The following is a 57,671-nucleotide window of genomic DNA, read 5'->3' as shown; positions in this document are numbered from 1 at the left end:
AAGTGTGTCTTCAATAAAATGTTCACAAATCATGTTTACTAATTAATAAGAGGGTTCATACTTATATATTAAAAAAAGCCTTTAAATGAATGTTCACTCTAAAATCCATCCATTTAAAAGCTTTATATTATGCATTATTTTAAGAAATATAAATACGCTCGATATTCAAATTTAATATTTTACCTATCACTTAACTAATCTATACACTTTTTGTTCTATACATTAGGTATAAGAAGTAGGGTGCCCCTATAATAGCAACTACTATACCTGCAGGAACGCCAGACGGTTGGAGAATAACCTTTCCTAAAGTATCGGAAAAAACAAGTAAAAATGCACCAACTAATATGGCAATTGGTAAAAAAAGTTGATGTCTAGGACCCACTATACGTTTGGCTATATGTGGCCCCATCAAACCAATAAATGAAATTGCACCAGCAACCGCAACAGCGACTGAAGATAAAATAACTGCTACAAAAAATAACACTATTCTCTCACGTTCAACTTTAACGCCTAAACCCTTAGCAACATGTTCATGTGTATTAATAATATTTAATTCATTTGATTTAAATAACAGATATGGCACGATAACCATGATCCAAGGAATAAATGCAAGAACAAATGTCCAATCATCTCCCCAAATATTACCAGCAAACCAAGTTGCCATGAATTCTGATTGATCTTCATCAAACTTTGACATCAGGGTAATAGAGCCTCCATATAATGCCGTTTGCATACCTACACCTATTAATACCATGCTGGCAGGGGTTAACCCACTATATTTATTTACACTAAAAATAAATATAACTAATGCTGTAGCGACACCACCAACTAAACTAATTATAGGTAAAACATAAACGAAATTATCTGGTTTAACTTGTCCAATTGTTACAAATAATGCTATCGCAAAGCCCCCGCCTGCATTAATTCCTAAAATACCAGGTTCTGCTATAGGATTTTTAGTAACACTTTGAACAACGGCACCACTCATACTTAGCGCTGCACCTGCTAAAATTGTAATCAACATGCGAGGAAGTCGGAAATCTATTAAAATAAGCGAGTCCGTATCATCACCCTGACCAATTAGAGTTTTAAAGAAATTTGGCACAGGTATTTTATATTCCCCTGAAGCAATACTCCAAGTACATGCTGCAAATAGTAATATGGCAAATACGATAAAAGTAATGATTTGTTTACGTCTTAAATTCGGATCAATCATATTGAACGTCCTCCTTTTTTAACAAGGTATAAAAAGTAAGGTACGCCAATAAACGAAATAATTGCTCCTACCGGGGCTTCGCCTAGTAGTCTTGCAATCATGTCAGCAACTAATACTAATACACCACCAAATATTGCAGTCAGTGGGAGCACTTTTGAATAATCTGTACCTATAATAAAGCGAACAATGTGAGGTACCATTAAGCCTACAAAAGCAATTTGTCCAACCATTGCCACAGCAACGCCAGCGAGTATCATTGATAAAACTAAGCTTAGTCCGCGAATCATAGAGACATTTTGGCCTAATCCCTTAGCAAGTGATTCACCTAAATTCAAAATAGTAAGTTGCTTGCTAATAACTAAAATAATAATTAGCGTAACGATAATTATTGGGCCACTCCATATAAGTTGTCCCCATGTTGTACCTGATATTCCCCCAGCACTCCAAAAAGTTAGAGATTGATTTAACCTAAATATAAGAGCGACACCTTGACTTAGTGCAGTTAATAACGCACTTATAGCTGCACCAGCTAAGATAATACGCATAGGATTAAATCCATCACGCCTAGACCGCCCAATCATTAACACGATGAAGCCACCTAAAAGTGCACCTAAAAATCCAGATATCATTAATAATAAAAATGGTGCCTCAGGATAAAAAGCATAGGTCATTGCCAAACCAAACGTTGCACCTGAGTTTAGTCCAATTAAACTTGGATCAGCAAGCCCATTCTTAGTTACACCTTGAATAACAGCACCAGCTACAGCTAAAGCCATCCCTACAAGAATTGCACCTAAATCTCTAGGTATTCTAATTTCACTTATGATATTATGATTTTGATTTTTAGGATTATAATTGAAAATTGCATCAAATATGGTAGGAATATCAACATGTGCTTTCCCAAATAAAATAGAAAGAAATAGTGCTAGTATTAGCACTATTACTCCACCTATTAAAAGCGATATAAACTTAAAGTTTTCATTTTTCTTTTTTTCTAACATTGTATTTTTAATCCTTTGTCTTCTCTTTTACGAGTAAGTCTTACTAAACAAATCATAAGTAACAAGTAGAGGTTTACCAGTACGAGGATCTTCATCTAATACCACATCTATATTGAATACTTTTTCTAAATTATCTTTAGTAAGTACTTCTTGAGTTGTACCATTTGCTACAATATTGCCATCTTTCATAGCAATTAAATGATCCGAGAAGCGAATAGCTTGGTTAATATCATGCAATACCATTACAATCGTACAACCTTGTTCTTTATTTAATTTCTGTACAAGTTCTAGTATTTCTAATTGATGACAAATATCTAAATAAGTTGTAGGTTCATCTAAGAATATAATATCCGTACGTTGTGCTAATGCCATTGCAATCCAAACACGCTGTCTTTGTCCACCACTTAAATCATTGATTGAACGATGACGGAATTCACTAGTACCAGTAACTGATAATGCCCAATCAATTTCTTTTTTATCTTCTGCTGTTAAACGGCCAAAGCCCTTCTGATGCGGAAAACGTCCATATGATACGAGTTCACCTACCGTTAAACCGTCAGCAACTTCAGGTGATTGAGGAAGTATCGCAATCTTCTTAGCAATTTCTTTAGTTGATTGAGCATGGATACTTTTACCATCTAAATGAATTGCACCTTCTTTAATAGACAACAAGCGTGATAACGCTTTAAGCAATGTAGATTTGCCACAACCATTAGGTCCAATTATAGAAGTCACTTTACCATCTGGGACCTCTACGTCTAAATTATTAATAATCGTAGTATCACCGTAACCAATTTTAACTTGTTCACCGTTTAAACGACTCATAATTCCCCTACTTTCATCTAAATAATACATTTTATATCGTAAAAACATTGAATTTATTTTTTCGTGTTTATTATTTCATTATTAATCGTAATTGATAATCATTATCATAGATATTATTATAACATCTATAGCTTTTAATGACTAACAGATATTTTTATTAATCGGTTAAATCATTTAATTTGAAAAGTAACGACGAAAAGCGGGACAGAAAATCTTTCTGTCCCGCTTTTTCACTAAATAATTTAATATTATTCATCTAGTAAGAAACCATTACCATACACATCTCTTACATCATGAATAACTAAAAATGCTTTTTCATCAATATTTCTAATAATACGTTTAGCACGTGAGACCTGAGTTTTAGAGATAACTACATATAACACGTCTTTTTCTTCACGTGTATAATACCCATGACCATTGAGTATTGTTAAACCTCTACCAACTTGTTCATCAATGGCTTTAGCTACCTCATCGGGCGTACTCGAAATAATAGTCATTGCTTTCTTTGTATTTAAACCCTCGATCACATATTCCATGACTTTAGTACCTATATATAAAGAAATAATAGTTACTAAAGCCTTATCTAATGAAATTTGAGTTAAAGAAATTAATACCACAAGTAAATCGAAGAAAAGCAAAGCATATGGAGTACTGATATCTAAATATTTATTTACGATTCTAGCTAATATGACAGTACCAGCAGTTGTACCTCCAGCTAATACTATGACTCCGATACCCACACCGACACACGTACCACCAAAAACTGCGTTAACAATCACATTACCTGTATGCACGTGCCATGACTCAGTTAGATCTAAAAAGATAGACATTAAAATAGTTGCTACAACTGTTAAATACATACTACGTTTACTTAAAAACTTATAGCCAATGATGATTAATACAGCATTAACCACAAAGTTTGTAATTGCAGGTGATAAATGAAATGCGTAATATAATACAATTGCTATACCGGTAACTCCTCCCTCACCTAAGTTACCAGAAATAATAAAAGCATTAACTCCTGCTGAGAAAATGAATGAACCAGCAATAACTAATAATATATCTCTGATTGTTCTTTTCATTCAACCACCCCTTTATTTTCTCTTAATATAAAAATGGTAGCACAAGCGTGTAATATTCTACAACACTACTTCAACAAAATCTTTTATATTTAACAAAGTCATTGATTAAATAATGTAAAAAATTATATTTTTACTGTTATTTCTTTCTCAACTAGCATTTGCTTATTCATAAAACACCAATCGACGAACAAATTAAAATATTCTGAATTTTTAATTTACTTATGACATAAGTTCTGCTATAATTATTTTAACTTCTTGAAAGAGAAGTTATCTCCTTTGTGTTGTTTATAGTAACAAAACAAATTTTGCTCGAAGTACTGTGACAGTACCTAGTCCTTACCGTTACAAGTACATTAATATTCATTTCCCATAAAAGCCAAGTATAAGAAGTGTCTCCTCACTTTCTATACTTGGTTTTTATCATTTCAAAGAGCTTTTCAGCCTCCTATTAAATAATAAAAAGGATTGTTCCAACAATTTCTCTAACATGTTGCGAAATATTTTTTAGGGAGATAAGAACTGAAGTTTTTATTAATCGTGTAAATTGAGTCTTATTATAGTTTTTTATTCATAAGGCATCTCGGTAATTCAGTTTAGTGAAGTTTATTCAATGATAGGAAAGTGCCTTATATTTTAAAGTATATCGATGTGAAATTACATGGTAATATGTAGTATCTTTGACGAGATTCCTGAAGGAGCAGTCCCAGTCCTAAACCTAGATTGAGACGGACACACTGCGACACGAAACCATACTATACGAAGTAATGAATATAAAAGTAGCAGTAAAATGATTTTAATTAGAAATCATTTTACTGCTACTCTTTTAGGGAATCATGTCCCAGACGCTTAGAATAATTAAATTCTTAAATTTAATTACCATGCAAATAATCCAACAAATGCTGCAGTTAGTAATGATACTAAAATACCTGCCAATAACATCATTGGTACGTATTTGGATACAAAATCTGATGTTTTCTTATCAACAATTCCTTTTAATGTACCTACAATCATACCTATAGTTGAGAAGTTAGCAAATGATACTAAGAATGTTGAAATCACTGCTCTATGGTGTGGTGAAAGTGAATTGACTTGCTTAGAAACTTCACCCATTACTACAAATTCGTTAGTAACAATTTTTTTAGCCATTTGTTGAGCAACTTCCCACGCTTCATTCCAAGGCAATCCAAGTAATAAAGCGAATGGATACATAAATACACCTAAAATTTGATTTAATCCAAAGCTACCTTTCCAACCAAAACCATGGGCAATTAACCCAGTGATTAGATGAATAAAGCGATCAATTAAATCAGCTAACGCTACGAAACTAATCACAAATGCGATGATAATAAGCACTAGCTTACCAGCTGCTAAAACTGAATCTCCTAAGAAAGAGAAGAATGGTTGGCGCTCTTCTTGATGATCTTTAATGCTATAAATAACGTCTTCTTTTTCCTCAACAGATACTGGATTCAGTATAGATGACACGATAATCGCGTTAATTATGTTTAGAGGAATAGCTGTCAAAACGAGCTCGCCAGGTATCATTTGAACATAAGCACCAACAATAGCCCCTGAAACGGAACTCATCGACATCATAGCCAAAGTTAATACACGCATTTCATTCATACGTTTCAGTTGTTCATTGGAAACAGCTAAGGCTTCAGTATTTCCTAAGAACATCATTTCCACACCAAAGAATGATTCAAATTTTGGTTGACGAGTAATCTTAGCAAGTAACCATCCAATACTTCCAATAATTTTTGGAAGTATATTAAAGTACATCAAAATATCAAATAACGGTACAACTAATAAGATAGGAAATAACGCGCTAATAGCCATATCCATCTGCTTTCCAGTAGTGAAACTAGCAAACGCGAATCCAGTTCCTTTGTGCGCAGATTCTATCACCCATGCTATCCCATTTGCCGCACCTTTGACTCCATTTCTTCCCCATGGAAAATAAATAAAGAACCATGCTAAAAACAAATTCAAGATGACTAAAATCAGTATCGATTTCCATTGAATATTTTTACGATTCCTTGAAAATATAACCGCTATACCCAAAAATACGATTAACCCAATGATATTAATTAGTAAAAACATTTGGCACCTACCTATTCATGTATTTTCATAAAAAATAATTAAACATCCAATATAAATAGTAGTAAGACTACAAAACTCTACAAGAAGGGCTTCTAGATTTGAACTTTATATCATTTAAATCATTTAAATCCGGTCATAACCCGTACTTTATAACATTATGTATATCTAACGTTCCACTTCTTACAAGAGACATTATACCACTTGTAAATTTAGGTTAAAATAATGGTTTTACGAATATCTCACAATATTTAGGAGGAGATTAAAAAACACGCCCCACATTATAGTGGAACGTGCTATAACTTAGTCTGATAATTTTTGAGATGTGACAAAGTTTTTATATTTTTCATGAGATGCCATTAATTCACCATGAGTACCTTTACCAGTGACTTGACCTTTATCAATAAAGATAATTTGTCCTGCTTTCTTAATAGTGGAAAGTCGATGAGCGATGACTACTGTTGTTCTACCTTCCATTAATGTCTCAAGCGCTTCTTGAATTTTAACTTCACTTTCACTATCTAAATTGGCAGTAGCCTCATCTAATAGTAAAATATCTGGGTTCTTAACAAAGCTTCTCGCAATATCAATACGTTGACGTTGACCACCAGATAATTTAAGGCCTCTTTCACCAACCATAGTGTCATAGCCTTCATCAAATTGCATGATGAATTCATGACAATTCGCAAGTTTAGCATATTCAATTAATTCATCATCTGTTACTTTCCTATTGATACCATATAATATGTTATCTCGAATTGAACCACTCATCATTGAGTTAGATTGCATAACGTAACCAATCTTATTACGCCATTTAGACAATGGGATATCATATATACTGCGATGATTATATTTAATGTCTCCATTTTCAATATCATACATACGTTCAATTAAATTGAAAATTGTACTTTTACCTGAACCTGAAGGTCCCACAAAGGCACTTACTTTGCCTTGAGGTATATTAAACGTAACATCGTTCAAGATTTTCTTAACATCATATTTAAAATCCACATTTTCAAAGCTTAGCTCTCCATCTTCAACGATTTCATCTTTAGATTCAGATAAAGCTTCAGTTGGTTCAATTGGTTCTTGCATAATTTCATGTATACGCTGACTTGCACCGACAGCTCTTTTATAATCAGTAACCAACGTAGATAAATTAATTAAAGGCATTGAAAGTTGAATAACATAGAAAATCATAGCGATTAATGTACCTGGCGTAATAGCACCTGTACCAATTTCTAGGGCACCGAAGCCTAAAATAATCGCAATTGTAAGTAACATAACTACACCTGAAATTGGTTGCACAATGGCTGAAATTTTAGCCTGCTTTAAGCCAAGATTGTAAATCTTTTTCAAATTAACATGTGCATTGTCTAGCTCTAATCTTTCAGTATTAGAAACCTTAACCAATCTCATTTCCGTAAGCACACGACCGAGTAAACCACTAAAATTAGCGATTTCAGATTGCGTATTTGTAGAAATCTTTTGCATTACTCGACCTAGTGGAATCATGATAAAAACAAATATAGGTATCGTAATAAATGTAAGTAATGTTAATTTCCAATCCATTATAAATAACATTATTAAAGAACCTATTAAAGTTAATACTGATGGTAATAAATTAGGCAATTTTTGAGATATAAATTCATTAATAACCTTTGTGTCATCAGTAAGACGACTCATTAACTGACCACTTTCGTTTTTATCAAAGAACGGCATTTTTAATTGGATGATATGTTCCCATAATATAGAACGAATGGCATAAATAATTTTCTCACCAATTTTACTAAGTAAATAAAGTCCTACACCACTTAGTAACGCGTTAACTAAGAAAATTGCGCCAAAAATTCCTATCATGCCCCAATTAATACTACTTACAGAGAATTTATCTACAATTCGTCCTGTAAATAATGGCACTAATAGCCCACTCAAACTTCCTAACGAAGTAATAATAACCGCTGCAATGATTAACCCATATGGCCATGAAAGCCTCTTAAATAAGAAAAATAAAGGGTTTTGTTGTTTCATAATTTTACCTCGTCTTAAATTGTCATATTTTCATTTTGCTCAATCATACTATAAATCCATTTCTACCCCAAATAATAATACACTTTACAATCTTTTAAATTACAAAAATGATTTTACATTATTAAATATAATAAATAAAAAAGATTAACAAGTCCTGTAAAATAATTCTTAAAAATTCCCTTTATCTTAAGCTATTTACGTTCATTATAACTTTGTACTTCGCATTAAGTATTATAACACCTTTTAGTTCAACTGACGAAGGTCCACGCCTATAATTTTACGCAATAATCATTTAATTCTTATACAAAAAATATGCGTGCTACTCTTAGTAACACGCATGTAAATAGTTTTAAAGTTATTTAGCATCTTTTCCATATAATTCTTGTTTAATCTTAGTTGTTGAGATACCTTCTGTACGATTTAGATAAATCACTTCGCATTTATCTTTCAAGAAATCAAATTCGCCTTCCCAATCGTGACCCATAACAAAGACATCAACTTCAAAACGATCAACATCTTTTTCTTTTTGGCCCCATCCTTCTTCAGGGATTACTAAATCTACATAACGAATAGACTCTAACATCATTTTACGTTGCTCATAATCATAGTACGACTTTTTATTTTTTATTTGGTTGAATTCATCTGTAGAGAGCGCCACGATAAGATAATCGCCCATTTCACGTGCTCTTCTCAGTAATTCGATATGACCATAATGTAGTAAATCATATGTACCATAAGTAATTACTCGTTTCATGATACGTATTCTCCTTAACTTAAAATTTAATAAAAATTTACAATCTTAATGTAGCATAAATATTTCACCCTTACCATTAATTCAATATAAGATAAGGATAATTTTATACAAATTTTCTTATTGCATTATTTCTTATTTAACATGCGTTTTAATGATTGCTTCCCTGAAAATGATGCACGTCTAGGAAGTACTGAAACTTTAAAACGTAAATAACCAGGTCGACCTATACCAACACCTTGTAATGTCTTTCTCCATTGTTGATATAACGTTTTCGTCCAATTTGTTGCACTTTGCTCAACAGCTCTTACAATTCTAAACATTGCATTCCCTGAGTAATGGGTATGTTGCATAGCTTTCATATAAGTTGTAACACTATCCATGAACGATTGAGTCATTTGACTATTCTTCATTAAATGCGCTTGTATTAAATAACTTACGATAAGATTATCCATCCGATAACTGTAATATGTCTTTTCCTCAATGAGTAACAATAACTCCATGACACGTCGACGCACTTTTAAAGCGTCCTTCATATAAGGGAGAAATGTATCAGCACGTTGAGCTGTAACTGACCCTTCTCTTTCATTATATACATAAACAATATTTGGTATAAGTTGAATATCTCTTGCTTTAGAAAATGCTCTCACAATAAACGTGTGTTCTTCACAGAATACGACATCCTCATCAAAACGTAATCCTGCATATTTGGCACTAAATAATTTAGCGCCAGGACCTATCGACTGTAAAATTTCAGGCTTGCGATCAAGCGTGACTAACTCATCCAATACAATATCATCATGTGTCGGAATCACTTTCCAATCACCATTGATACCTCTGCCCATTTGTCCTATAACTACATCAGTTTCTTCATTTTTTTGAAATGCTTCAACCATTAAATCAATTCTACTAGGTAAGAACTCGTCATCAGCATCTAAAAATAGAAATCCTTCAACGTCATCTGACATTGCCTCTAATCCAACGTTTCTACTACGTGCTGCACCTTGATTATCTTGATTAATCACTTTAATATTTTTATGCTCTTTCTGAAGTTCTGTAAGCACGCGTTTTGTATTATCGGTCGAACCATCATTTACGCAGATAATTTCATAATCTGACTTACTATCCACAGAAAGGATTGCTCGTTTGATAGTATCTTCAGCATTATATACTGGAATAATTATTGCTAATTTCATAATTTCACCAACTTATTTATAAAATTGACTAACTCGTTTAAACTTTCTTTCGTATTATATCGATGCCAAGTATTAAATAATGATTGTAGTGGTACATCATTCTCTTTAAGTGCTTGAATTAAACTATTTTCATCAGTAAATTTATAGTCATTTGGAATCTCATAATAAAATGAATTCAATCCTCTAACATTTTCATATTCTTTCTCATCATAGTTATAGAATAAGGTAGGTTTATTGAGCAAACTTGCTTCAATTGGTAGCGAACTATAATCACTAATAATGACGTCTGCCATAATCATTAAAGAAGATATATCGATATCTTGTGATGATTGTCGATCTCTAATCGAAGGGTGCAAATGGCTTAATAACGTATAATTAGGTAGGTTTTGTTCAAACTTCTCTTTATTTATAGTCCTATTTGCAATTTTAGATTCCCTATACGTAGGCACATATACCGCTAATTTATCTTTAATATGATACTTCGCTTTCAAACTACGTTGTGCTTCTTCTATATCAATATTTAAATATTTTACTAATCTAGGAAGTCCAAACTTTAACATTTGATCAGGACGTGCTTCAAATGATTCCTTAAAGCACTGAGCCATCTCTTCTCCACCTATTAAATAATAGTCTGTTGCATCGTAAACACGCTTATATTGTTTAACCATTGTTTGATTATTCACGTCCACCTGATGGTCGGTCAAACCGAAATCTTTGAGCGCTCCCGCTGCATGCCAAGTTTGAATGACAGCTTGTCCTTTCTTTTTATGATATCCGCCCATCATAAGATAATACGTGTCAATAATAATGACTTTAGCTGAGCTTAATGCCTTAATATGGCTAATCACATTTTTATTTCCTGCAGGTATGAATGTTATATTTTTCAAGTTTTTTAAATGCGCTTGATCCTTCATTTTTCCAATAACTGTAATATCGTACTTCTGTTGACTTAATGCTTCAATTATTGGAAACACATCTTGTTTAAAGGTCATCATAACTACTATATGATTTCGGTTTATTTTCTTAGTTTTAAATAGATAATTTAACACCTTAATTATAAACATATATATTTTTTTTATTAGAATTCTCATGTTTTCACCGTCTTTATTTACTCAATCGTATTATTAAATTATAAACGATTCTTTCTTCCTTAGAAAATGATAATAGTATCTTTAATGCTCATTAAAAAGTTGTAGTGTGTGATTTTATTTTTCAAAAATAAAACCTTGATCCAGAGTGGACCAAGGCAATGTATAAATCTTTATAAGAAATCTGCAAAATGATCTCTATAACGTTTATGAAGAATAGAGCCAATAACAAAGAACAAAATAATAATACAAATGTTATATAACATCAATTTCCAATGATCGATAAAGTACCATTGATGGAATAAAATTGCCGCACGATATGATTCGGCAATAAAATAAACTGGGTTGAACATCATAATTTGATGTATAACACCACTCACACCATGATTTTTAGGTACCCATAAAATTGGAGACATATAGAATAATATTCTCATGAGCGCTTGCATTATCATTTGTGTATCCCTTACAAGTATTCCTAGCGTTGACGTTAACAAGGCTACGGATGAAGTTAATAAAAATGCAAAAGGTACATAAATTAATAATTGAACAATATGAATACTCGGTATAATTCCTTTAAACATACATGCGATGATAATAATTGCTAACAATCCTAAATGACCGTAAAATCTGCTAGTTACAATGTACGTGGGAATAATAGATAATGGAAAATTCATTTTAGCAACTTGATTAAATTTTTGTGAAATTGATTTGGTACCTTCAAGAACACCTTGGTTAATGAAAAACCACATACTAATTCCCACTAGCAACCAAAATACAAATGGGATACCATGTATTGGTGCATTACTTCTAATTCCTAAACCAAAAACTAGCCAGTAAACCATAATTTGTAGCGCTGGGTTTAAAATTTCCCATGCCATTCCTAAATAGTTACTGTGATTTGAGATTTTAATTTGAAATTGTGCCAGTCTTTGAATTAAATAGAAGTTTTTGAGGTGTTCCTTTAAAACAGTTCCAACTGCTGACATTAAACCCAACCACGCTTTCTCATGCAATAGAAATCTATCTATTGTAAAACTTTATTAAATAGTCTTTTAAACTTATATTTTGTAATCACTTTATTCTGAATAATAGCTTATTGTTTATTACAAGCATATTATATTATACAATCATTATCGTTAAAAACAGTAATGATAATATTTAACTTTTATGTGAAGTATGACAAAGATAGTATTTTCACATTTAATAATTTTAACAAAATCTTCTATTCACTTTACACTAGGTTAATAAATTTAACAACTGATGTGTTGTATATTATAATCTATATAAATGTATATAAGGAAGGTACTAAAATGAGCGTTTCGGTAAATATTGAAAATGTAACTAAAGAATACCGTATATATAGAAATAATAAAGATCGAATTAAAGATGCTTTAATCCCTAAAAATAAAAATAAAACATTTTTCGCTTTAGATGGTGTTTCACTTACAGCACATGAAGGCGACGTCATAGGTCTAGTAGGAATTAACGGTTCCGGAAAGTCTACCTTAAGTAACATGATAGGCGGCTCACTTTCCCCTTCCTCTGGAGAAATTGAACGACATGGTGATGTCAGTGTAATTGCAATTAATGCAGGTTTAAACGGTCAACTAACAGGAGTAGAAAACATTGAATTTAAAATGTTGTGTATGGGGTTTAAACGTAAAGAAATCAAAGAGTTAATGCCTAAAATCATTGATTTTAGTGAATTAGGTGAATTCATCTATCAACCAGTGAAAAAATATTCCAGTGGTATGCGTGCTAAATTAGGATTTTCAATTAATGTAACTGTTAATCCAGACATTTTGGTTATTGACGAAGCGCTTTCTGTAGGAGATCAAACATTTACTCAAAAATGTTTAGATAAAATTTATGAATTTAAAGAAGCGAAAAAAACTATTTTCTTTGTTAGCCATAATCTCCGCCAAGTCAGAGAATTCTGTACAAAAATTGCTTGGATTGAAGGTGGCAAATTAAAAGAATTTGGTGAACTTGATGATGTATTACCAAAATACGAAGAATTCTTAAAGGACTTCAAGAAGAAATCTAAAGCACAACAAAAAGCCTTTAGAAGCGAATTAGATGAATCACGTTTTGTTATTAAATAAGCAAATATCATACTAAACTGTCACAATAAACGTTGTTGACAGTTTTTATGTGCTTTTAAATTAAAGATTTAAAACATTGCAACTCTCATATGATAATTATTTTCAATTAATTTGAGCTTAACCCTTTTCAAAAAGTAGAAGTAGTATTATGATGGAATTAAGAGATACACAAAGTTGTCACAACTGAAACGTAAATTAAAGAGGGTGAAAGAGATAGTAGCTAATAAGAAAACCCAACAATTTGCGAATTTAGTACGTTCTTACCGTAAATCATATATTGGTAAAGGCCCCGAACAAGTTAAAGTCTTTTTTAAAGATAACTGGGCAATTTGTCATATGACAGGTAGTTTAAGTAAAGTTGAAAACTTTTATTTGAGAAATAAAGATTTTCAGAGTATGCTTAAATATGGACGTACTGAAGAAATTAAAGAATTATATAAACAAAAACCTCCAGTTGAAATGGAGGAACTTGTTGGAGCAAATTTCGTAAAACTTTTTACAGATGTTAATTTAGAAGACGACGAAGTTGTTTCAATCTTCGTTTTTGATAAATCAATTGAATAACAAATAATATAGTAATAATACTATGGGATTGGTGTAAGGTACTCAGTGCTGTTTGCTAACCCACTTACATTTTAAATGCTTATGAGAATTCATACATTTAAGGAGGTGGTTTAGACAAATAGGCTGAGTATTTTTTTATAAACGTTATAAGTGCTCTCATCATAGAATAGCTAGAACTTTTACTAGATAAAATTCTAAATTTAGGAGTGTATAGAGTATGAAAATTGTAGCATTATTCCCAGAAACTGAAGAAGGTTTAGACAATCAATTATTAAATACAGATAAAGCCATCGGTCTTAGAGATTTCTTAAAAGATTCAGACCATGAATTAGTTATCTTGAAAAATGGTGAAGAAGACTTAGATAAACACTTAAGCGATATGGATATTGTGATTAGTGCACCATTCTATCCTGCTTATATGACTAAAGAAAGAATCGAGAAAGCACCAAACTTAAAATTAGCAATCACTGCAGGTGTTGGTTCTGATCATGTTGATTTAGATGCAGCAAGTAAAAATGATGTCGGTGTAGTAGAAGTAACAGGTAGTAATACTGTAAGTGTAGCTGAACATGCCGTAATGGACTTACTTATTGTATTACGTAACTTTATGGAAGGACACCGTCAATCAGTCGAAGGAGAATGGGACTTATCTAAAGTCGGTAACCAAGCTCGCGAACTTCAAAACAAAACAATCGGTATCTTTGGTTTCGGTCGTATTGGTCAATTAGTTGCTGAACGCTTAAAACCATTTAACGTAACTATCCAACACTATGATCCAATCAATCAAAAAGATAACGAAAACTCAAGATTCGTTGAATTCGAAGAACTTGTGAAAACAAGTGATGCAATTACGATTCATGCACCATTAACACCTTCTACTGATAATTTATTTAATGAAGATGTATTAAATAAAATGAAAAAAGGTAGTTATTTAGTTAATACAGCTCGTGGTAAAATCGTCAACACTCAAGCATTAGTCAACGCTGTTAATAGTGGTCAAATTCAAGGTTATGCCGGCGACGTATGGTACCCACAACCAGCACCAGCTGACCATCCTTGGAGAACAATGCCTAGAAATGATATGACTATTCATTATTCAGGTATGACTTTAGAATCTCAAAAACGTATTGAAGATGGTGTCAAAGATATTCTAAATCGTTTCTTTAATAATGAACCTTTCCAAGATAAAGATGTTATCGTTTCAAGCGGAAAAATTTCAAGCTCAAGCTATACTGCTAAATAATAGCACTTTAATACGTTTAATTAGATTTTAAAAAAACCTTTATTCAAATCACTCAACTATTTAAATCATGACAACCCTAAGTATAGTTTAATGAACGATGATATAACTTAAAGAGACTTCGCTATGAAAAGCGCCATTCTCGACTTAATAGCGTACATGTACTCTTTGATAGCTTCAGTAGATGTCTTATGGCGAGTTAATCAACGTTATACCTTTCCCAAAATCAAAAATGTTATCAGCCATGTAAGATCCCTGTTCGCTTACAAAAGACATTGAAAGAGCTTTTTCTTACCCTTGATATTACAGAATTAAATTAAATAATCTCAATTATTTTCTACCCCTTCCCCTGAGAAATAATTGAGTTGTTAAATCCCTAAAATTATTGTTATCCCTGTTCAAATAGAAAGCGAGAGGTGGCCTCCCTGAACCATCTCTCGCTTTATCTTATTTATCAGTTTTGTTTTTTCTTTTTTGCTTAGATACTTTTATCATAAATTTTGGTATACTCATCATTCTGCCTATACGCTTCCAATCTATAAGCAAACGATATACCCATTCAATATTCAGCTTTTGAAACAATTTTGGGGCACGCTTTTTCGCCCCACTTAAAACTTCAAATGAGCCACCTACGCCCATCATAACAGTTTGATTAAATTTGGAATTATGTTTATGAATCCATTCCTCTTGTTTCGGGAATCCCATTCCAACAAAAATGTAGTCAGGATTAAAACTAGTTATTCTTTTGACCACCGTTTCATCCTCTAGATTAATATATCCATGATGGTAAGCGAACGTCACATTAGAATATTTTAAGTGTAATTTACGTTCAGCCGCTTCGATAATTTCATTTTTTGAACCAAGTAAATACACACGCTGATGATTTGCATGAGCTATTTTCAAACATTCTTCAAGCAACTCAATCCCTGGTACTCGACGTCTCAGAGGTTGATTTAATCGCTTTGATGCTTTAACCACTCCAGTTCCATCAGCTACAACATAATCCGAACTATTAATTAAATCCATATACGAAGGATGTTCAGTTGCATAAACAACAATTTCAGGATTAGCCGTTACTATAAATAAATTACTTTCAGTTTTATTTTCGAAAAATGATTTGATATTCTCAATCATTTCCAACATCGTAGTATTATTGAATTTTACGCCCAGCACGTTGACTTTACTGTTATTAAATTGCTCGTTATTCATCAAATTTGCCCCACTTCACTTCGTGTAGTCATTTATTAATTAAAATTAAATATAGAAGTATTAATAGTACTATGCTTAAAAATGTACCGTCTATTTTACCACATCCAAAATTAAACAAGAAATCTTTAATCCTTAAATTACATCTAAAGTCTAAAGGCTAATTCCTGCTTTGTCATTTATAATATTAAATAAATGAACATATTTAAATTTATTTATTCGAGGTTAATCATGTCCTATCTAGAGAACTTTTTCACAACAGTTATTCATTTAAATATTTATCTCATCATTGCCATTGGAATAATATATATCTTTATTCATCAAAACAGACATAACGGTATCATTCGATTTCTAGATGTCTATTTGAACTATATACCAGTTTTAACTCATGAGTTTGGTCATGTATTATTTAATCGTCTTGCAGGTGGACGAGCTAAAGATCTAGTTATCGTTACAAGTCCCACTGAAAGACAAACAACATTACAACAAGGCTATGCTATCACTCAATCTAAAGGTTATTTGGGTCAATTCATAACCACAATTGGGGGTTACTTAATGCCACCCATCATGTTTTTAATTGGATTAGTGGCTGCGCATTTTGAACATCCAAGTATTTTTCTAGTCACATATCTCTTGATTTTTATTTATTTTTTAATATTAACCTCTCGAAAACTATCACCTATTTTTGTCATTCTGTTAATCAGTATACTCTTATACTTTTTAGTCCAGCATAACCATACAATGATGGTGTATGACATCGTCTCTTTAAGTTATCATCTTATTTTAGGCGTTTTACTAGGTGAAATTATTCAATCTTCATGGACAATATTTAATCTTACCTTCCAACGACCTAAGCCAAGTTGGGACGGCAGTGCTTTAACTGATATCACTAAAGTACCTACAATCATTTATAGTACGATATGGATTGCCTTCAACCTCTATACGATCTATTTACTCATTAAATACACGATTTTATAAAAAAGCTTAAGCTCTTAATGATTCAAAGAACGCTCATTAAGAACTTAAGCTTTTATTGTTTTTCGGCAAAAATATTCATTGCATTTTCATAACTTAAAATAGTTACATTTTCATTTCGTTTAATAATAATTACTTTATTAGTATCATCTTTCGAAACGATTTCTACCGTATTGCCTATATAGATATCTTTACTTGAAAGGTATACAAGTAAGTCTGTCTTATCGCGCACTCTTCTGACTATAACATTGTCACCAGGTTCGAATTCTAAGATAGACGTTGTATAGAGTTCTTTATAATGATGGTCACGTGGAATCACGCCACCATGAGGACATGTTTTAGGAAAATTTAACGTTTTATCTAAGCGTTCCACAAACAAATCAGAAATTCGGTGTTCAAGAATTTCTGCCTCTTGATGCACCTCTTCCCAATTGTATTGCAATATTTCTATTAAAAATAATTCTAGTAAACGATGACGTTTAATAATATCAAGTGTTCGGTCTAAACCTTCTTTAGTTAAACGTGCACCTTTATAATGTTTAGTTTCTACATAACCTTCCTTTTCCAAGCGTCCTATCATTTCACTGACAGATGGGGGTTTAATATTTAGAAATTGAGATAGTTGTTTATTAGATACAAAGGATACATCGCCGTCATTCGTTAAAATTGCTTTTAAGTAATCCTCTTTTTCTTCAGTTAACATCATTTCACCTCACACGCATTCACCTTATTGTATCACGAATTCACTTGACATGTTAAAACTTCAACGTTTATTATAAAATAAATTAGGTTAGCCTAAACTTTTTATTAGGAGGTTATAATTTTTGCTAAAAATTGATCAATTAAATTTATTTTTAGGGAAAAAGCATGTCCTTAAAGACGTGTCATTCTCATTACCTATATGTGGTGAAATCGTCGGCATCGTAGGTCCCAATGGAGCAGGTAAATCATCAATGCTCAAAGCTTTTATCGGGGAATTTAAAGCGACGGGAACTAGATTGTTATACGATCGCCCTATACATACTCAACTCAGATATATTACTTACATTCCTCAAAAAGCTCAATTAGATTTAGACTTCCCTATCAAAGTAGAACAAGTGGTGCTTTCAGGATGTTATCAAGACATTGGGTGGTTTAAACGTCCAGAAATTACTGAGCGAGCGAAACTCAACCAATTACTTAAAGATTTAGAATTAGATGATTTGCGTCATAGACAAATTTCAGAATTAAGTGGTGGTCAATTACAACGTGTACTTGTTGCGAGAGCATTAATGAGCGAGAGTGATATCTATTGTTTTGACGAGCCTTTTGTAGGTATTGATATCTACAGCGAAGAATTAATAATGAAAAAAATTAAGCATCTTAGACATTTAGGTAAGTTGATATTAATTGTACATCACGATTTATCAAAAGCTGAGGAGTACTTTGACCGTATTTTATTACTCAATCAATCCTTAAGATATATAGGACCACCAAAAGAAGCTTTAACTTCTGAACGATTGAATGCAACTTTCATGAATTTTGATAATGATTTATCACCACTTCAATCGTCACAGTTACAAGGGAGTGCGTGTTAAATGTTAGACTTCTTTAATCATTTACTCAGTTATCAATTTTTAAATCGTGCATTAATCACTTCTATATTAGTAGGGATTGTGTGCGGTACTGTAGGAAGTATTATCGTACTTAGAGGCCTGTCTCTAATGGGAGATGCAATGAGCCATGCGGTGTTACCAGGCGTTGCGCTATCTTTCCTATTCAATATTCCAATGTTCATCGGTGCATTAGTAACAGGTATGATTGCCAGTCTTTTTATTGGTTTTATTACTTCTAAAAGCAAGACAAAACCAGATGCAGCGATAGGTATTAGTTTTACTGCATTTCTAGCAACAGGAGTCATTATTATAAGTTTAATCAATAGTACGACAGATTTATACCATATTTTATTTGGTAATTTACTGGCTATAACCAATCAATCATTTTGGACAACTATCATTATCGGAATGAGTGTGCTAACACTTATAGTTGTATTTTATCGACCTTTAATGATATCTACTTTTGACGCAACATTTAGCCGTATGAGCGGTTTAAACACAACACTCATCCATTATTTCGTCATGCTTTTACTAGCACTTGTCACAGTTGCAAGTATTCAAACGGTCGGAATCATACTTGTAGTGGCTTTACTTATCACTCCTGCATCAACTGCATTTTTGATTAGTAAACAATTGTACAGCATGATGATTATTGCCAGTCTTATTAGTATTATCAGTTCAATTACCGGACTATATTTTAGTTATATATATAACGTCCCAAGTGGTGCTACAATCGTGATTTGTACATTTACTATTTACGTTATAACGTTAGCAATTACGAGAATGAATAACAGACAGAAAAGAGGCGCTTTAACGTGAAGAAGATTTTTGCTTTAGCATTAATATTTATCATGATTCTTGCCGCGTGTGGGAATCAACATAACAAGGATCATAGCTCTACCGAAGGTAAGTTAAAAGTTGTAACAACCAACTCAATTTTATATGACATGGTCAAACATGTCGGCGGTGATAAGGTCGAAGTCCATAGTATTGTACCAGTCGGTCAAGACCCTCATGAATACGAAGTAAAACCCAAAGACATTAAAGCTTTAACTGACGCAGATGTTATTTTCTATAATGGGTTAAATCTTGAAACAGGAAATGGTTGGTTTGAAAAAGCGCTCAAACAAGCAGGCAAATCTACTAAAGACAAGAGCGTTGTTGCTACATCTAAAGATGTTACACCTATTTACTTAAACGGTGAAAATGGTAACAAGAACAAACAAGATCCACATGCTTGGTTAAGTTTAGATAACGGTATTAAATACGTTAAAACAATTCAACAAACGCTAATTCAACATGATAAACAAAATCAATCTACGTATAAAAACCACGGAAAAACTTACTTAGCTAAACTCAAAAAGTTAAATAAAGAGAGTAAAAACAAATTCAATGATATTCCTAAAGTGCATCGAGCTATGATGACTAGTGAAGGTGCATTTAAATACTTTGCTAAACAATTTAAAGTGAAGCCAGGCTATATTTGGGAAATCAATACTGAAAAGCAAGGTACACCAGGACAAATGAAACAAGCTATTCGTTTCGTTAAAGACAACCATCTCAAACATCTATTAGTTGAAACAAGTGTGGATAAAAAAGCCATGCAAAGTTTATCAGAAGAGACAAATAAGGATATCTATGGAGAAGTATTTACAGATTCTATAGGTAAAGAAGGCACTAAAGGTGATTCATACTACAAAATGATGAAATCCAACATCGAGACAATTCATGGCAGTATGAAATAACTAGAAATACACGGATGAACACGTAAGAAAGTGTAGAAGATTAATCATAAGTCATGTTCATCCGTGATAATTCTAGAACTTTTATATATTATTTTTATTTTGTAACTAGCAGTCCCATATCGTGTGTTTTTTCATTTATATTACCCTCCTATAATATAAACTACATCTTTTTTACACACGATATGGTGGTGTTAGTTAAGGGGATATTTCGCAAACTTATTTGAGCCCCACTCTCTCACGAATTACAGAGTAAATATTTTAGCGGAAATCACTCATTCTTTTTGTTGTTTTCGAGCGATAAACAATGGAAGGAAACTAACAATGTGCTACTAATCTTAACATCTCAATCAATCCTCGAGTAGTACATAACAGTTCTATTCAACTCTGAGTAGTTACTGAAGCCACAAATAATCACTTGATGTGATAGCTTCATCTATCACTAAGCTACCTCCATGGATATTCAATCCTCCCCCATGGAGACATTAGTTGCACTAATTATGTTGAGATTAGTGCAACTTTTTTATGATGATATATGTAAAAGAGCCCTCACCACTTTATGAGTGAGGGCTCTTTTTTAGAAAGTTTATAAACAAACGTATATTTTTTATCATGTCATACTATCAACGATAACCATTTCATCATAGTTAATAGATTCTCTAAGCTTCAATGCTGTACCTTCTGTAATTTCTTCATCTTCTATTAATTCACGAAGAATTCGACGTTGTTCTCTTAAAGCATTCAACTTAATTCTAGTAATCGTATCTTCACTTTGAGAATTGAAGAAATTATTCGGAGTTAAGTTATCTATACGCATAAGATAACCATCGCATATCATACCAATCTCTAGTTTGTTATCTGTTGTTGCCTCTTTAGACAATCTACTTACTACATTGTAATGAACTAATTTATTTATTTTACCTAATTCAAGTAAGTTATCTGTAACACTTAAAGAAGATGCAGAATTTATTTTAGTTTTAACACGGCGTTTCAATAACATTCCTCTTAAAACAACTGTAATCCTTCTAAATAGTGACGCTTGTTTGTAGACTTGTGTACGTTCAGCATAGCGCATATAGTTTTCAAGTACACTATCTGTAATCTCACCATCATCAACAAGTTGTTCTAATGTTTTTGTTTCTACATTAAACGCAATTTTTTGAAGACGTTCTAACTCTTTAGAGTTTTCATCTTCCTTTTCAACTGTTTTAAGGAAAGTGAGTTTATCATGATATTCTTTAATCACATTTCCATAACGATAACTTGTTTCAAATGTAGATTTCTGATTTAAATAATCAATCACATGTTCCAAAATATATACTCTTGCTTCTTTGAATGTCATATTACCTAATTTCACTTTTGGTTTATTAGGCGTAACTAAAGGAAGTAATACTTGAGCAATGACCAAGCTAATGATGACCATTCCTGACGCAATAAATAATAAATCATTTCTATAATGGAATGAATGATGATTTGCCAAGTAATAAGGTAATGTTAATGCGATTGCTAGTGAAATTGTCCCGTGTACACCGCAAAGCGTCATAATAAGTGCATATAAGCTTCTCTTAGGTTTTTTCTCTGGGGCTTTATCGTCATCGTCTTTTGATATCATTTTCTGGAAAGGACTGACTGATAAATAGAAATAAGGATAAAGCACATATACCCATACAAATCTGAAGAGGTATACCGCTAAAGCGACTAGTACAGTGATAACTACTAAGAATAGTAAATTATGTGGTTCTGTCTTAATAATCTTCACAATAACCTCAGGTACTAAGAAACCTAATATTGAAAAGACAAAACCATTTAAAACATAACCTATAATATTCCATGTGTGGTTATAACTCATTTGTAATTGTGTACGTGTTTGAGCGATACGATCTCGTTCAAATCCATGGACGAGTCCGGCTACTACAGCTGCGATAATACCTGACGCATGAAACAGTTCTGCAATGAGATATGTCACAAATGGCGTTAATAACTGTATAAATGTGAACATATTAATATTCTCAATGCCTCGTCTCATTAGAGTTAAACGAAAACGAACAAGTGCCATACCTATAAGTAAACCTACAATTGCCCCACCTATAGATGCAATTAAAAATTGTTGTACCGCATCGAAAAGTGAAAACGTACCTGTGACTAATACGCCTACAGCAATTTTAAATGAAATGATACCGGCTGCATCATTAAGTAATGATTCACCTTCAAGAATCGTCATCGCACCTTTAGGCAACACCTTACCGTTAGTGATTGCTTGAACTGCTACAGCATCTGTAGGACAGAGAATTGCTGCAATTGCAAAGGCTGCACCAATCGGTAGTTCGGGCCAAATCCAATGTACGAACAATCCTACACCAATCACTGTTGTAATAACGAGACCTAAAGCCATCATCATTACAGGTTTAATATACTTTCTTAAATGTACTCTTGAAACGTTAACCCCTTCTACAAATAATAATGGGGCAATTAATGTGACCATAAATAGTTCTGAGTCAAAGTTAAATTCAACTGGAATTGGAGTGAGGTATAAAATCATTCCAAGAACGATTTGAATAAACGCAAGAGGTACCTTTGGTATGAAAGTATGGACAAAGGAGCTTACGATAACTACTGTAGTAAAAATAAGTAAAGTTTCAAATATCTCCAAACTTTCACCTCTTTATTATTTTTTAATTGAAAATTAAGTAACCAATAGCACATATATGCCTATTTACACATTGCATATAAGAGAGATGCATCATTTGAATGATCTACATTAGAGGAAGATAACAAGAAGAAAAAAAGAGATTGCTTATTCTTATTGCTTAAATATATTAAGTATAAATTGATTATTTAGAATATTTTATCTATTTCAATGATGCATATTCCAGTTATCAGTGAAATCAAACATGAACATTTTCATTAAAGATAATCACAAATTCGTTTCATCAAACGAGAAAATGTTTATGTGTAATCTCATTGAACCAACATTTTACTACTTAATTTTACAATTATTCTTATTTATAATTTTATCATTAATTGTATCAATGCTTAAATAAATAGCTCTCTTCTCTTCCATATTCATACTTCAGTCTTATATAAAAAAAGAAAACCGTTAACATATATAGATTAACTCTTATACGTTAACGGTTATGATTAATTCTCATTGTCAAATTTTCTCTCTTTTTCACGTTCTTTATAATAAAGTTTTTCCCTACGTTGTTCTCTTAGTTTCGCACGAGATTTTAATTCTTCAGGTGAATTAAACTCATTTTGACTTAACAATATTGAAGATTGCCTAGGGACGTCATCTTTTCGGTACATATACGCACCGTTACGATAGGCAGCACGCGCTACCAAATGCATTCCAACAGGAGAAGTAAGGTTGATGAAAACCAATGATAAAAGTAAACGAACGCTAAAGAATCCTTGATTGACCGTAAAATATATTAAGACACCAATAATAGTTAATAATACTGATAAAGTTGAACTCTTTGTAGAGGCGTGACTACGTAAAAAAACGTCTTGGAACTTTACAATACCAATCGCACTAATCAATGCAATGATACTTCCTAAAAATATAAATATCGCTGAGATGAGACTAACGATTTCTTTTGTTATTTCCATTAAAGACTCGACCTCCTCCGATAAATCTAGAAATAGATACCGAACTAACAAATGAAATAATGGCAATGAGCATAATTGAGTCTAGGAACGAAACCGAATTATATACGACACTCAACACACCAACTATAGACATTACAACTGCACTTGTCGCATCAAATGAGACCACTCTATCAGCTGTTGTTGGTCCTTTAATTAATCTGAAAAGGCACACGAGTAAAGCAACACCAAATATAATTAATGCACTTATAATTAAACATTGTGTGATTAACGTTATCATCGTGTCACCTCCAAAATTAAATCTTCATACTGTTTAATACTTCTTAAAAGATTTTGCTTGTCTTTTTCAGAAACATCAATACTATGGATAAAGAACTTATTCGTATCTTTAGAAATGCGAATCACTGTTGAACCCGGAGTGATAATGATTAAAATAGTTAAAAATGTAATTGCCCAATCATTCTTTAGAGAAGTCTCATAAGAAAGTAAACCAGGATTCATTTCTTTAGTTTTAAACAGAATATAATTAATCGTACTAATACTTGATGTTAATAGTTGATAGAGATATATTGCTAAAAATTTAATCGCTACCCATATCTTTTTGAGATAAAATTCTTCACCAAAGAACCTATGAAGGATATAGATGACAATTAAACCAATTAAAAATCCTGAGAAGAAGGTTGTAAATTTAAATTCATCCTCGTCTTGGAATAAAACCCAAAGGAACGCGATGACAATATTAAGTACGACTTGTTTCATCTATTTTTCAACCTCCTTCAAATGCGAATTAACATTCTCTTGGAAAACATGTTCTTTCATATTGAGGTTTGTAGCATTATCAGTCACTTTTAAGACAACTGGTGCAGCAATACCCATAGCAAGTACAACGGCAACTAGAATACCAAGAATACCTTTACGATGAGGAGGAATCTCTTTGAATTTGACCTCTTCACCATCAGTATCGCCAAAGTACATTACAAACATGACTCTAAACAGACTATACATCGCTAGAAGACTAGTCAGAATCATTAAAGCAAGACCAATATAATTACCGTTTTGAATCGCACCTTGGAATATAAGCACCTTACCTGGGAAACCACTAAACGGAGGTACACCACCTATTGCAAATACCATCACAATAAATGCAACACCAAAGAAGGGTTCCCTTTTGGCTAAACCACTTAAATACTGATAATTTCTAAAGCCAGAAATATAAACAAGACTACCTATAATAAAGAAAAGTAACGTTTTAACGATAATATCATTTGATAAATAGAAAATTGCACCATTCACTCCAGCATGTGTATGAGATCCTAATCCTAGGATAATAAAACCAATCGATAATATAACTTGATAAGCAGCAATTTTCTTAATATCTTTATAAGCGATTACACCAAATGCACCGATTAGCATCGTAATACATGACATAAAAACGAGTAATGGATGTGTGATACCAGGATGATGATCAAATAATAAGGTGAAGAAGCGGATTAACGCGTATGCGCCGACCTTTGTCATCAACGCTGCAAATAAAGCTGCAAGTTCTGTATTGAGCACAGCATAAGCTTTAGGCAACCACATAAATATCACTAAAGCAGCTTTAGAACTAAAAGCGACTAAAAAGACGAGTGAGATAATCGTGATAGTTTGATTACTTTCCATATGGTTCAAGCGTGATGCAATATGAGAGAAATTTAAGGTACCAACAGTCTTATATAACATACCGATACCTAATAAAAACAACCATGAGCCAATAATGTTAAGTACTACATAAATAATGGCAGCACGTAACTGTTCAACTGATTGGCCTAATGTTACAAGCACAAATGACGCGAGTAACATAATCTCAAACATAACGTATAAGTTAAATAAATCTGAGGTTAAAAATGAACCTATTACACCAACAGTAAGTAATAAGATAAAAGTTGGTAAATGGAAAAGATTTACACGCTTTTCACCTCGACCAAATCCATAAGCCATAATTAGCGTCACAACAAATGACGATACTGTAACCATGAGTAAGCTTAGTGAATCGCCAAGGAATTGAATACCAAATGGTGCTTTCCAACCACCAAAATCTAATGTGATTGGCTTATGGTTCACAACATAGATAAGCAATGCTAAAGAAATTAAAGTCGAAACAATCATAGTCGTAATTGAGAGTATTTTCGATGTTTGATTTTTATTTTTTATAAAAACTAGAATCAAAGCACATAAAAAAGGAAGAAGCATTGGCATAATCAATAAGTTACTCATCATCTTCTTCACCCCTCAATGCACTAATTTCATACTCTTTCGTCACGCGATATGTTCGGTAAATTAATACGAGTAAGAATGCAGTCATACCAAATCCAATTACAATCGCAGTAAGTACAATGGCTTGTAATAATGGATCTACAAAATTCGAATGATTATTTTGAATTAATGGTTCAGACATATGTGGACCATATTTGCCCATACTCATAATAATTAAATTACCTGCATGAGTATAAATAGAAATACCAATAACAATACGTATTAAATTAATGGATAGAATCATGTACGTTCCTATAAATACTAAAAATCCTATCACTAGTAAAAGTATCAAGTTCATGACTTACCACCACTTATTGACAACATAACTGTCACAATAACACCTACCACTGTAAGTAATACGCCTAATTCAAATAACGTTACAGTCGTAACGTGCACATGTCCTAATAATGGAAAGGCCACATTAGCTTCAGTTTGGTATAAGATTGGTTTACCAAAGAACATAGGAACTACTGCCGTACACACAGATACTAATGATCCAATAATCATTAATTTCTTAAAATCTATAGGTAAACTAATCAATACTTCTTTAACATCAAAGGCAAGGAACATAAGGATAAAAGCTGAACTAAAGATAAGGCCGCCAATAAATCCACCACCTGGATTATTATGTCCTGCAAAGAAAACATAAAATCCAAATGTTAATAGAATGAAAACAACAATCTTAGTGACCGTTTTTAATACCACATCATTCTCTTTCATCTTGTCCCCTCCTATCTTTGTAATTAAGTAGTGTGTAGATACCTAAACCTGCAATGATTAATACTAATCCTTCAAATAAAGTATCTAACGCTCTGAAATCACCTAATATAGCATTAACAATATTTTTGCCACCTGTTAATTTATAGGCATCTTCATAGAATTTTGAAATCGATGGCATACCATCCGCTTGCTGAGCGATAAAAATTAGAGAAACAACAGAAACAGCCATTATAAGTGAAACTACAATTTTAAGCGTCTCCTTCTTCAAGTTTGCTTTTGCTCTTGGAATATTTGGTAATCTTGAAAAGCTCACGATAAACAATATCGTCGTAATGGTTTCAACCACTAATTGTGTGAGAGCTAAATCAGGTGCCTTCATTGCAATGAAGTAAAGCGTCACTGCAAACCCGATAATACCGTTTAAAATAACCATCGTTAAGCGTTGACGTATAAATATAAGAGAAATACCGATGATTACTGTAACGATTGATAAGATAATCTCGAGCGGTCCAAAAGATGAAACATGTAAATCATGAACTTTAGGGAAACCAACCGAAAGATAGCCATATGCAATAATTGCTACAAATATGAGTAACGTAATCATAATATAATAATTGAGTTTAGCACTCATTAAGCTTCTTATTCCATAACCTGAATAAGATTCAAACTCTCTATAAACACGTCGATAAGTATCTGTGATTGAAGCTTGTTTAATCATTCGATGTGTCAATGATTTCCAATTTATAGCAAGTGCTAAAATAATTCCTGACACAATAACGATGACACTTAATATTAATGGAAGGTTGATACCGTGCCATTGTGAAATGTGAGGTGCTACGCTGTCTACTTGAGTTCCAACACCAGATACCGATCTTAATGCAGGTATAAGTATATTATGTCCGAAAACGTTAGGTATAAAGAATACAATTGGTATAAGTACCATAAGAATCATAGCAGGTAAACTAAACAACCATGGTTCGTGAATACTTTTCTTAGTAAACTTTTCAGTATTAAATTGTCCCCAAAATGTTTCTTTAACCATGTAAAGTGCATAAGTAAAAGTAAAAATACTTGCTATCACACCTAATGCAACAACTATGATAGTAAGGCTAATTCCAAACTGATCTAGTTCAATAGCTTTTACAAGTGAATCAAAGAACATTTCTTTACTAAGGAAACCATTTAAAAATGGGACCCCTGCCATAGAAAGAGCAGCTAGCAACATAACAATGTGCATCTTAGGAAAGACATGACGCATCCCATTGAGTGAACGAATGTCTCTCGTACCTGACTCGTGGTCAATAATACCAACACCCATGAACAATGCACATTTAAAAACAGCATGGTTCATCAAATGAAATAAGCCAGCAAAAAGGACTAATGCGTAAAACTCTGACAAATGATCTGAGGTATGTTGTGCATAGCCCCCACCTATACCTACCATAGACATAATCATACCGAGTTGACTGATAGTAGAATAAGCTAAAATGCCTTTAATATCATATTGTCGTAATGCGGTAAGCGAACCAAAAAGCATGGTTATAAGTCCTACAAACGTAACAATATATACATATATATCACTTAGTCCTAATAATGGCGTAAACCTAAACAGTAAGAATATACCAGCTTTAACCATAGTCGCTGAATGAAGATATGCACTCACTGGCGTAGGTGCAGCCATCGCTTTCGGTAACCATATATGAAATGGAAATTGAGCTGATTTTGTAAATGCTCCCAATAATAGCATGAGCATCATTGGGATATACAATGGATGCTTCTCAATCGCATGACGTTGAGCTAGTATTTCTGAGATATTATTTGTACCGGTAATGATGTATAACATAATAAAACCAGTTAATAACGCTAATCCACCAAATACGGTAATCATAAATGATTGAATAGCCCCGAGTTGACTATTACCATTGTTATACCAATAAGAGATAAGCAAGAAAGAAGACACACTCGTTAATTCCCAGAAAACATACATTAATATGGTGTTATTCGCAATAACGATGCCAATCATACTAAACATAAATAATAATAAATAGACAAAAAATCTAGGCAGATTATCAGTTTGAGGTGATAAGTATTGTGTAGCATAGAAAAATACACCTACACCTATAAGAGAGATAATCAAACCAAACATTAAACTTAATCCATCTAATTTCATATCTAAATTGATATCTATTGAAGACATCCATGGAATATGAATAGAAGTGAAATGATGGTGATAGACATTTGGTATTTGTGTAATGAAATAAAAAGATGAAATGATGGGCGCTAGTAACGACAAGTAACCAGCATATTTTTTAAGTATTTGATGACTCAAAGTGAGTAAAACTAGAATCATCACAACTATTAGCACGCCCAAAAGGTACATCAGACTCATTTAAAGCCTCCTTTAAATATATTTTTTTATAAGTTGAGTGCAATCACAGTTTGATGAATCGATTTATCTTGAATCCCAATAAATTTTATAGTTTCTTGAGTTGTTTGATGTCCCAAATATTTCTGAATAATTGAGATTGAAATGCCTGCTTGATAGGCATGATAGGCAAACGTCTTTCTTAATGTAGTCAGTCCAATATGTTTCATACCTAATTGTTCAGCAGCACGATTTATTATTCTATAAGCTTGTTGTCTTGAAAGACATTGATGCGTCCTCGTAGATTGAAAAATAAGTTCTTCATCTTCCAATTTACAATCCTCTATGTAAAGTTTTAATTCGTTTCGCAATTCAGATGGCAACTTAATTTTAATAGTTGGCTCATCATCTATTATCCAAGATGTTTTTATATTCCCTATTTCAGAAGTTTTAAGGTACTTTACTTTCATATTTAACAAATCTGTCAGTTTAATTCCTGTATGAATTGCGAACTTAAAAAACAAATAATCCCTCTGTGACCGTGCTTGTAATACTTGATACATTTGATGAATCTCTTCTTTATATTTAATTGGGTCTACTTGATTCATACGTCCTCCTTATTAAGGTTTCTCATTTAATGATATATGATATTTAAGTTACATCAAAAATTTCTGCCTGAAATTTAGAAATAAAGTGACCTTTTTTTCATTTTCAAACGATATATAAAGTGAAAGGAGGTGCTAAAGATGAATGAAATTAATCAAGTGACTGCACTCTTTACACAAGTTAAACATGACTCTGAAGGGAAAGTAGTCGAACATAAACGTCGTTTCTCTAACTTAAATCCATCTACGTCTAATGATCAAATAAGAACTTTCAGTAACATTATTGAGCGTTTAACTGGAGAAAAGTACGACAAAGTTGAAGTCACAAAGACAGAAGCATTAATCTAAGGAGGAGTAGGAATATGTCAAAAACGTTAGAACTCATCTTTAAAATGAGTTTAGACAAGCCAGTAAAATTACAGTTAACAAAATTTGACGCTGTTTTGACAGAACAATTAGTTAAAGAAAGTATGAATCAAATTTTAGAATTAGGCATTTTAAAATCAAATGTAGGTAAACCTGTCAAAGCTTATTCAGCTCAAATCATTGATAAGAATACGACTATCCTTTTCGAAGATAAAAAATAAAAAGTCATAGGGAGAATTGTTTCTTACTAACAAGTACATCATTAATGAGAGAAAAAAAGAATCATTAGTGATGTTTTTTATTACTATTATATGCATTATACATATATATTCTTAAACTAGAAAATTAAAATGTACCATAATACATAATCAAACATTCTATTTAGATTCAAGTATATGAGTGGTATCATATTATTATTAATTCGAGAAAGTGGGTGTCACAAATGATATTCTTATACCTCTTAGGTATATTTGTGGGAATGTTGCTTCCTATTCAAACCTCAGTTAACTCAAGGTTAAGTCAATTTACACGTTCATCATTTTACGCCTCAACCATCTCTTTTGCGGTAGGAACGTTATGTTTATTAATCCTTAACCTTATTATTAATCCACATGTATTTACAACCTCATTCTTCTCAGGACAGACATTTAACTATACATGGTTTGTTGGAGGATTACTGGGCGTTATATTTTTAACAGGAAACCTATTATTATTACCTAGATTAGGTGCTGCGCTTACAGTAGTCATCACTGTAACAGGACAAATACTTATGGGTGTAGTCATAGATACATTTGGATTATTTGGTGCTTCACAACAACAATTTACATTTTTTAAAGCAATTGGGATTATTTTTTTAATCTTCGGTATTCTTTTAATGAATTACGTCCCGAATCGTAAAATCCATCATAAAACCAATTCAAACTTCATCTTATGGTTAGCGATTGGACTCGTATTTGGCTCGGCACCACCGATCCAAACTACAATTAATAGCGCACTTGCTCAACAGACACATTCTTCAATCTTTGCGTCTTTAGTATCATTTACGATAGGTACGACAGCTTTATTCATTTTAACTTTACTTTTTAATCGCACTTTAAAAATTAGAATTACACATGATGTGCTTGGACGCATTAAGCCTGTCTACTTTATCGGTGGTATGTTAGGCATGGCTTTTGTTACTGCTAATATTATCCTTATGCCTTTTTTAGGTGCTGCGCTCACAACGATTGTCGCAATGCTAGGCCAAATGATTATGGGAATTATAATAGACCATTTTGGTTTAATGGGCTCTCCTAAAAATAAAATTACAGCACGTAAAGTGTGTGGGTTAATATGTATTGCAATCGGAATTATTCTATTACGTTTATTTTAAAGTCTACCTTATATCATTCTTTTAAATTAATCTTTATCTTATTAAAATTCTAAGCTCTACAGGTAGAGCTTAGAATTTCTTTATTTTTGAAGTGAATAAATAACCTTTTTTCAATTATTGTAAAAATTAGAAAGAATGAAAGAGTTATCTTTTGATTATAGGTAAAAAACTATTTAGAAATAAATTAATATTGTATAATATTTTTATCATAACATCATGAGGTGAACATCTATGAATAATAAGCGCATTATTCTTATACTATTAATTCTAGTTTTAGTTCTTACAAGTTTAGGTTTTGGTTATCATACTTATTCGAAAATACGATCAGATGATAATAATTTAAAGTCTACTCAAATCATTAAAGCTCAGCCTAAACGGTTACTTACCGCGGATGGCATTCAAACTCCTTTCCAAAGCTACTCTATCTACTTCAATCCTTCACAAGGACAAATCAGCCGCTTCTTAGTTAAACATCAAGATAAAATATCCGCCAAAAGACCGATTTTTGAATATTATAATTACGAAAAGGACCAAGAATTTAAAACACTTAAAGGTGTTCTTAATCAAATTCAACTCCCCAATCATATACCTTCATATTTAAAAAACAATCCTTTCTTAACCTCACCGTTACTGTATTCTCAGCTTCTTCAAACTCAAAATTATATTCATACAACCCACTTCTCTCCTATTAATGGAAGGGTCTCTATCACCAATCGTTACCCTTCAAAAGCAACTGATAAGATAATGCAAATTGATAGCGAAGAAAAGGTTATTCATGCTAATATATCAGAATCTGATATAAATTTATTAAAAATAAATCAAAATATTTCTGTAACTACTCGTGATAAAATTCAATTCATTAGTAAAGTGAAAGAAATTGCAACAGTACCAACTAAGGTGAAAAATAATACTTCTTATTACCAAGTAGTATTAACTACCAAAGCTAAGTATCCTATCGGCACACATTTTAAAGTAACTTTAATGTCTAATGATATCGAGCTACCACAAACAAGTATTATAGATAACAAATTTATTTTAGTAATGAATAATAAAAAAATTGTAAAAAGAGAAATAAAATATAAAAAATCTTCTAAAAGTGGGTATATCACTATAACAAGTGGTTTAGCTCTTAATGAGAATGTAATTAAGCATCCTACTAATAAAATGGTAAGCGCTTTTAGTCATTAAAAGTTGAAAATAACATTTCAAAATGTTTACTTTTCAGCATTATTTTTATTAAATTTAGAAAAATTATAAATATTTGTAATATTTTTGAATAAGGCAAATGCTATTTTACTAATTCAATCATAATGTACAAACAATAATTAGTTTTATAAACACTTATTTGTTTACTTCTTATTTTTATTTAGTTATAATTAACTAAATAATATAGCATTAAATATATTTCTTAAAATTTTATTTAATACTAAATTATGGCAGACACTTCGTATTTTTTCAAAAAAATAGATACAAATTAATAAATTCGGGTAGAGTATTCATATAGATCTTAATTTAATAACATACAAAACTTGCTGAGTCATGTTATATGGGTCTTTAATGTTTACGCTATAAATAGGGAGGTTTCAATAATGGCTATTTCAAAAATTAATGACTGCTTTGAATTATTAGCTATGGTCACTTATGCTGACAGATTAAAAAGTATTATTAAGAAAGAATTCTCAATCAGTTTTGAAGAATTCGCTGTTTTAACTTATATTAGTCAAAATAAAGAGGAAGAATATTATCTTAAAGATATTATTAACCACTTAAATTATAAACAGCCTCAAGTGGTAAAAGCTGTTAAAAACTTATCTCAAGAGGATTACTTCAATAAAAAACGTAACGAACACGATGAAAGAACAGTTTTAATCTTAGTTAACTCTAAACAACGTAAAAAAATTGACGAGCTATTAAAACGAGTTAACAAACGAATCACTGAAGCGAACGACGATAACGAAGTTTAATATGAAATTTGACGAGAGTAAGATAGAAATCTGATTCTTAGGGTTTCATAATCTTACTCTCTTTTTGTGGGGATATATATTTGAAAATACAATGTGTCTGACACAAATAATAAAAGGCGACCAAATATTATTTTGATCGCCTTTTTTGATATATATTTATGAAATGTAATACTAAATACTTATTTTAAATAATTTTAAATATAGTGAAAGTTATGCATTTTCCTCTAACTTAATAAAATCTAAGTAAATATCTAAAAACTTATCTGGTTCTTCTATATGTGGTGCATGTCCTGATTCATCAAAGATGTACTTTTTAATATTTTCAAAGTAACTATCAATACGAAAATGTGTTTTATCCATGATTAATGGATCATGTTTACCATTAACTAAAAGTGTTGGCACAGTTACTTTATGATGAACGTCCTTAATCATATCAACATGATTTAATAATGCCCTAACAGCAATTGCACTATCTTCAGGTGTCGGTCTACTATATAACTTCTGACGTTGATACCACTTCATAGTATTGTCTTGTTGTTTAAATAATTTAGGAAATAAAATAATCATTGCCTCTGCTTTATTAAAACCAGCAATTTCTTCTTGATTATCAACCATGAGTTTTGTGAATCCGTGAGTGATATCTTCCCTCTTAGCAGAGATTATTGTTAGTGAAATTGTTCTGTACTGATATGTTTCAGTGAACTCTCTTCCAATTATGCCCCCCATGTCATGTCCTAGAATATGTGCTGAACTCACATTTAATGCATCCATTAAATGACTTAAGTCCTCAACATGATCTTTTAAATCATAAGATTCTGATCGTGAGGATTTACCATGTCCTCTCACATCATAAGTTATCACTCTATGTGTTTGCTTGAGTTCATTTTTCAAATCCTGAAAGCCTGCTGAGTTACCGTCTAATCCATGAATTAAAATAATGGGGATGCCTTCTCCTTCATCACTATAAGCAAGTTCAATTTGATTGCAAGTTTGAATTTTATTCATACTGGCACCTCCCTTTAATAATTGTTATACCCAATTCGAATCATCGTTACGCCTTTAATTCAATGAACGAAGAATTAAATTATGATTCAATTAAATTAATTATTTAAAACAGAATCACTCTTATTCTTCAGTTTTTTAACGTGCATTCAACTTATTCTGACGAATTTTAAAACATAAAAAAAGCCTTACATATAGTTAACTTAAACAACTATATATAAGACTTCATCGAATTTAAGATTAAGGAAAATCTACGATCTCGTTCTCGCTGATAGTTTAATTGTATAAAAAATAATGAGTACCACTAATAATATCCAAATTGCTAACGAGAAAAATTGTGCAATTTCAGGATTTGTAATCATAGCATCTATCGTCTTCTGACAAAATAATAAACCAATTCCTGAAAATTCTAAGCGCTTAAAGAATATACCAATTAGACCCAAAATGATTCCAACAAAGAATACAAATTGATGTCCATAAATATTGATTGGTATAATCGCCCAATTAAAATGAAAACCTTGCATAATGACAAGAATTAAAGCGATGATAGCAATCACAATGCCTACCCACATCTCATATTTATTACTATATAGATAATTTTTCCTAGCTATCCTAGTATAGAGAATAATCGTGATAGGGAAAATCACAATACAATAAAATAAACTTATTCCAGTAATCGCTTGGAACTGTACATACTGTTTATCATATAAATAAGAAATAAGTATAAAATTAATGATAAAAAAGATGACGGGATTGAGTTGTAAAGCAAATAGATTACGTTGAATCGTTAATATAATTTGTGCTGGGGATTTACCTCTATATTCAATATAATCTTGATCTTTTTCTTCTGATTTTTTGATATCTGATCTGAATTTTTCTTTAATATCATCTATTAGATTTGGTGACATGCCTTTATGGCTAAAATAATCATTAATGTTTTCAAGCAATACTTTATCATTAGTACGCATGCATGATTAACTCCTTCTACATACAATCTTGATGCTAATACGAATTAAGCAATAAATTAAACTATTAATTTTCAGTTTAAAATTTTACCATACTCTACGCAATATTTCTCAAACCCCATATTAAACTTTAACTATCTTTAAATCAATGGACATAGTAAAAGGAGCAAAAGTGAAACGTCAATTTTAAAAATTTCATTTCATCTTTTTGCTCCCTATTCATATCTAATATAAAGTTATTCATACTTTAGAAATTAATTTCAAAAATTTTATATCGCCATTATTCTCTTATTTAGATAAATCAATGCGATAAAGTTTTACATTTTTATCTTTAGGTGAATTTGAACTAAATTGATAACTAGCTTTACCATTTTGGATGTAACCAAAGTTACCAGTTACTCTATTATAATGTACGCGACTTACCGCTTTGTTACCAAATTCATTTTTTACAGATTTATAAGATGGACCGTTAGCTTGATTGTAAGTCATAGACACACGAGTTACATGACCTCTATCTTTTTTACCATCTGCAGTTACAAGTAAGACACCTTTATGTGTTCTAAACTCATAATAATGTTCTGTTCCTTGTTGATTATATGAATAAATTGGATGACTATATTTATTTAATACGCTTTTAATTGAATCGCCGATTTTAACATTTTCTAATGATTGATCACCTTGAGTAATTTGTTGAACTGTTTGCATTGAGTTTCCAGATGCTGCTTCAGCGTGATGACCAGCGCTTACTCCTGTTAAAACTAATCCAGAAACAAGTAATGATGTCATTAGCTTTTTCATAAGCACTCTCTCCTTTATTTCAATATCTCTATTTTGTGCTTAACTTGATTATACTACATATATTACTAAAATAACAATAATATTACAAAAACATTACAAATAAATATTTTTACGCTTACTTTATTTCTATAAAATGAAAAAATTGAACTAATGTTAGTTATATTTACCAACTTTTAGTTCAATTTAATCGTCTTTATGTGATTTTTATTCTTTTTTATGGGAAAAATGATCTTTAATAAATGGAGTAATTTCAGTGATGAATTGTTCTTGTTCTTCAACAAATGGATATAAACTTGATTGAGCGTACACATTGAACTGACTGTGTTCAATTAAGTCAGCGACTTCTTTCGCTTCTAAAGTTGTTGTTCTTTCGCCATATTCTCCTGCAATAATTAACGTAGGAGCATGGACTTGTTTAAATACCTCTGAGATTTCTACAGTTTTAAATACATCTTCAACAGCTTGCGTTTCTTCTTTCGTAGATACTGAATTAGTATCTTCAACATGCTTTAAGAATTTATTCATTTTACGCGGTTTATAATATTTACGTTTATTTAAAAACTTGTCTTGCTTTTCATCATCCCAGTTTCTAATCGTGTGTGCATACTTTCTGAATAATCGTTCTTCGGGTAGCTCTCCTTCAATAGATGTCGGATTAACTAATATTATTGAAGATACATAGTCTTCATATCTTACAGAGATATCTGAAGCTACTATTGCTCCCATTTCGTGACCAACAAACGCTGCATGATCAATATAAATATAATCTAAGAGTGCTATCACATCATCAGCAAATTCATGAAACTCAATATTTCTTGGCTTATCAGAATAACCATGACCTCTTAAATCAATAAGCACAACTTGAAAAGATTTCGCTAACGCCTTAGCCACATCATTAAATACTGAATAATTATCATAAGCTGTATGAATCAGTACAACAGGAAAGCCTTCACCCATTGTATTATAATGAATTGTCGTTCCATCTTTACTAGTAAATAAATCCATTGCCATTGCGTTCTTCTCCTTCTGGTTCAAAATTTTCAGGTAGAATAGTTAACAATTCTTCTATCGTAGTAATTGTAAAATCTACTTCTTCTTCAAGTGGTTCTAATTCCGCATCCTCTTGTTTATACCATACACTTACCATACCCATTGCTCGAGCGGGCGCAACATCGTTAAGTGCGTCGTCTCCAACATACATAATTTCACTGGGTTCTACATCGAGTTGTTCTATCATATCCTCAAATATTTTTGGATGAGGTTTGCGATATCCAACAGTTTCTGAGGTCGTTAGGTAATTAATAACATGCATAATACCTAGAGAATGTAATCTAAATTGCTTAATTTTGGATTTCCCGTTAGCGATAACGCCAATCTTATAATCATGGCTCGATAACTTTTCCAAGGTATATAACGTATCATAATAAGGAAAGACATAACGGTAAAAATGCATCTCAAAGTCATGAAACAAATCTTTCCAAGTTAATCGATCAATATGAAATTGTTTAATAATTTGTTTATACAATTCAGGTTTATCATTATCTTCATCATCATCAAGCTCGATAAATTTATTCTTAAAATCGGCTAATTGAACATGAACGAAATAATCATGAAAACGTTCAAATTGCTCTTCAATAAATTTCTCACGTGATTTAACTCTATCTAACAAAGTTCCTTCTAAATCAAAGACTATTGCTTTAATATGACTCAAATCCATTTTAAGTTACCTCTTAACTTTTTAATAGTTTCTATTTTAGCAAATGAATTCACTTATCGTAATACCTTAGTTTGTGTAAAAAGAATATAAAATAAAACTGGAACGCCTAATAATGCCATAATAATACTTGCAGGTATTTGAACTGGTTGTATCATCGTTCCGCCTATAAAATCTGCCACGACCATCACTGTGCTACCGACAATAAGATTAAGTACCATCTGCGTTCCTAGCTCATATTGCCAATAAAAACGTCTTAGTAATTGAGGTACGATCATACCTATAAAGCCTATAATCCCTACATATGCAACTACTACTGCAGTTATCATAGATGACACTGCCAACACAATGAACATAACATTTTGAACATTAAGACCTAAAGATTGGCTTTTTAACTCACCGACTTGCAGTAGTTTAATGCCATTTTTCATTGAAAATAAAATGACCATAGCAACTATCATTGTTAAAGCAATGATAATGACATCGTGGTACTCTGCCGAAGCAAAACCACCGAACAAGTAATTAGCTATTGAATTCATTTTCCGTGGATTAATTAAAACTAACATATACAGAAGTGCATTGAATAAGGCACCAATCATTAAACCTAATATGATGAGCACACGTATAGGATAACCACGTGACAATATCACTGTTAGGCCAAGTACGAGTACAAGTGTAATCAAACTGAATGCTATAGAGAAAAAAGGCACCCATAGAAAACTTAACCCGAGAAATAGTGCCAGTCCGGAGCCTAAAGAAGCACCACTTGCTAAGCCTAGTGTAAAACTATCAGCTAATGGATTATTCAAAATGGTTTGAAACATATGCCCAGCTATAGTGAGTGTCGCACCAGTAAGCATAGCTTCAAGAACTCTAGGAAGTCTTACCTTTAATAAAATAGTTTGATTAAATGCATCATTAAGGCTTCCTAAGTCCCACCATAAACTGACTAAAACACTAATTAATAGAATGATTAACCATATGACTATACTTCGAATTCTTTTCATCATAATCTCTTTTCTCATTTTTCTTTATACATATAGTAACAAAATCATATTAAAAAAGTCAGTGTCTGAAAGACCACTGACTTTTTGAGCTATTATTTTTTATAAATGACATCCCTTAATTCTTTTAGGCCTTCATCAATTCGAGGACCTGGTCGAGAAATCTCGTCTCCATTAACTGATTCAATTCGTGTATTTTTAACAGCATTAATCTTATCGAAGCCACCACGTTTTTTAATCATTTTAATATAATCAGATTTTGATTTACCTTCAGTAGAAATTAATATATCTGGATTATGCTTAATGATGCTCTCTTTACTGACTGATTTCCAACCATTTATATCTGAGAAGCTATTCTTCGCGTCTAGTTGATTTAACATATCATCGAAGAATGTGCCTTTACCTGCTGTATAAATATCTGGTTTAGATGAAACTTCCATAAATATACTTTGCTTTTTATGATGTTTAGGAACAGAATTAACTACTTTATCAACGTTCTTTTTCGTTTCATCTACTAAATCTTGAGCTTGATGCTCACGTCCTGTAATTTTACCGATAGTTTTAAAGGTGTCATATGTTTCATTAATTGATTGGGCGTCTTTAACATAAACAACTTTAACCCCATCTTTTTTAAGTGAGTTTAATACTTTTCCTGAAGAACTTTTTTGGGACTCATGTGCTAAAATCAGATCTGGTTTAGCTTTGAGTAATTTTTCTTTATTCAAATTCATCGCATCAAATTGTTTTTTACCTTTTTTAACATCTTTAGGGTAATCATCAACCGTTGATACACCAACAATGTTATTCCCTAAACCAAGTCGATATAAGATTTCAGTATTACTTGGCATTAGAGAAACAATTCTATGGTATTTTACTTTATTATTCCCTTTTTTCGATGTTGAATTGCTATCTGATGATTGATTTGAGCCTTGACTACATGCTGCTAATGATAAAGCAAGCACGAGAATAACCATCCATAGTTTATTTCTCATTTATTGAGCATTCCCTTCTTATTCAGTAATATACATTCTTCGCTTCGTTATAATCATATCAAAATCGACAAAAATTTCATTAGAATTTTGAAATTTTAAATGATTATTTTTATTTGAATAATGTTTTAATTAAACATTTTCAAAAAAATAGTATCTTCGCCTTTTTAACGAAGATACTCAATTTCATATTATTCATAAATAGGTTTAGGATTCGGTCCATATTTATTGGAACCATCTTCACTATCAGCTACACAATATGCTAAAGCTACAAGTGCAGCGATGATGGAGATGATATAGTAAGTGATGAATAAACCACTTAAAATCATCACAAATACGTGATTATGATCTAGATGTGTATGGTTTATAACAGGTTCTATCACATTTTTTAAATAAGGTAGTAAGGTCAAAATTAAATAAAACACTGGGAATTTCTTAGTCATTCCGATATCATGAAATCTTCTTACAGATAATGAAAATGTTCCAATACATAGAATGAGTGAAATGACTTGATAAATAATTGATGAAATAATATGACCGTGAACCATAGAATTTTCTAAAAATTTTGTGCCATTTAAGACTATAACTTCAATAATAGCATTGATGAAAAAGGGCCACCAAAAATCACGTCTTCGAGAGCGACCTTCTAGTTTAAAATAATTTTGCCAAAATAGCTTATACGCTTTAATCATAATTAACCTCCATTAATTAAGACTTTTAACTAATTATTGTTCTTTTGGATTCGGGCCGTATTTGTTTGTACCTTTTTGGCTATCTTTGACGCAATACACCAGGCTCATAATACTAATTACTATTACTAATAAAGTAAACAGTATCGCGATAATACCTAATATAATATTTAAAACTTGATTATGTATTTCAAAAGATGAGTTTGCAGTACCATTGTCATACATTAACTCAACATAGTATCCATATAAACTAATAACAAAGAAAACACATGGTATGATCATTGTTTTACCTATGTCATGGAAGCGTCTAATTGAAACTGTGAAGGTACCAATAAGGATAACTACATTGATGATAGTTGCGACTATATTATAAACAACATCACTATATGGAATTATGCGTGTAACCCCAAAAATCATAAGGCCTAGAATACTCGAAAGTATTATGTTAATTAACATCGGCCAGCAAAAATCGCGTCTTCTACTGCGACCTTTTAGTTTAAAGAAATTCAGCCAGAATAACTTATAGGCCTCGATCATCGTATCACCTCTAAAATATTTATAACTTTAGTTACTACAAAAATCATTATATAATTAATTAATCAAAATTAAAAATCAATATAAATTATAATATCTCCTATTCTATAGTTTTTAACTATAAAAAACGCCCTACTTTCTAAGTGGGCGTTAATCGTTACTCAGTAATAATAAAGATTAATATTTTTGAAAGAAACAATTAGTACGTTATATATTCATTTATGGCATTTGCAATATATCGATTTAGTCCTTTATAACGGTTTTTATTAATATTTTTAGCAAATCGTTCATCATCAACATATGTTGTTGCAATATAGGACATAAATTGTTTATCGCAGTTAGGAACTTGTAGCTTCAATATGTCTTCTAGTTTTTTTATTCTAGTGCTTGCCTCCTTAATCGAGACATCTTTAGAAATAAATCACTCATCTCATCGAAAAATGTATTTAATTCAACATTAATCTTTTTATAGTTCTCTTTTTTCTCAGAATCATTCATATCTTGTTGTTGTTCCTCATAAGATTGATAGTACTTAGTATCACCATACTTCAAAACCGCTTCATTTTCATATTGTTGATATAAATCAAATTCTTTCATATTCGTCACCTCAATTTCTTCATTGCTCTCTTGTTTAAAATGGTAGTCAAGATGTTCAATGATTACATTCAACTTATCTCTTTTCTTAATTACATCATCGTAATTCTTACGCAACACTTCGTTTTTAGTATTTATATCACTTTTAAAATAATCATTAATTTCTTTTAATGTTAAATCAAGCTCCCTTAAAAATAAGATATATTGCAGTTTAGAAATATCTTCTACACTATAAAGACGATAACCATTGTCTTCAATATGATGAGGGATTAATAATTCTATATCGTGATAATAATGAAGTGTACGTAAACTCACTCCTGTAATGTCACAAAGATCTTTAGGACTAAAATACGCTTTCATATCTTCACCTCCTAAGCTGAAGTATGAGGTATGACGTTACGTAAAAGTCAATGTTTAATTTTCAAAAAATGAATCTAAAAATGTATAACGATGTTCTCCTTTACCGTTAAAATAATTTTTACCAAAATTATCGAGCAAAGCATGGAATTCATTCGCATCTTGGTTAGTGAAATTAGAAGGTAATTGAATGGTCTTCTTAAACTTATCGTAGGTTTCAGTCTGAGTATAGCCTAACTTAGCATATATACGGCGAGTATAACTGTCTGGAATAAATTCTATCCCTTTAAAAATATATACAATTAAAACATCTGCCGTTTCACTTCCAATACCACGAATATTTAATAATTCCTTTCTTAAATTATCACCATAGTATTGTGCGATATCTTTGTAATTAAAGTCATGTTGATTTAACCAATTCATTAAAGCGTGAATCGCTTTACCTTTATTTTTATAGAAACCGCTCGAACGAATCGTTTGTTGCAAATCTTCGAGTGACATATTTAATATCTTTTTACCATTGAATTGCGTCTCTTCTTTGAGACGTGTTAATGCCATATCTGCATTTTTCCAATTAGTATTTTGAACAAGTATAGCCCCTAGCATCATCTCAATAGGACTTTGAGCTGGCCACCAATGTTGTGCACCCATATTTTTATATAGAATTCGATACAGTTCCATTGTAGATAGCATGTTTACACTCCAATTCTTTATAAAATTAATACCCTCACAAATATAGATTTATGAGGGCATAAGACTGTTTATTTAATTAAATATGTTTTGAATTACATAGACTCAGGTGCTGTAACGCCAACAAGTGTTAAAGCATTGTGTAATGTAATTCTTACTGCTTCAATCATAGCTACTAATGCTTTAGTCTTTTCAATATCATCAGTTAAAACTTTCTCGGCGTTATAGAATTTATGGAAAGCTGCAGCTAAATCTTGAATATAATTTGTTAAACGATGAGGCGCACGATGTTCTGCTGCGCTCTCAATTGTTGTTTCGAATTCAGCAACTTTCTTTAATAAGTCTATTGCTTTTTCATTAGTAATTGTATCGAAATTAGCATTTGTTGTGATATCAACACCTTGCTCTTTCGCTTGTCTTAGTATTGAACAAATACGTGCATGAGCATACTGAGCATAATAAATTGGGTTATCTTGTGATTGCTCCTTGGCAAGTTCAAGATCAAAATCAAAATGAGAGTCAGGACTACGCATTGTTAAGAAGTAACGCGCTGCATCAATGCCTACTTCATCCATAATTTCACGTAAAGTAATCGCATTGCCTGTACGTTTACTCATTTTCACTTCTTCACCATTTTGCATTAAACGCACCATTTGCATAATTTGAATTTCAAGACGATCACTATCTACACCAAATGTTTCAAGACTTGCTTTAAGACGATTTATATAACCGTGATGGTCAGCACCCATTAAATCAATTAAGATATCATTTCCACGAGTAATTTTGTTGTAATGGTATGCTGTATCAGGTGTAAAGTAAGTGTAGTTACCATCCTTTTTAATTAATACACGGTCTTTATCATCTTTAAAATCACTTGTACGTAACCATGTTGCACCATCAGCTTCATATGTGTAACCTAATTCTTTCATTTTAGCTAATGTGTTATCGATTGCACCATTTTCATATAAAGACGTTTCACTGAACCAGTTATCAAAATGTACATTAAAATCAGCTAAGTCTCTCTTTAACTTATCCATTTCATAATCTACACCTAATTGTCTAAATGTTTTTAGGCGTTCTTCATCTGAATAATCCTTGATTTCTGGATGCTTATTAGCCAAATCTTTACCAATTTCAATAATGTCTTTACCATTATATCCATCTTCTGGCATTTCATGGCTTGTATCACCTAGAGCTTCAAAATAACGTGTCTCTATTGAACGAGCTAAATTAGTAATTTGATTCCCTGCATCGTTAATATAGTATTCACGAGTGACATTGTACCCTGCGGCGATTAGAATATTGGCTAATGAATCACCTACAGCAGCATTTCTAGCATGACCAATGTGTAAATCACCAGTTGGATTTGCAGACACATATTCTAATAAAATGTTTGTATTTTTAGATTGATCTGCATAGCCAAATTGATCGCCTTTATTAATCGCTTCTGGAATAATTTGAGTAAGATATTGATTATCTAAATAAAAGTTAATAAAACCTGGGCCTGCAATATCAATTTCTTTAACGTGTGCTTTACTTGTATCAAGATTATCTACAATCGCTTGTGCTATTTCACGTGGATTACGTTTAGCAATTTTAGTTAATACCATCGCAATATTAGATGAGTAATCACCATTTTTAGTATCTTTAGGTATTTCAATTTTTATTTCGGGAATATCTTCAGCTAATCCCGCTTTTTTGATACTAGCTTCAATTTCTTCAATTAATGTCTGTTTCACTTGATCGATAATATTCATTCGCTTATCTCCTTATAATTTAGTTCGTATTGATAAGAACCCATCTTTTCTTCATTTTGATATAGTTCATAGTGAATTTTCAATTTCCCACCATTTGGCGTTACAAAGTGTAAAATACTCAGTGTTTTCACTGTTAAAGGTATCCGTCCTGCGGGTATATCATATAAAGTTGTCGTTTCTTCCCCTTCAACGAAATGTAGATTCATATTGATATCGCCTTTACGAATCAACTTAACTCCGCTATCTTCAATTTTTATTGTAACATTGACTTTTGCTTCTTCAATTTCTTCTGTATACCGGATAAATTCTGCTCGTCGTTTCTGCCAAGCACCTTTTGTAGTAAACTCAAATTTTTGTTTTTCATCATTCTGTTTCAAAACCTGTTTAGTTTGAATATTTATGTTTTTATCCAATTTACTACTCACCTTAATCTTTACAATAATACATGTAATTATAGCATAAAAACACTATCGCTTGTAGTACGCTCCTACTTTCTACGTATCGACTTATTTTGTCTAAAAATTAAAAAATCGTCTCCATATCTTATCGATATGAACACGATTTTACATAGGTTATCATTAGAATTACTTGTTGAATTCAACATCAACGATATCCATGATATATTTATCTCGAATAGAACAATACTTTTTGAAATATACGATGCCGAATACAATTGTTGCAATGATGAATACATATTTTTTCATCTAACTACCTCATATTTCATAATTTTTGATGTACATCATCCTTTATTATATCATCTTCTTTTAAAATTGGTCACAACTATTGAATAAATATATAGTTTCTCATATTTTACTCACCAGGAATAAATACATTTGCTTCACTATCATTTGGATAATAATAACCATTCGGAATGGATTGTAACTCAATTAAAGCGTTAAACGGTGCCTTAACATAAACACTCTTACTTCCTTCAGAATCCTCGTAAGTTGAATTACCATGTGTTTCAGATAATGGTTCTGCACCAGCACGTTTAACATTTTCTAATACGTCCTCAATATGATCGACCATTAATGAAATATGATTAAAGCCTAAATCTTCTAGTTTGAGTGGTTCTTTTTGATTATTACTTTCTATTTCAAACATTTCTATATTAGCTCCCTCACCAATCACTATCATTCTTTGACGAACGATTTTTGCTCCTTTTGAAAGACCTAACATGCGTTCAACTTCTTCTCCTTCACGAGGTTGGTCATTATATGAAAGAGCATCATACGCTATTTTAGCGTCAAACGCCTCTTTTAAGAACGTTGTTGCCTCCTCAATATCTAATACTGTTAAACCAATATGATTAATTCCCTTAATATGATTCATTGAACTTCTCCCTTTCATTATTTTAAAGATGTTTACCCTAAATTTTAGATTTAAATATTTCACATCACTAATTTTGAATAAAGCTATTTATTTTCATAAATTAAAATATTCTAAAAATTGTGCTACAATTTACATATAATAATTGCATTGCAACACTTTATTAAGAGTTTACATTTAATAGTAATTTATAATATTTAAATAAACGGAGGGAATGTTAGTGAAGACAGATGTGCTCTACGGCAAGTCTGAAATTAGTGTCAATGTACCTGATGATAGCACTATTATAGAACCTCAAAATATTGACGCTATTGAAGATTATAAAACAGCCATTAAAGACGTTTTAAGACATCCAACCAACTCAAAACCTCTTAAAGAAATGGTTAAAAGTGATGACATCGTATCTATAGTAATTAGTGATATCACTCGCCCGACACCAAACCATATTCTTGTACCTTTACTAATTGAGGAATTGAACCATGTGCCACTTGAAAATTTCGTAATTATTAATGGTACAGGAACACATCGTGACCAAACGCGCGATGAGCTTATTCAAATGTTAGGTGAAGATATTGTGGATACAGTTAAAATTGTCCATAACCACTGTACTGAAGCAGATAGTCTTATCAAAGTTGGGGAGAGTAAATATGGTTGTGATGCATATCTCAATAAAGACTATGTTGAGTCAGATTTCAAAATCGTCACTGGTTTCATTGAACCTCATTTCTTTGCAGGATTTTCAGGCGGTCCAAAAGGTATTATGCCAGGTATCGCTGGATTAGAAACTATTCAAACTTTCCATAATGCAAAGATGATTGGCGACCCTCGTTCTACATGGGGAAATTTAGAAGATAACCCTGTTCAGGATATGGCTAGAGAAGTGAACCGTATGTGTAAGCCAGACTTCATGTTAAATGTGGCTTTAAACAAAAGTAAGGAAATTACGGCTGCATTCGCTGGAGAAGTTTTTGAAGCACATAAAGAAGGATGTGCTTATGTTAAAGAACACGCGATGTTTAAATGCCATCAACGTTTTGATGTCGTCATCGCTTCTAATTCAGGTTATCCTTTAGATCAAAACTTGTATCAGACTGTTAAAGGTATGAGTGCTGCTAGTAAAATCGTCAAAGAAGACGGAAATATTATTATGGTCTCCGAATGTGCAGATGGCTTTCCAGATCATGGTAAATTTGCTGAAATCTTTAAAATGGCTGACACCCCTCAGGGAATTCTAGAGCTTATCCATGATCCTAATTTTAAAGAGATGGATCAATGGCAAGTTCAAAAACAAGCGAGCATTCAGACCTTTGCCAATGTTTATGTCTACTCAGAATTAACAGATCAACAATTGAAAGATTCAATGTTGAATCCAACTTCAAATATTGAACAAACGCTTCATGAGTTAGAAGAACAATATGGACGTAAATTATCAATTGGTGTCATGCCACAAGGACCACTAACCATTCCATATGTTGAAAATGAAGAATAATTTGGGAGGATGATGAGAATGACTGAATTATTAAATAAAGAAATGAAATTAAATCACTTACTTAAAGAAATGCAAAGTGTTGTCATTGCATATTCAGGTGGTGTAGATAGCAGTTTAGTACTTAAAAAAGCGATTGATGTTTTAGGTGTTAAAAATGTTAAACCTGTGGTTGTAAAATCAGAACTTTTCAGAAACGAAGAATTTAACCAAGCGATTGAATTAGGTCGAAGCCTAGGTGTAGAAGTATTAGAGACTGAAATGGCTGAACTTGAGGACGATAATATCGTTAAGAATACACCCGAAAGCTGGTATTTCAGTAAACGACTTCTTTATGGAAAACTTAATGAAATCAAAGAGGAATTCAACTTTAATTATATCTTAGATGGCATGATTATGGACGATCTCAAGGATTTCCGTCCAGGCTTAAAAGCTAGAGATGAATTTGGAGTACGTAGTGTACTTCAAGAAGCACATCTCTATAAATCAGAAATTAGAGAATTAAGTAAACAACATGATTTACCTGTATGGAATAAACCGGCTCTATGTAGTTTAGCTTCACGAATCCCTTATGGTGAAACGTTAAGCTTTGCTAAAGTAAACAAAGTCAACGAAGCAGAGAAATACATTCTACAATTAGGAATCAATCATGTCCGTGTACGCTACCACCATAATATCGCTCGTATCGAAGTGGTTGAAGATGATTTAGCTACTGTAATAAAAAATAGAGACAATATCACTTTACGCTTAAAAGAACTTGGTTTCGACTATGTCACTGTAGATTTAGAAGGATACAGAACAGGCAGTATGAACGAAGTCATTGATACAAAAGCAACTAATTTAGTACAAGGAAGTTAACACATGAGTAAAGATCCAAACTTTATAGTTGACTTACTTGAAGGTGTAAAATCAAATCAAATTTCTATAGATGAAGCTAAAGCCCAACTCAGTCACTATGACGAATTGGGCTTTGCTAAAATTGATTTACATCGAGCAAAGCGACAAGGCTTTCCCGAAGTCATCTTCGGTGAAGGTAAAACTAAAGAACAAATTAATCAAATTATTGAAAGCCTTACTCATCACGACAATGTGATTTTAGTGACGCGTATTGATGAAACAAAGGCAAAGTTTGTACTCGAACATCACCCCTATCTTCAATATCACTCAGTAGCTAATATTGTGAGTACTCCGATAGAAGAAATTAAAAAATCACAAAATTATATTTCTATCCTTTGTGCTGGAACCTCGGACTTAGCAGTAGCCGAAGAAGCTGCTTTAACTGCGGAAGTAATGGGAATTCAAGTTAAACGCTTCTATGACGTTGGTGTGTCTGGCATTCATCGACTATTTAATCACATCCATGTGATACGCCAAGGTAAGGTATCCGTGGTCATTGCTGGAATGGAAGGAGCCTTGGCAAGTGTTGTAGGAGGACTTGTCGATCATCCCATCTATGCCGTCCCTACCAGCGTTGGCTATGGTGCAAATTTAGACGGCGTCACTACACTACTTTCCATGATTAACGCATGTGCACCTGGTACCAGTGTACTCAATATTGATAATGGCTTTGGTGGAGGATATAACGCTGGAATGATAGTGAAGATGATAGAAAATAACTAGAATGGAGCATCAATATGGCAAATGCAATTTACTTAGATTGTCATGCAGGCATAGCCGGTGACATGCTATTGTCAGCTTTAGTCGATTTAGGGGCTGACCCACATAAAATTGAAAGCGAACTTAAAACGTTACCATTAGATAATTTTGAACTTCATTTTCAGAAGAAGGTAAAACAAGGCATACATGCAATGACCTTAAACATTGATTTCGATGAACCACACCATCACCGTCACGCGTCAGATATCTTTAAAATGATTGATGACAGCGCACTTTCACCACGTGTTAAAGCTCGAAGTAAAAGTATATTTGAAGTGATTGGTCACGCAGAAGCTAAAATTCATGGTATGTCATTTAAAAACGTCCACTTTCATGAAGTGGGGGCAATGGACTCTATTATCGATATTATTGGTGGATGTATTGCTTTAGAATTATTAAATATTGACGAATTATATTGCTCGCCTATTCCTACAGGTAATGGCAAAATCAATATCGCCCATGGTATCTACCCCGTACCAGCACCTGCCACTGCTGAGATACTTAAAGACGTTCCATTAGCTAAATTTGATGTTCAAAGTGAGTTAACGACGCCAACTGGTGCGGCCTTTGCGAAAAGTTTAGTATCATCATTTGGCCCATTCCCATCTGCTACGATGAAAGAAATTGGGTATGGCGCAGGGAGTAAAGACTTTGACTTCCCTAATGTGTTAAGAGTTATTCAATTTGAAACTCAATCAAAAAAGCAAGATGACGTCCAAGTTATCGAATGCCAAATTGATGATATGTCACCTGAATCATTAGGACACTTCATGGATATAGCACTCGAACATGGTGCACTAGATATTTACTACACTCCAATATTTATGAAAAAAGGACGTCCAAGTACGCAATTAACCTTAATCTGTAAAACTGAGAACGCAGCTAAATTTGAAACTTTAATCTTACAAGAAACATCTTCTCTCGGAGTTCGTAGTTACGCAGTTCGTAGAAATATACTAGATCGAGAATTTAGAGACATTGATACCGACTACGGGAATATTTCTGTGAAATTCGCTTTGCAAGAGGGTGAAATTTTAAAAATGAAACCCGAATATGAAGATGTAAAACAAGTTGCTAAAAGATTTGAAAGACCATTTCATGTCATTCATAATGAAATTATAGAAGCTTTGTATCACACATATCAAATTGGTGAAGAATTAAAATAATTACTTTATAGAGGAGATAAGTGATGAATAGAGATGATTTAAAATCTACAATAGAAAAGCTTTATACTGATATTTTAATCAATCTTGATGTTAATAAAATTGATACGTACTTTGCCCCTTCTTATGTTCAAACCACAGATCATCAAACGTCTGATATTAATGAGTTCACAGATCATCTTAAGAAACTGAAAGAAGTTGTGGCTCGTCTTTCTATTGAAGAATTTAAAACCATGCTCATAGATGAGTCTCAAAACACGATTTTTTTACGCTATGATGTTCATGTAGAAAAGAAAAATGGAGATAAAGGTAAAGTAGAAGTTTATGCAGAATTTGTCTTTAATGAAGATGGTAAAGTCATCACATGCAAAGAATTAACATTGCCTTATAATGAAGAACTTAACGGAATTGGCAGTGTGAAATAATACTATAAGAGCCTTTAAATGAATTTAGCAAACATTCATTTAAAGGCTTAGATTTTATTCGGATATATTTATTACAAAATGAATATATTTTTAATAGTTATTCAAATGCTTGATATAATTCGTCGCTAGAATTATTCCACATGTCTTCGTTATGATCTTTTAAGAATTTTTTTAAGATTTTCTTATTTTCATCACCAATTTGATCGATAATAAATTGATGTTTCATAGATTTATCCATCATATTTACATGTTCAGGCATACTCTTATAGCCACGACGGATACTTCTATTCACTAATAAGTAACAAGCTGTGACACCTGCATAGTACGGTCCTTGTTCACTACGTTCTGTAGTCACCCAACACAACCAATATTCTTTAGCTTCGTCGCCTTCAACTTGCTCTTTATCATTAATCCATTTAACACCTTTTTCAACTTTTGCACGTGCATGCATCCCGCCAATATCAATAAAAGCTTCTTTATTTTCAACATCTATAAAAACAGGTGCAATATTATCTAAACTAATTGACCCGATATTCGTTCCTTTATGTCCATCTAGTGGGTCATTTTTTATAATATTAAAATTAAAACCTTTTTTCTCAGCCAAGTTAGATACCTCCCATTCTGAAAATCATTGATTCAATGATGATATTTTCAATCTTATCTAATAGGTACAATGAGTGTAAAGCTCTAATTAAGTTCATTCAATAAATTAATAATAGCACCTTTAATTTCAAGATTATCTATATTTAGAATCAGTTCCTTAGGATAATATAATTTATGGTCTTCACGATTAATACCAGTAATACTATTAATTACCATAGATTGATGACTTATTTCTGTAATAGAACCATTACTTCTTAATAAATGGATCGGTTTACGATTAGATCCAGGGCGATCGTAATCATAAGGTAAATCTGAGAAAGCTTCACTTACAAAGTAATAGTCAGGGTTGATACCACCTGCTTCAAATAATTCTTGTAATTCTGAAATAGTAATTATTGAACCATCAAACGGGATATATTTGAATAAATCTCTATTTATAAAACGACGTGACAAGTCACTGAGTATAGGATCATCTTCATTAATCCATTTTTTCAAGTAATATAGTACAACCGCTTCATCTAACTCAACATACTGTTCAATTGTCATTGTCCCTTCGAAGAATGGTACAAAGTCATGGGGATACATTCTAAATTCATAGCCTTCACTATAAAGTTGCTTCGCGCGTTGTAAACAATTATTTAGTAAAACTTCTCCCCCACGACTTACAGGGTGAAAATAGATTTGCCAATACATTTGGTAACGACTCATAATAAAATTCTCAACCGCGTGCATACCACTCTCTTTAATCAATACTTCATCTTTTGAAGGACGCATTAATCTTAAAATACGTTCCATATCAAACGAACCATAAGTCACACCTGTGAAATACGCATCACGTTGTAAGTAGTCCATACGATCAGCATCAATTTGAGAAGATATCATTGATATAATTAGTTTATTATCATGTGTTTTATTAATAACATCTGCAACTTCTTGTGGGAATGTTTCAGAAACGCGACTAAGCACTTCATTGACTTCCGTGTCTTCAGTGATTATAGCTTGAGTAAATGCTTCATGATCAGTATTAAATATCTTTTCAAAACTATGAGAGAAAGGGCCATGGCCTAAATCATGTAGCAACGCTGCGCACAGTGCAAGTGGACGGTCTGTATTATCCCAGGCCTCTCTACCTATAAAAGACTCGTCAATCATTCGACGAACGATTTCATATACACCTAATGAATGCCCAAAGCGACTATGTTCTGCAGTATGAAACGATAAATATAAGGTACCAAGTTGTTTGATACGTCTTAAACGTTGAAATTCTTTAGTTTTAATTAAATCCCAAATCAACTGATCTTTAACATGTATGTATCGATGAATAGGATCTTTAAATACCTTTTCTTCAGTTAGTTTACTTGTTGCATATGATGATAGTGCCATACTTCCCCTCCTTAGGAACACTAGAATGACGTTCATAGTGCTTTTTTGTTTGAGTATTACCCCGGAAATAATTTAACTCCATTAATAAACTAGTTTTGATGCATATCGTTTATGATATTAAAAGGTCTTTTTCATTAGAGCTAAGTCCATCGTCTCTCCATACATTTCAGGTTGATAAGAACGAACGATTTCAAAGCCATTTTCCTTATAATAATCAATACCATGGTTATTCTTATTATCTACTTCTAAATAAACGGTATCATATCTATCTTTAAATTGATTTAAACCTTCTTTAAGTAAACTTGTACCATAACCTTTATGTTGAGATTGTGGTCTCACATAATGTGCAGCGAGATATAATTCCTCGCCATAAATGAAATTTGCAAAACCTATAATCTCATCATCTTCTTCCGCCACTAAAAAGAGTTGTTCTTTTAATCTCTTCTTCAAATGAGTTTCATTATATGAAGCAGCCAACAATTCATTGACTGTAGAAGCTGCATAAATATTTAAATATGTATTATACCAAGCTTTAGTAGCAACATCTCTAATAGCTACTACATCATTCTCAGTTGCTTGTCTCACTCTATACATGTTACTTTCTCCCCTAACTATTACAAGCTATTAATAAAGGCATTATATCACATTTATGTTAACTTAATTCAATTTAAACATTTAAAAACCCTATATAAAAATTATTTTGAAACTATTAAAATCCAAACTGGAAAATTAATAAAATTTCGATAAATAGAATTAAACGAAACTACTAACTCACAAAAAATAAAAAACAACGAAAGATAACATTAAAATTTAAAATGTTTCTTCCGTTGAATTGTCATAATCTTATTTACCTAGTTCTTCATTCCATTCTCGTGCACGATCTAAAGCATATATATCTTTTTTAATATCTCCAGGCTTTTCAGCAGTTCCAATAATATAACCTTTCAACTCTCCGCCCAAAAACTCTACACTATATTTCATCTGAGTAATACATGGTTTAGCTTTGACTTTAGGACAATCGCCACCTACTAAAATTAATCGAAAATCCTTTATAGCCATCTTAGATTTGAAATCATGATAATCTTTGTCTTCCATAGTCTCAGACCAATGATCTATAAATGCCTTCAAAGAAGCCGAAATACTATACCAATATACTGGCGACGCAAATATCACTGTATCACTCTCTAATACTAAATCAATAAGTTGTTTATAATCGTCTTCATACGATTCAATATAGTAATCTTCATGTCTCACATCACGAACAGGATTAAATTGATATTGAGTGACATCCACCCAAGTGTAATCTAAACCATCTAAAGTATATCGGGTTAATTCTGCCGTATTCCCTTCAGGACGGCTCCCACCAAACAACACCGTAATCATTATTCATTTCCTCCAACTTTATACTGTGCATTTTTATGTATAGATATTATTTAACATACCCAAAATTTCTCAAATTATTTTGTCTAAACTTTAAAATTTATAATTACATTAAAAAAGCGATACTCAACGTCATATGTTGGTATCGCTCTTAAACTTCCCAATTATTAATTTTCAATCGGGAATAATTGATCAATTTTATTAATTTCATCTTGAGTTAATTCAATATTTGCAGCATCAATATTTTCTACAACTTGTTCAGCGCGTTTAGCACCTGGAATTACAACGTCTAATGATGGACGTGTTAAGTAGAATGCTAGTACGACATTAGCAATTGATGTGTTGTGCGCTTCCGCTATATCCGTTAATTCCTTAACACGGCGTACATTATCATTGAACACTTCAGGTTGGAAATCACGACGTGTTGCACGATGATCGTCAAATGTTTGGTCTTCATCATATTTACCTGCTAAAATTCCAGAAGCTAATGGGAAGTATGGTACAAATGTAATATTATTTTCCGCTGCATATGCCATTACTTCTTCATTTTCACGATGTAATAAATTATATTCTAATTGTACGACATCGACATATCCATCTTTATTTGCTTCTTTCAATTGTTCTAATGAGAAGTTAGACACACCTATTGCTTTTATTTTACCTTCATCTTTTAATTCTTTTAACGCTGCAACAGCTTTATCTTTTGGCGTCTCTTCATCAGGAAAATGAATATAATATAAATCAATATAATCTACTTGGAGACGTTTTAAACTATTCTCAACTTGTTGCTTTAGATATTCTGGGTCATTATTTTGTACCACTTCATCATTATCTTTAATAACATGTGACCCTTTAGTTGCGATTTGTACTTGTTCACGTGGATATTCTTGTACAACTTGTCCAACGAGTTCTTCAGAACGTTCAGGTCCATAAATATAAGCTGTATCTAATAAAGTGATACCATTATCAATTGCTTTACGTACAACGTCTTTACCTTGTTCTTCATCTAAATTCGGATATAAATTATGTCCACCTACTGCATTAGTTCCAAGTGCAATTGGGAAGACTTTAACATCTGATTTACCTAATTGTACTTTATTAGCCATTGAAGTCATCTCCTTCATTACTATTACTGTTTTTTTATTTCATTTTCAAAAAATGAACTTACAAATTACATTTACCCTTCTTATAGTATATAAAATCACGAAAAATTTTTGACGAAGTCATAAAGATTGACTATTGATACTTATTGCAGTTAAATGTAACTAAAGAAGTTACATTTAAGGTGGGTAGATATGAATTTAGAATTCAACATTGCGGTACATGTGTTAAGCTTTCTTACTAAGCACAAAAACGAAAAATTTAATAGTAAGGAATTGGCGGAATTAACTTGTCTTAATCCCGTTCAGTTAAGACGTGTCGTGGCTAACTTAAGCGACCAGCAACTTATCACTACAGTACGTGGTAAAGATGGCGGATACAAAGCTAATCAATATACCTCTACAGTGAATTTAGCTGAGTTATATCAACAATTCGTTCTCACTAAAGATAATAATCAACGCGTTTACACTGGAGACCGCAACAGTCACTGTGACATTTCTAAACATATTGCACAGATAATGGCTCGATATCGTGATGAAGAAATTCAACTCATTTTAAATTTCTATCGTAACAAAACAATTCAAGATGTCTTAAACGACATTTTGCAGGAGGTAAACCAAATATGACATCTTATGACCTTATCATCATTGGATTTGGTAAAGCAGGTAAAACTTTAGCATCTTTCGCAGCCGGACAAGGACAGCACGTCGCACTTATAGAACAATCATCTAAAATGTATGGCGGTACATGTATAAATATTGGATGTATTCCTTCTAAAACATTAGTGCATGACGGTATCGAAGGAGCATCTTTCGATGAAGCATTTTCAAGAAAAAATGAAGTAGTGAATGCATTAAATAAAAAGAATTATAACAATTTAGCATCAAAAGACAATATAGATATATTAGATTATAAAGCGTCTTTTGTTTCTAATAATGAAATTGCGTTATTGGATCATGCAGGTAATGTAAAAGATAAAATCACAGGGAACAAAATCGTCATTAATACTGGAGCTCAAGCAAATATACCAAAAATTGAGGGTATAAAAACTACTAAAAATATATATGATTCAACTGGATTATTAAATATTAATTTCCAACCTAAAGACTTAGTCATTGTGGGTGGTGGATATATTGCACTCGAATTTGCTTCAATGTTTAGTAATTTAGGAACACATGTGACCATATTAGAACATGGTGATGTGATAATGCCTCGTGAGGACCGAGAGGTGGCTGACCTAGCACTTCAAGATTTGCAAGACAAAGGGATTTCAGTTCATACAAACGTTGAAACAACTGCATTTTCTAATGAAGGCGACTCAACAATCGTTCATACCAATCATGGTAAATTCAAAGCTGATGCAGTGTTACTAGCAACTGGACGTAAACCTAACATCGATGGACTAGGTCTAGAGAATACTGACGTAAAAATCGGTCAACGTGGTGAAATACAGGTGAATTCCCAACTTCAAACTTCAGTTAAACATATCTATGCAGCTGGGGATGTTAAAGGTGGCTTACAATTCACTTACATTTCTCTTGATGACTTTAGAATTCTTCGTTCCCAACTCTTTGGAGATGGATCGCGAACAACTGAGAATAGAGGCAACATTCCTTATACAGTATTTATCGATCCACCTCTATCAAGAGTTGGTCTCACTGCTGCTGAAGCAGAAGCACAAGGTTTTAATTTCCTGGAAAATAAAATCTACGTAAATACAATACCTCGACATAAAATTAATAACGATTCAAGAGGTATTTTCAAAGTTGTACTAAATAAAGATAATGGCGAAATATTAGGTGCAAGTTTATATGGAAAAGAATCAGAAGAATTGATTAATCTCATCAAATTAGCGATAGATCAGCACATCCCATACACAGTACTAAGTGAAAATATCTATACACACCCAACTATGGCCGAATCATTCAACGATTTGTTTTTAGAACCACTTTGATTTTTAATCATTAGTGGTTCTTATACAGTAGATCCCTATCTACTGTGTTCCTATTAACACTTTGATTTTTAATCATTAGTGGTTCTTA

The 57,671-nt window shown here is 32.1% G+C and carries 58 protein-coding genes and 1 pseudogene; 19 read left to right on the top strand and 40 right to left on the bottom strand.

Annotated features, from left to right (window positions below):
• Window positions 1-199 precede the first annotated feature (199 nt).
• The 10 genes from HMPREF2642_RS06245 to tagG form a co-directional block, all read right to left on the bottom strand.
• Window positions 200-1,216, bottom strand: coding sequence for a FecCD family ABC transporter permease (locus HMPREF2642_RS06245; RefSeq protein ID WP_002433416.1), 1,017 nt, complete (start codon window positions 1,214-1,216; stop codon window positions 200-202).
• Entirely contained in the window at window positions 1,213-2,217 is a 1,005-nt protein-coding gene (locus tag HMPREF2642_RS06240) for a FecCD family ABC transporter permease (RefSeq protein WP_002433120.1), read from the bottom strand. The genes HMPREF2642_RS06245 and HMPREF2642_RS06240 overlap by 4 nt, the downstream gene beginning before the upstream one ends.
• 27 nt (window positions 2,218-2,244) lie before the next feature.
• On the bottom strand, window positions 2,245-3,042 hold the full coding sequence (locus tag HMPREF2642_RS06235; RefSeq protein WP_002433244.1) for an ABC transporter ATP-binding protein: 798 nt from the start codon (window positions 3,040-3,042) through the stop codon (window positions 2,245-2,247).
• 248 nt (window positions 3,043-3,290) lie between these two features.
• Window positions 3,291-4,124, bottom strand: a complete 834-nt coding sequence (locus HMPREF2642_RS06230) for a YitT family protein (protein ID WP_002433225.1) — start codon at window positions 4,122-4,124, stop codon at window positions 3,291-3,293.
• An 873-nt stretch (window positions 4,125-4,997) separates the two neighbouring features.
• Complete coding sequence (locus HMPREF2642_RS06225) at window positions 4,998-6,227, bottom strand: NupC/NupG family nucleoside CNT transporter (RefSeq protein WP_030059164.1); 1,230 nt, start codon at window positions 6,225-6,227, stop codon at window positions 4,998-5,000.
• A gap of 300 nt (window positions 6,228-6,527) precedes the next feature.
• Entirely contained in the window at window positions 6,528-8,255 is a 1,728-nt protein-coding gene (locus tag HMPREF2642_RS06220; protein WP_002469828.1) for an ABC transporter ATP-binding protein, read from the bottom strand.
• 355 nt (window positions 8,256-8,610) lie between these two features.
• Complete coding sequence (tagD, locus tag HMPREF2642_RS06215) at window positions 8,611-9,009, bottom strand: glycerol-3-phosphate cytidylyltransferase (protein ID WP_002433252.1); 399 nt, start codon at window positions 9,007-9,009, stop codon at window positions 8,611-8,613.
• Between the two features lie 125 nt (window positions 9,010-9,134).
• On the bottom strand, window positions 9,135-10,202 hold the full coding sequence (locus HMPREF2642_RS06210; RefSeq protein WP_030059012.1) for a glycosyltransferase family 2 protein: 1,068 nt from the start codon (window positions 10,200-10,202) through the stop codon (window positions 9,135-9,137).
• The gene (gene tarB, locus HMPREF2642_RS06205) at window positions 10,199-11,293 is read right to left on the bottom strand and encodes a teichoic acid glycerol-phosphate primase TarB (protein WP_030059010.1); all 1,095 of its coding nucleotides are present in this window, start codon (window positions 11,291-11,293) and stop codon (window positions 10,199-10,201) included. The genes HMPREF2642_RS06210 and tarB overlap by 4 nt, the downstream gene beginning before the upstream one ends.
• A 170-nt stretch (window positions 11,294-11,463) precedes the next feature.
• The gene (gene tagG / locus HMPREF2642_RS06200) at window positions 11,464-12,276 is read right to left on the bottom strand and encodes a teichoic acids export ABC transporter permease subunit TagG (RefSeq protein WP_030059008.1); all 813 of its coding nucleotides are present in this window, start codon (window positions 12,274-12,276) and stop codon (window positions 11,464-11,466) included.
• Window positions 12,277-12,600: 324 nt separating this feature from the next.
• Here tagG and tagH point away from each other — a divergent pair, with 324 nt between their 5' ends.
• The 3 genes from tagH to HMPREF2642_RS06185 all read left to right on the top strand — a co-directional run bounded on the left by tagH (window position 12,601) and on the right by HMPREF2642_RS06185 (window position 15,202).
• Window positions 12,601-13,395, top strand: coding sequence for a teichoic acids export ABC transporter ATP-binding subunit TagH (gene tagH, locus HMPREF2642_RS06195; RefSeq protein ID WP_002433506.1), 795 nt, complete (start codon window positions 12,601-12,603; stop codon window positions 13,393-13,395).
• Between the two features lie 204 nt (window positions 13,396-13,599).
• A complete protein-coding gene (locus tag HMPREF2642_RS06190; RefSeq protein WP_030059007.1) occupies window positions 13,600-13,959 on the top strand; it encodes a Na-translocating system protein MpsC family protein in 360 nt (119 codons plus the stop codon).
• A 217-nt stretch (window positions 13,960-14,176) separates the two neighbouring features.
• The gene (locus HMPREF2642_RS06185) at window positions 14,177-15,202 is read left to right on the top strand and encodes an NAD-dependent formate dehydrogenase (protein ID WP_070597729.1); all 1,026 of its coding nucleotides are present in this window, start codon (window positions 14,177-14,179) and stop codon (window positions 15,200-15,202) included.
• A 444-nt stretch (window positions 15,203-15,646) separates the two neighbouring features.
• Here the strand turns inward: HMPREF2642_RS06185 and tarA are convergent, their stop codons facing one another.
• Window positions 15,647-16,408: an N-acetylglucosaminyldiphosphoundecaprenol N-acetyl-beta-D-mannosaminyltransferase TarA gene (gene tarA, locus HMPREF2642_RS06180; protein WP_002433311.1), complete on the bottom strand. Its 762-nt coding sequence runs from the start codon at window positions 16,406-16,408 to the stop codon at window positions 15,647-15,649.
• Between the two features lie 228 nt (window positions 16,409-16,636).
• On the opposite strand from tarA, the gene HMPREF2642_RS06175 reads away from it, so the two are divergent.
• A complete protein-coding gene (locus tag HMPREF2642_RS06175) occupies window positions 16,637-17,383 on the top strand; it encodes a M50 family metallopeptidase (RefSeq protein WP_030059004.1) in 747 nt (248 codons plus the stop codon).
• 52 nt (window positions 17,384-17,435) lie between these two features.
• On the opposite strand, the gene HMPREF2642_RS06170 is transcribed toward HMPREF2642_RS06175, so the two are convergent.
• A complete protein-coding gene (locus tag HMPREF2642_RS06170) occupies window positions 17,436-18,083 on the bottom strand; it encodes a metal-dependent transcriptional regulator (RefSeq protein ID WP_002433449.1) in 648 nt (215 codons plus the stop codon).
• 121 nt (window positions 18,084-18,204) lie between these two features.
• Between HMPREF2642_RS06170 and HMPREF2642_RS06165 the strand changes: the two genes are divergently transcribed.
• From HMPREF2642_RS06165 to mntC, 3 genes are read left to right on the top strand one after another with little or no spacing between them, the layout of a single operon-like run.
• Window positions 18,205-18,957, top strand: coding sequence for a metal ABC transporter ATP-binding protein (locus HMPREF2642_RS06165; protein WP_030059002.1), 753 nt, complete (start codon window positions 18,205-18,207; stop codon window positions 18,955-18,957).
• Complete coding sequence (locus tag HMPREF2642_RS06160) at window positions 18,958-19,794, top strand: metal ABC transporter permease (protein WP_002433425.1); 837 nt, start codon at window positions 18,958-18,960, stop codon at window positions 19,792-19,794.
• Window positions 19,791-20,720 carry a manganese ABC transporter substrate-binding lipoprotein MntC gene (gene mntC, locus HMPREF2642_RS06155; RefSeq protein WP_030058999.1) on the top strand — a complete coding sequence of 310 codons (930 nt, stop codon included), beginning with the start codon at window positions 19,791-19,793 and terminating at the stop codon, window positions 20,718-20,720. Before HMPREF2642_RS06160 ends, mntC begins: the two co-directional genes overlap by 4 nt.
• Before the next feature lie 607 nt (window positions 20,721-21,327).
• Here mntC and HMPREF2642_RS06150 read toward each other — a convergent pair.
• From HMPREF2642_RS06150 to HMPREF2642_RS06110, 9 genes are all read right to left on the bottom strand, one after another.
• Complete coding sequence (locus HMPREF2642_RS06150) at window positions 21,328-23,367, bottom strand: cation:proton antiporter (RefSeq protein ID WP_070597728.1); 2,040 nt, start codon at window positions 23,365-23,367, stop codon at window positions 21,328-21,330.
• Between the two features lie 488 nt (window positions 23,368-23,855).
• Window positions 23,856-24,326 carry a Na+/H+ antiporter Mnh2 subunit G gene (gene mnhG2 / locus HMPREF2642_RS06145; protein WP_002433481.1) on the bottom strand — a complete coding sequence of 157 codons (471 nt, stop codon included), beginning with the start codon at window positions 24,324-24,326 and terminating at the stop codon, window positions 23,856-23,858.
• A complete protein-coding gene (mnhF2, locus tag HMPREF2642_RS06140) occupies window positions 24,301-24,603 on the bottom strand; it encodes a Na+/H+ antiporter Mnh2 subunit F (protein ID WP_002433104.1) in 303 nt (100 codons plus the stop codon). Before mnhF2 ends, mnhG2 begins: the two co-directional genes overlap by 26 nt.
• A complete protein-coding gene (gene mnhE2, locus HMPREF2642_RS06135; RefSeq protein ID WP_016898376.1) occupies window positions 24,600-25,082 on the bottom strand; it encodes a Na+/H+ antiporter Mnh2 subunit E in 483 nt (160 codons plus the stop codon). Before mnhE2 ends, mnhF2 begins: the two co-directional genes overlap by 4 nt.
• Window positions 25,083-26,582 (bottom strand): Na+/H+ antiporter Mnh2 subunit D, encoded by a 1,500-nt coding sequence (mnhD2, locus tag HMPREF2642_RS06130; protein ID WP_023350719.1) that lies wholly within the window; start codon window positions 26,580-26,582, stop codon window positions 25,083-25,085.
• Entirely contained in the window at window positions 26,572-26,916 is a 345-nt protein-coding gene (gene mnhC2, locus HMPREF2642_RS06125; protein ID WP_002452627.1) for a Na+/H+ antiporter Mnh2 subunit C, read from the bottom strand. The genes mnhD2 and mnhC2 overlap by 11 nt, the downstream gene beginning before the upstream one ends.
• The gene (gene mnhB2 / locus HMPREF2642_RS06120) at window positions 26,913-27,338 is read right to left on the bottom strand and encodes a Na+/H+ antiporter Mnh2 subunit B (protein ID WP_002433258.1); all 426 of its coding nucleotides are present in this window, start codon (window positions 27,336-27,338) and stop codon (window positions 26,913-26,915) included. Before mnhB2 ends, mnhC2 begins: the two co-directional genes overlap by 4 nt.
• Window positions 27,325-29,727, bottom strand: coding sequence for a Na+/H+ antiporter Mnh2 subunit A (gene mnhA2 / locus HMPREF2642_RS06115; RefSeq protein WP_030058985.1), 2,403 nt, complete (start codon window positions 29,725-29,727; stop codon window positions 27,325-27,327). Before mnhA2 ends, mnhB2 begins: the two co-directional genes overlap by 14 nt.
• 26 nt (window positions 29,728-29,753) lie before the next feature.
• Window positions 29,754-30,311, bottom strand: coding sequence for a tyrosine-type recombinase/integrase (locus HMPREF2642_RS06110; RefSeq protein WP_030058983.1), 558 nt, complete (start codon window positions 30,309-30,311; stop codon window positions 29,754-29,756).
• A 138-nt stretch (window positions 30,312-30,449) separates the two neighbouring features.
• On the opposite strand from HMPREF2642_RS06110, the gene HMPREF2642_RS06105 reads away from it, so the two are divergent.
• The 5 genes from HMPREF2642_RS06105 (at window position 30,450) to sarA (ending at window position 34,010) form a co-directional block, all read left to right on the top strand.
• Window positions 30,450-30,656 (top strand): sigS mRNA-stabilizing protein SroA, encoded by a 207-nt coding sequence (locus HMPREF2642_RS06105; protein WP_023350722.1) that lies wholly within the window; start codon window positions 30,450-30,452, stop codon window positions 30,654-30,656.
• A 14-nt stretch (window positions 30,657-30,670) separates the two neighbouring features.
• Entirely contained in the window at window positions 30,671-30,895 is a 225-nt protein-coding gene (locus HMPREF2642_RS06100) for a DUF2922 domain-containing protein (protein ID WP_070597727.1), read from the top strand.
• A 221-nt stretch (window positions 30,896-31,116) separates the two neighbouring features.
• A complete protein-coding gene (locus HMPREF2642_RS06095) occupies window positions 31,117-32,046 on the top strand; it encodes a DMT family transporter (RefSeq protein ID WP_030058978.1) in 930 nt (309 codons plus the stop codon).
• Window positions 32,047-32,277: 231 nt separating this feature from the next.
• Complete coding sequence (locus tag HMPREF2642_RS06090) at window positions 32,278-33,234, top strand: RND family efflux transporter (protein ID WP_049428838.1); 957 nt, start codon at window positions 32,278-32,280, stop codon at window positions 33,232-33,234.
• Window positions 33,235-33,635: 401 nt separating this feature from the next.
• Entirely contained in the window at window positions 33,636-34,010 is a 375-nt protein-coding gene (gene sarA, locus HMPREF2642_RS06085) for a global transcriptional regulator SarA (protein WP_002433479.1), read from the top strand.
• Between the two features lie 210 nt (window positions 34,011-34,220).
• Here the strand turns inward: sarA and HMPREF2642_RS06080 are convergent, their stop codons facing one another.
• The 14 genes and pseudogenes from HMPREF2642_RS06080 to HMPREF2642_RS06015 form a co-directional block, all read right to left on the bottom strand.
• On the bottom strand, window positions 34,221-35,015 hold the full coding sequence (locus HMPREF2642_RS06080; protein WP_002452550.1) for an alpha/beta fold hydrolase: 795 nt from the start codon (window positions 35,013-35,015) through the stop codon (window positions 34,221-34,223).
• A 248-nt stretch (window positions 35,016-35,263) separates the two neighbouring features.
• Window positions 35,264-35,980: a cation diffusion facilitator family transporter gene (locus tag HMPREF2642_RS06075; RefSeq protein WP_002433107.1), complete on the bottom strand. Its 717-nt coding sequence runs from the start codon at window positions 35,978-35,980 to the stop codon at window positions 35,264-35,266.
• 285 nt (window positions 35,981-36,265) lie between these two features.
• A complete protein-coding gene (locus HMPREF2642_RS06070) occupies window positions 36,266-36,775 on the bottom strand; it encodes an SA0570 family protein (RefSeq protein ID WP_002433432.1) in 510 nt (169 codons plus the stop codon).
• Between the two features lie 204 nt (window positions 36,776-36,979).
• Entirely contained in the window at window positions 36,980-37,786 is an 807-nt protein-coding gene (locus HMPREF2642_RS06065; protein WP_002433355.1) for an alpha/beta fold hydrolase, read from the bottom strand.
• Window positions 37,764-38,492, bottom strand: a complete 729-nt coding sequence (locus HMPREF2642_RS06060) for an HAD family hydrolase (RefSeq protein ID WP_002433179.1) — start codon at window positions 38,490-38,492, stop codon at window positions 37,764-37,766. The genes HMPREF2642_RS06065 and HMPREF2642_RS06060 overlap by 23 nt, the downstream gene beginning before the upstream one ends.
• Window positions 38,493-38,545: 53 nt before the next feature.
• Complete coding sequence (locus tag HMPREF2642_RS06055; RefSeq protein WP_002452545.1) at window positions 38,546-39,496, bottom strand: FecCD family ABC transporter permease; 951 nt, start codon at window positions 39,494-39,496, stop codon at window positions 38,546-38,548.
• Window positions 39,497-39,588: 92 nt separating this feature from the next.
• On the bottom strand, window positions 39,589-40,485 hold the full coding sequence (locus HMPREF2642_RS06050) for an ABC transporter substrate-binding protein (RefSeq protein WP_030063479.1): 897 nt from the start codon (window positions 40,483-40,485) through the stop codon (window positions 39,589-39,591).
• A 188-nt stretch (window positions 40,486-40,673) separates the two neighbouring features.
• Window positions 40,674-41,174: a DUF805 domain-containing protein gene (locus tag HMPREF2642_RS06045; protein WP_030063481.1), complete on the bottom strand. Its 501-nt coding sequence runs from the start codon at window positions 41,172-41,174 to the stop codon at window positions 40,674-40,676.
• Window positions 41,175-41,207: 33 nt separating this feature from the next.
• On the bottom strand, window positions 41,208-41,708 hold the full coding sequence (locus HMPREF2642_RS06040) for a DUF805 domain-containing protein (protein WP_030063483.1): 501 nt from the start codon (window positions 41,706-41,708) through the stop codon (window positions 41,208-41,210).
• A gap of 196 nt (window positions 41,709-41,904) precedes the next feature.
• Window positions 41,905-42,659: pseudogene (locus HMPREF2642_RS06035) on the bottom strand (MerR family transcriptional regulator).
• Between the two features lie 54 nt (window positions 42,660-42,713).
• Window positions 42,714-43,349, bottom strand: coding sequence for an endonuclease III domain-containing protein (locus HMPREF2642_RS06030; protein ID WP_030063488.1), 636 nt, complete (start codon window positions 43,347-43,349; stop codon window positions 42,714-42,716).
• Between the two features lie 92 nt (window positions 43,350-43,441).
• Window positions 43,442-45,103: an arginine--tRNA ligase gene (gene argS / locus HMPREF2642_RS06025; protein ID WP_030063490.1), complete on the bottom strand. Its 1,662-nt coding sequence runs from the start codon at window positions 45,101-45,103 to the stop codon at window positions 43,442-43,444.
• Complete coding sequence (locus HMPREF2642_RS06020; RefSeq protein ID WP_002433342.1) at window positions 45,100-45,516, bottom strand: YwiB family protein; 417 nt, start codon at window positions 45,514-45,516, stop codon at window positions 45,100-45,102. Before HMPREF2642_RS06020 ends, argS begins: the two co-directional genes overlap by 4 nt.
• 397 nt (window positions 45,517-45,913) lie before the next feature.
• On the bottom strand, window positions 45,914-46,435 hold the full coding sequence (locus HMPREF2642_RS06015; RefSeq protein ID WP_030063493.1) for a VOC family protein: 522 nt from the start codon (window positions 46,433-46,435) through the stop codon (window positions 45,914-45,916).
• A gap of 217 nt (window positions 46,436-46,652) precedes the next feature.
• Here HMPREF2642_RS06015 and larA point away from each other — a divergent pair, with 217 nt between their 5' ends.
• The 5 genes from larA to HMPREF2642_RS05990 are packed head-to-tail and all read left to right on the top strand — an operon-like array spanning window position 46,653 to window position 51,162.
• The gene (gene larA, locus HMPREF2642_RS06010) at window positions 46,653-47,921 is read left to right on the top strand and encodes a nickel-dependent lactate racemase (protein WP_030063495.1); all 1,269 of its coding nucleotides are present in this window, start codon (window positions 46,653-46,655) and stop codon (window positions 47,919-47,921) included.
• 18 nt (window positions 47,922-47,939) lie between these two features.
• The gene (gene larE, locus HMPREF2642_RS06005) at window positions 47,940-48,776 is read left to right on the top strand and encodes an ATP-dependent sacrificial sulfur transferase LarE (protein ID WP_023350735.1); all 837 of its coding nucleotides are present in this window, start codon (window positions 47,940-47,942) and stop codon (window positions 48,774-48,776) included.
• Window positions 48,777-48,779: 3 nt separating this feature from the next.
• Window positions 48,780-49,538 (top strand): nickel pincer cofactor biosynthesis protein LarB, encoded by a 759-nt coding sequence (gene larB, locus HMPREF2642_RS06000; RefSeq protein WP_030063498.1) that lies wholly within the window; start codon window positions 48,780-48,782, stop codon window positions 49,536-49,538.
• Between the two features lie 14 nt (window positions 49,539-49,552).
• The gene (larC, locus tag HMPREF2642_RS05995) at window positions 49,553-50,740 is read left to right on the top strand and encodes a nickel pincer cofactor biosynthesis protein LarC (RefSeq protein WP_030063500.1); all 1,188 of its coding nucleotides are present in this window, start codon (window positions 49,553-49,555) and stop codon (window positions 50,738-50,740) included.
• A 23-nt stretch (window positions 50,741-50,763) separates the two neighbouring features.
• Window positions 50,764-51,162, top strand: a complete 399-nt coding sequence (locus HMPREF2642_RS05990) for a nuclear transport factor 2 family protein (protein ID WP_002433151.1) — start codon at window positions 50,764-50,766, stop codon at window positions 51,160-51,162.
• Between the two features lie 97 nt (window positions 51,163-51,259).
• On the opposite strand, the gene HMPREF2642_RS05985 is transcribed toward HMPREF2642_RS05990, so the two are convergent.
• From HMPREF2642_RS05985 to HMPREF2642_RS05965, 5 genes are all read right to left on the bottom strand, one after another.
• Window positions 51,260-51,766 (bottom strand): YwhD family protein, encoded by a 507-nt coding sequence (locus tag HMPREF2642_RS05985; protein WP_023350739.1) that lies wholly within the window; start codon window positions 51,764-51,766, stop codon window positions 51,260-51,262.
• An 83-nt stretch (window positions 51,767-51,849) separates the two neighbouring features.
• Entirely contained in the window at window positions 51,850-53,148 is a 1,299-nt protein-coding gene (locus HMPREF2642_RS05980) for an HD domain-containing protein (protein WP_002452531.1), read from the bottom strand.
• 117 nt (window positions 53,149-53,265) lie between these two features.
• Window positions 53,266-53,742, bottom strand: a complete 477-nt coding sequence (locus HMPREF2642_RS05975; protein WP_002433199.1) for a GNAT family N-acetyltransferase — start codon at window positions 53,740-53,742, stop codon at window positions 53,266-53,268.
• Between the two features lie 249 nt (window positions 53,743-53,991).
• Window positions 53,992-54,531: a flavodoxin family protein gene (locus tag HMPREF2642_RS05970; RefSeq protein ID WP_030063502.1), complete on the bottom strand. Its 540-nt coding sequence runs from the start codon at window positions 54,529-54,531 to the stop codon at window positions 53,992-53,994.
• Between the two features lie 164 nt (window positions 54,532-54,695).
• Window positions 54,696-55,634: an aldo/keto reductase gene (locus HMPREF2642_RS05965; RefSeq protein WP_030063504.1), complete on the bottom strand. Its 939-nt coding sequence runs from the start codon at window positions 55,632-55,634 to the stop codon at window positions 54,696-54,698.
• Window positions 55,635-55,823: 189 nt separating this feature from the next.
• On the opposite strand from HMPREF2642_RS05965, the gene hypR reads away from it, so the two are divergent.
• Window positions 55,824-56,255: a redox-sensitive transcriptional regulator HypR gene (gene hypR, locus HMPREF2642_RS05960; protein ID WP_030063506.1), complete on the top strand. Its 432-nt coding sequence runs from the start codon at window positions 55,824-55,826 to the stop codon at window positions 56,253-56,255.
• Complete coding sequence (gene merA, locus HMPREF2642_RS05955) at window positions 56,252-57,583, top strand: hypothiocyanous acid reductase MerA (RefSeq protein WP_030063508.1); 1,332 nt, start codon at window positions 56,252-56,254, stop codon at window positions 57,581-57,583. The genes hypR and merA overlap by 4 nt, the downstream gene beginning before the upstream one ends.
• The last annotated feature ends 88 nt before the right edge of the window (window positions 57,584-57,671 follow it).

It is taken from the genome of Staphylococcus sp. HMSC055A09, assembly GCF_001809655.1.
GTDB lineage: Bacteria > Bacillota > Bacilli > Staphylococcales > Staphylococcaceae > Staphylococcus > Staphylococcus capitis.
The sequence above is the reverse complement of the archived record's forward strand: the minus strand, read 5'-3'. Positions and strand labels throughout refer to the sequence as shown.

Bases quoted from the DNA above. Each gene is read 5' to 3' on its own strand.
- argS (WP_030063490.1), bottom strand. From the start codon at position 45,103: ATGAATATTATCGATCAAGTGAAACAGACATTAATTGAAGAAATTGAA.
- tarB (WP_030059010.1), bottom strand. From the start codon at position 11,293: ATGAGAATTCTAATAAAAAAAATATATATGTTTATAATTAAGGTGTTA.
- HMPREF2642_RS05965 (WP_030063504.1), bottom strand. From the start codon at position 55,634: ATGGCTAATAAAGTACAATTAGGTAAATCAGATGTTAAAGTCTTCCCA.
- HMPREF2642_RS06185 (WP_070597729.1), top strand. From the start codon at position 14,177: ATGAAAATTGTAGCATTATTCCCAGAAACTGAAGAAGGTTTAGACAAT.
- larB (WP_030063498.1), top strand. From the start codon at position 48,780: ATGAGTAAAGATCCAAACTTTATAGTTGACTTACTTGAAGGTGTAAAA.
- HMPREF2642_RS06080 (WP_002452550.1), bottom strand. From the start codon at position 35,015: ATGAATAAAATTCAAACTTGCAATCAAATTGAACTTGCTTATAGTGAT.
- mnhB2 (WP_002433258.1), bottom strand. From the start codon at position 27,338: ATGAAAGAGAATGATGTGGTATTAAAAACGGTCACTAAGATTGTTGTT.
- HMPREF2642_RS06210 (WP_030059012.1), bottom strand. From the start codon at position 10,202: ATGAAATTAGCAATAATTATTCCAGTATATAATGCTGAAGATACTATC.
- HMPREF2642_RS06230 (WP_002433225.1), bottom strand. From the start codon at position 4,124: ATGAAAAGAACAATCAGAGATATATTATTAGTTATTGCTGGTTCATTC.
- tagD (WP_002433252.1), bottom strand. From the start codon at position 9,009: ATGAAACGAGTAATTACTTATGGTACATATGATTTACTACATTATGGT.
- HMPREF2642_RS06175 (WP_030059004.1), top strand. From the start codon at position 16,637: ATGTCCTATCTAGAGAACTTTTTCACAACAGTTATTCATTTAAATATT.
- HMPREF2642_RS06100 (WP_070597727.1), top strand. From the start codon at position 30,671: ATGTCAAAAACGTTAGAACTCATCTTTAAAATGAGTTTAGACAAGCCA.
- HMPREF2642_RS06235 (WP_002433244.1), bottom strand. From the start codon at position 3,042: ATGAGTCGTTTAAACGGTGAACAAGTTAAAATTGGTTACGGTGATACT.
- tarA (WP_002433311.1), bottom strand. From the start codon at position 16,408: ATGAATAACGAGCAATTTAATAACAGTAAAGTCAACGTGCTGGGCGTA.
- HMPREF2642_RS06050 (WP_030063479.1), bottom strand. From the start codon at position 40,485: ATGAGAAATAAACTATGGATGGTTATTCTCGTGCTTGCTTTATCATTA.
- mnhA2 (WP_030058985.1), bottom strand. From the start codon at position 29,727: ATGAGTCTGATGTACCTTTTGGGCGTGCTAATAGTTGTGATGATTCTA.
- sarA (WP_002433479.1), top strand. From the start codon at position 33,636: ATGGCTATTTCAAAAATTAATGACTGCTTTGAATTATTAGCTATGGTC.
- HMPREF2642_RS06015 (WP_030063493.1), bottom strand. From the start codon at position 46,435: ATGAATCATATTAAGGGAATTAATCATATTGGTTTAACAGTATTAGAT.
- HMPREF2642_RS06075 (WP_002433107.1), bottom strand. From the start codon at position 35,980: ATGCGTACTAATGATAAAGTATTGCTTGAAAACATTAATGATTATTTT.
- HMPREF2642_RS06055 (WP_002452545.1), bottom strand. From the start codon at position 39,496: ATGAAAAGAATTCGAAGTATAGTCATATGGTTAATCATTCTATTAATT.
- larC (WP_030063500.1), top strand. From the start codon at position 49,553: ATGGCAAATGCAATTTACTTAGATTGTCATGCAGGCATAGCCGGTGAC.
- mnhF2 (WP_002433104.1), bottom strand. From the start codon at position 24,603: ATGATAACGTTAATCACACAATGTTTAATTATAAGTGCATTAATTATA.
- mnhE2 (WP_016898376.1), bottom strand. From the start codon at position 25,082: ATGAAACAAGTCGTACTTAATATTGTCATCGCGTTCCTTTGGGTTTTA.
- HMPREF2642_RS05990 (WP_002433151.1), top strand. From the start codon at position 50,764: ATGAATAGAGATGATTTAAAATCTACAATAGAAAAGCTTTATACTGAT.
- HMPREF2642_RS06065 (WP_002433355.1), bottom strand. From the start codon at position 37,786: ATGGCAATGGATTTATTTACTAGTAAAGATGGAACGACAATTCATTAT.
- HMPREF2642_RS06030 (WP_030063488.1), bottom strand. From the start codon at position 43,349: ATGCTATCTACAATGGAACTGTATCGAATTCTATATAAAAATATGGGT.
- HMPREF2642_RS05975 (WP_002433199.1), bottom strand. From the start codon at position 53,742: ATGTATAGAGTGAGACAAGCAACTGAGAATGATGTAGTAGCTATTAGA.
- merA (WP_030063508.1), top strand. From the start codon at position 56,252: ATGACATCTTATGACCTTATCATCATTGGATTTGGTAAAGCAGGTAAA.
- HMPREF2642_RS06090 (WP_049428838.1), top strand. From the start codon at position 32,278: ATGAATAATAAGCGCATTATTCTTATACTATTAATTCTAGTTTTAGTT.
- mnhC2 (WP_002452627.1), bottom strand. From the start codon at position 26,916: ATGAACTTGATACTTTTACTAGTGATAGGATTTTTAGTATTTATAGGA.
- HMPREF2642_RS06245 (WP_002433416.1), bottom strand. From the start codon at position 1,216: ATGATTGATCCGAATTTAAGACGTAAACAAATCATTACTTTTATCGTA.
- tagH (WP_002433506.1), top strand. From the start codon at position 12,601: ATGAGCGTTTCGGTAAATATTGAAAATGTAACTAAAGAATACCGTATA.
- HMPREF2642_RS06095 (WP_030058978.1), top strand. From the start codon at position 31,117: ATGATATTCTTATACCTCTTAGGTATATTTGTGGGAATGTTGCTTCCT.
- mnhD2 (WP_023350719.1), bottom strand. From the start codon at position 26,582: ATGATGAGTAACTTATTGATTATGCCAATGCTTCTTCCTTTTTTATGT.
- hypR (WP_030063506.1), top strand. From the start codon at position 55,824: ATGAATTTAGAATTCAACATTGCGGTACATGTGTTAAGCTTTCTTACT.
- HMPREF2642_RS06105 (WP_023350722.1), top strand. From the start codon at position 30,450: ATGAATGAAATTAATCAAGTGACTGCACTCTTTACACAAGTTAAACAT.
- HMPREF2642_RS06225 (WP_030059164.1), bottom strand. From the start codon at position 6,227: ATGTTTTTACTAATTAATATCATTGGGTTAATCGTATTTTTGGGTATA.
- HMPREF2642_RS06045 (WP_030063481.1), bottom strand. From the start codon at position 41,174: ATGATTAAAGCGTATAAGCTATTTTGGCAAAATTATTTTAAACTAGAA.
- larE (WP_023350735.1), top strand. From the start codon at position 47,940: ATGACTGAATTATTAAATAAAGAAATGAAATTAAATCACTTACTTAAA.
- HMPREF2642_RS06170 (WP_002433449.1), bottom strand. From the start codon at position 18,083: ATGTTAACTGAAGAAAAAGAGGATTACTTAAAAGCAATTTTAACGAAT.
- HMPREF2642_RS06110 (WP_030058983.1), bottom strand. From the start codon at position 30,311: ATGAATCAAGTAGACCCAATTAAATATAAAGAAGAGATTCATCAAATG.
- HMPREF2642_RS06240 (WP_002433120.1), bottom strand. From the start codon at position 2,217: ATGTTAGAAAAAAAGAAAAATGAAAACTTTAAGTTTATATCGCTTTTA.
- HMPREF2642_RS05970 (WP_030063502.1), bottom strand. From the start codon at position 54,531: ATGATTACGGTGTTGTTTGGTGGGAGCCGTCCTGAAGGGAATACGGCA.
- HMPREF2642_RS06070 (WP_002433432.1), bottom strand. From the start codon at position 36,775: ATGAAAAAGCTAATGACATCATTACTTGTTTCTGGATTAGTTTTAACA.
- mnhG2 (WP_002433481.1), bottom strand. From the start codon at position 24,326: ATGGAAATAACAAAAGAAATCGTTAGTCTCATCTCAGCGATATTTATA.
- HMPREF2642_RS06040 (WP_030063483.1), bottom strand. From the start codon at position 41,708: ATGATCGAGGCCTATAAGTTATTCTGGCTGAATTTCTTTAAACTAAAA.
- HMPREF2642_RS06160 (WP_002433425.1), top strand. From the start codon at position 18,958: ATGTTAGACTTCTTTAATCATTTACTCAGTTATCAATTTTTAAATCGT.
- HMPREF2642_RS05980 (WP_002452531.1), bottom strand. From the start codon at position 53,148: ATGGCACTATCATCATATGCAACAAGTAAACTAACTGAAGAAAAGGTA.
- HMPREF2642_RS06060 (WP_002433179.1), bottom strand. From the start codon at position 38,492: ATGGATTTGAGTCATATTAAAGCAATAGTCTTTGATTTAGAAGGAACT.
- HMPREF2642_RS06220 (WP_002469828.1), bottom strand. From the start codon at position 8,255: ATGAAACAACAAAACCCTTTATTTTTCTTATTTAAGAGGCTTTCATGG.
- tagG (WP_030059008.1), bottom strand. From the start codon at position 12,276: ATGTCAGCAGTTGGAACTGTTTTAAAGGAACACCTCAAAAACTTCTAT.